Source organism: Sphingomonas sp. AC411, assembly GCF_979253035.1.
Genome location: NZ_CEEDAQ010000001.1, coordinates 1,941,757 through 1,994,712 on the forward strand (window position 1 = coordinate 1,941,757; position 52,956 = coordinate 1,994,712).

The following is a 52,956-nucleotide window of genomic DNA, read 5'->3' on the forward strand; positions in this document are numbered from 1 at the left end:
AGACGTCGGTTGGCCCAAAAGCACGAGGCGCAAATGCGTCGTCAGCCTGCGCAATTGCGCACCCTCATGGCGCAATTGCTCACCTGCATTCACCCATGCGATACTGCCGCCAATAGCGGTCCCAACGAACCGCGGCGCCGGAAGCGATCGCTGCGCAAGATAGCGATCGACCGTCGGGCAGCGTGCACCGAGCGACAACGCGACTATAGCTCTTGCCCGTCGCCTCGCATCGCAGGGTCGCCCGCAGAACCAAGCGCTCGACGATCTGCTGGCTGCGCTTGGCAGCGGCGTTGTCGCAGCGATAGTTCACCCGCCGCGGGTCTCTAGCGCGACACGGTGACGCGCCTTCAAAGTCCGGCGCTTGAACGCCGGCGATGCGGACCTTGATGCCGTTCGAACACCATAAAGGTCCGTCGCCGTCATGAACGCGGGTCACGGTGCAGGAGAATGGCGCCGTTGGTGTTACTGCCGCCACGGCCAGGATCAGGAACAGCACCGGCTACACCGTCATCCAGTCGCTCTCGGCATCGTCGATCGCTGCGAACGCATCGCCATCGGCCTGTTGCTTGCGCAGATGCGCGCCCACTGCTTCGGGATCGCCGTTCTTCGGAAATGTCCGATCGGCACGCGCCGCGTCGGCAATGCCATCAACCCAATCGCCTCGGTCCCGCTGCGACAGTAGCCACTTCCCGAACGCGGGCTTCGGCTCCTGCTGGTCGTCGTGATCGGTCATGCTAGCGGTCCTCGAATCGTCGGCCCACCAATCGCATTAAGTCGATGTTCTTGCAATGTTCTTGCGAATCAATCTGGATCGCGCCTAGCAATGGGCATGCCGCTCGCGGCGACTCGACATTGATGGAGCAACGAAATGCAGCACGATCTGCGGCTGAGAGCGGCTGCCCGCGCGATATACGACAACGTCTCTCCGCCTACGAATCCTGCCCCGTTTAGCTTCGACGAGGCCGAACGGTTCGGGACCGTCGAGTATCGGCAAGCGGTCGGCGCCGCTCAGGATGCACGGTCTGTGCTGACCGCTCGGCATGAGCAGCTCCTATTCGCCGCGATCCTCTAGGTCATGCCCTCAACCCACCCAGGCCGCCCGGTCGCCGTCCCGCTGAACCGTCGGGACGATACGCTGCGGCTTCACGACGTCCCGTTCGAACTGGTGCCGTGCGAAGTGCCTTTCTTCCTCGTCCACACTCAGGCTGGGTTTCCGTCGCCTGCCCAGGACGACATGCAGGAACCGATCGACCTTGGGGCGTGGCTCGTCGAGCATCCAGCTGCGAGCTACATCATGCGCGTGGATGGCCGGTCCATGTCCGGCGCCGGGATCAACGACGGTGATTTGATCGTCGTGAACCGCGCGAAGAAGCCGAAGGCCGGCGCGATCGTTGTGGCGCTGGTACATGGCGACCGGACCCTGAAGCGTCTGCGCTACGTCGACGGCCGCCACTGGCTTGTCCCCGAGGCCGAAGGGTTCGCCGACATTCTGGTCGACGAGCATGTCGAGATTTGGGGCACGGTCGTCGGCGTGGCGCGCAAGATGACATGAGCACGCCGATCGCCCTGATCGACTGCAACAACTACTACGTCTCCTGTGAGCGCGCCTTCGACGCCAGCCTGGTCGGGGTCCCGGTCATCGTCTTGTCGAACAACGACGGGTGCGCAATCGCCCGATCGGCGGAAGCCAAGGCGCTGGGGATCAAGATGGGTGATCCGATCCATCACCTACGCGACAAGGTGAAGCAGCATGGCATCCAGGTGCGGTCGTCGAACTATGCGCTTTATGGAGATATGCAGCGCCGCGTGATCGCCGCCTGCGAGTCCTTCGCCCGCGACTTTGAGATCTACTCGATCGACGAGACGTTCCTGGATCTCGCCGGCTTCGAAGGGCGCGATCTTGTGGCCCACGCGAACGCGATGCGTGCCCAGGTCCAGCTATGGACGACGATACCCACGTGCGTCGGCATCGCGGAGACCAAGACGCTGGCGAAGTTGGCGAACGCGGCAGCCAAGAAAAACCCGCAGTTCGGCGGTGTGGCCGATCTTCGTGACGACAACGTGCGGCGCGATGTGATGCATGCCTTCGCGGTTGGTGACGTGTGGGGCGTTGGCGGCGCGACGGCTCGCAAGTTGACCGACCTGGGGATCCACACCGCCGGGGCGTTGCGCGACATGCCTATGAAGCAGGCACGTGCCGTCGGGACCGTCGTGCTAGAGCGGCTTGTCGCCGAGCTGCGCGGTGTACCGTCAAACGCGGTCGAAGCAGTCGAGCCCCGCCGGAAGGGCATGGCCGTCACCCGGTCGTTCGGAACGCCGATCTGCGACTTCGAACGGATGATGGGAGCGCTGTCGCAATACGCGCTGCGGGCTGGCGAGAAGTTGCGATCGCACGGGTTGGTCGCGGCCCGGCTAACCGCGTTCTTCCACACGAACAAGCACAAGCCCGACCGGCCCCAGTACGGTGCATCGCGCATGGTGACCCTGCATCCGATGACGAACGACAGCGTCGAGTTGATCGCGGCGGCCAGGCGCGGCGCTGAAGGCGTGGCGCGACGGCTACGCCTACACGAAGGCGGGTATCATGCTCGACGATCTGCTTCCCGAGGACGAGCGGCCCCGCACCCTGTTCGAGGAGGATACAGCTAAGCGCGACCGGCTGATGGGGGCACTCGACGCGATCAATGGCAAGTTCGGCACATGGACCGCAGTGACAGCCTCGCAGGGGTTCAAGCGCGAGTGGAAGATGCGATCGGAGATGCGGTCGCCGGCGTGGACGACCAACATTGCCGAGGTGCCGACAGTCCGCGCAAGATAGTGCCGGCGGTCCGAGGTCTTGCGTTCGCAGGCGTTCAGAACGAGGGAGCGGTCATGAGCCATGCCAGCAACATCGTTCTCTGCGATGGACCCGACAGCCCCCACGCGTTCGACGTCGTGCCCCTTCAACCGCGTAATGGCAGTTTGGATGCCATGTGCCCGGTATGCAAGGGCCGCGGGCAGTGGAATACCGAGATCGATTTGGTCAGTTTCCGGTGCAAGCGAATGGCATGCGACCGGTGCCACGGTGCTGGCTGGGTCGAAACAGGTACCGATCCGATCGGCCTACCTGACATCGAAGTTTCGCCGGAGGGGTATCCCCGTTGGACGATCCGCTTCGAACCCAGCGACACGGAGGTGGAGGTCGATCCGGCTCAACCTGGTCTGGCCACAACCTAGGCCGGACCAAGCTGGCCTTGCTCAGATCAACCGAGGCGTCGGCGTACGTGTCGGAAAAACTGGTCCGCGTACCGTCATAAGGTCGGCCGGATATGGCCGCTGCAAGGACAGGACGTCTTCATAGCTACCGATCAGCCACCGCTCGTGATCGTCCGGCCGCAGGATCGTGATCATCGCCTTGGGGTGGATCGGCGCCACCAGTTCGTTCGCGTCGCAAGTGACCATCGCGAAGTAGCGCTGATCGCCGACCTGTCGCCAGAAGCCGGCGATCGCGAATACCGGTTGGTCCTTCACCCCGAACCACATCTCCCCCTTTATCGGCTTCTTGCCGTCGCCGAGATCGGTTGGCTCGCGCGCCCATTCACAGAACTCCGTCAGCGGGATCAGGCACCGGTTGGACGGGTCGCTGACAAGCGACCGCCATTGCGGTAGATGCAGGGTGCGAACGTTGGTCTGTGCGACCTTCCGGCCGGCCTGTTTCGCCTGCCCCGCCAGGACGTCCCATTCCATCACGTCCAGCCCGCGGCGCTCGCCTTCGTTCCGCACGACGTACGCCCGACCGAACGGGCGTAGCTCGCTTGGGTCGAACCGGTTGTCCATCGGCTTGTCGGCGAGCCATTCTGCACCGAACCGTTCGGTGATGGTCTCGGGCTCACCGTCGAACCGGGCGCGATTACACATCGATCAGTTTCCGAAATTGCGACGCTTGAGTTCGCCGAGCAGCGCTTCGGCTACCGGGTGGCCCACTGCCCCGCCCGACTGCTCGTAGGCTGTGGTCAGATCCGCGTCGGATGCATCGTTCAGCAGGCCCCTGATTTCGGCGCTGAACTCATCGACTTCCCCGGCCGCTGCATCCGCAGCGTCGTCGCTAGTTACGGCGGGCCCGTCGCCAGGTGCTGGCGCATGGGCCATCACCGCATCCTGCTTGAACATGTCGAAGGCGTCCGCGGCTTCGTTGCGTTCCTCCAGGGCGATCTCAAGGCGGGTGAACAGGTCGAGCGACGGTGCGGTGTTTTCCATCACGGAAGCGTAAGCCCGGTTCGTCATTCCGCGCAATATGCTGCCGCTGCACGTCGATGGTTCAGGTGTTGAACCGCCCGACTGCGGCGCCGATCGCGATCACGGCAAGGATGATCGTCCAGCCCTCCCAGGTTCGCGGTGTCCAGCCGATGCCAACGACTTTGGGCTGAAACCATTCTCGAGGGTGGTTCATCGTGGCTCCGTTACTGGCGAGACCAATCGGCCGCGCCTTTCGCTCCCCGGCTTCGAGCAATACATGTCGCTAACGGAGGAAGCCAGCATGCCCGCGGACATCATGAAGGTAGACGATCAAGCCAAGATCGACCTGTTTCAGGAGATCATGCCGATCGTGATGCAGTACTTGGCCGCAAACTCGGCCGGCCACGAGCTGATCGCCGACGACATCATCGACTTCTTCGCGCTGTCGATCGCGTCGGTGATCCAGAACGACACCAACCTGACGACCCCACAGCTGCAGCGCAAAGGCGTGGAGTCCGCCAAGAAACACATCTCGCACTGGGTCCGCCTGTTGAAGCTCGATCACGAACAGCGCGGCGCGTCGCTGCTCGCGATGACGATGGGAGCGGTCGCGTCGGATGAGACGCAGCAATAGCCGAGCGCGCACCGCGGGATGGCAGTTACTGGGACCTGCTACAGATCAGCATGAATTAAAACCATTCCGGCCCCGTTTCGATTACTCTTCATTCAAATTAGAGAATCGGTGGGGGATCGATATGCCGCTATGGAACGAGAACGCGGTCGCTGTCGAACGTCGGCAGGGCGAGACCGTCATCATCGGCGAAGGCACTTTAGCAGCTCTAGTTGCCGGGCTCCGAACCCTCCGGACTGGCGCTCTGAATGGGGTGAGGGTTTCGATGCCGGACCGAAGGGTTCCCCCGTTCATCTTCGAAGGCCAAGGTCTCGTCGAGCTGTTGAGAGACCCGCGGCGACCGGAGGCGCAACCGACGAAGCTCCTCGCGCCGTCGGTCGAGTAGCCTATCGGTTGCCTGGTAAATGCGTCTTGATCTCGTCGGGCGCCTCGCGATCGAGCGTTATCGCATCGATCTTGTCGAGTTGCGCTAGCAGGTCAGCAAATCCGTCGTCTTCGTCGTCATCATCGGCGACTGAAAACAGCCGGTGAAACCCAGCGCCGAGAACGTCCAGATCCCGCTGGGTCAGCAGGCCTACGGCTACAATCCGATCTTTCGTCAACGTCGCTCTCCCGGCGTGCATGGGGGCAACGACCGATCGAATGATAAGTGTCCCAAGTGTTTGGGTCTTGCCGGATTGACGGGCGCCATCGATCAACGCAGTTTCTCGCCGCCCGGTCTTCGGGCAGGAGAATGCCAGATGCGTAAACTGCTGTTCGCTGCCGCTTCGCTATCCCTGCTCGTCGGGGCGCCCTCGATGGCTGCGCCGTGCAAGGACGCCAAGGGGCGCTTCACCAAGTGTCCGAAGGCACCGGTCAAAACGGTCCGATGCAAGAGCGCGAATGGCAAGTTCGCGAAGTGTGGCACGGCTGGCGCCAAGCCAGTCTGAAACTAGACGAGCGCGGGCGATCACACCCGCGCTCGCTACGTTAGATTTTTCGCCGGAGCGGTTACGACCATCGGCGCACTTGCCGGTACGACAGCAACCGAGACGTCTTCATCGATAAAGGCAGTCACAGGCGAGCCGAGAGGAATGTCAGCGCTCGTCCCGGTCATGAAGAAGCCGGCAACCGGGATCAGCACTGCGGCACCGACAACGCCGGCAGTCCCGGTTTTCCCTTGTCATCGATCGAGCCGCTCATGCGTATCTGTCGGCCATTCGCACGCACGTACAGGACGCGCCCGTTGATGCGGCCGGACTTGCCCACATGCCCTTGTTACGCACCTCTGTGATCTCACCGGTGGCAGGACTGCCGGCCGGAATCACGACGTTGCCGTCGATCGTGACAGCCTCCGCCGTCTCCATCTGGAAGCGTTGTCCGACCTTGAGCTTCTTACCCTTCGTGGTCAGCCCTTCGGCCATCTTTAGCGGAACCGAGGTTCCAGCACGCAGCGTTCCCGACGTGGTAGCCGCGGTCGCGATTGGACCGGTCTGCGCCTGGACCGCAGGCACTGCTATAGTAAGCGCGCACGCGAGCGCGCCAATTGTAAATTTCATAAGATAACCCCTCCTGATTCGGCCTCCCCAGGCCGATGTTCAAGCGTGTCGTGCAAGTCATTCGTGGTCAACGACAAATACATATCCAAAATGGATGCAACAGGCATCACCGATTGACATCGGACGCGCGCGCCCCGCTTACGCAATCCAAGCGGATGCTTGATAAACACAGGGGTGGTAGATGCGCGGCATTATGAGAAGCCTGGTAATCATCGCCGGCCTAATTTCTGGAACAGCGAGCGCCACGACGGTGACGAGCAACGTCAACTGCCGGAACGAGCCCAAGGCCACTGCACATATCGTCACCCGAATTTCTGCCGGTACTGACGTGTCCGTGGAACGGCGCCGGGATGATTGGTCGTTGATCCGCCATACGCCGCGAAGCTGCTGGGTAGCATCGCGTTATCTCGGTGAACAAAGCACCGCGGACGCCAACCGCGCAAGCCTGCGTCAGACACGTGCCGTAAGCCGTAGCTCCTATACAAACAGGGAGCGCATCAGCCGGCCTAGCCGCCGCTCCTCGTTCTGGTCCAGCACGCCGCATCGTTCGAGCCGGCGACAGAGCCGAGCTCGAAGCGCACCCAGCTACGACTATGGCGGCGGGTCTTGCCCTTGCTCCGGCCGCAACATCTGCGTCGGGCCGCGTGGCGGACGGTATTGCATTACTAGCGGCGGGAACAAGCGGTACGGGGTTTGATCCTGTGGTGGCGATCAGCTGGGAGAACGCGTATCACGCTTGAGATGCATCTAAGGCGACATCTCACCACCGCACTTGGCATGGTACTCGGGGCAGCGCTGGCTGGCGGTGCCGCCGCTGCTGAAACGTCGCCTTACTTTCTGATCATCACGTATACACCCGGCGGCGTCGCGTCGCTCCCATATCCGACAGCCGATCGATGTGAACGGGCTCGACGTGCGCTCGAAACAGATCTTCAGCGACGGGTCGCAAAACGAGACGCAAGCACTCCGCAAGGTGCGGTCGTAGTTGGGACGCCATATCATCTGCAGGGCGTCTGCGTACCGGGATAACCGGTCAGCCGTATGCCAATCTGGACACTGGTTGCCTATGTTGGGGCACTCTACCGCTGGGCCCCAACACGCGCCTATCGCATAGCCGGATTAGCGCTGCTGGCGACGACGATCTCCTTCATCGGCGGCTAGCGCAGGGCGCGCTCCCTCAATGCTCGACGACAGCAAGCGCTGGATTGGCAGGAGTTCAGTCCGCAGGGCGGGTTCCCGAGCTGCCAACGCGCCGATGCGGCTAACAACGGCGGAGCGAGCGGTAGGGGTCGTAGCATTGGCGGCCGCGAGCAAGGTCGTGATCACGCGGCGATTTCCAAGCGAGCGTGCCGTTAGATAAGCGCCGCCGAGCATAACCGGCATTGTGGCGATCCCTGCGGTGGCACCAGTTCCAGCTCCCGCAACACCACCCATGGCAGCGCCAACGCCGGCTCCCGCGCCACCGCCACTAAGGACGCTCTGTATAGCCTTGAACCAGTTCCCGACTTGTCCGGACCGGGAATTGTTGAGGCGACCGAGTGTCCCCACCCGACCCTCAGCGATCCGGGCAAGGTCGGCAAGGTCACGCCCACCCTGCTGTCCGAAGATCGCGGCGCGCGCTTCAGGCGAGTATTTCGCGACCTGGGAGAAGAAGAGATTTGGCGAGAAGGCATTGTCGCCGTCCTGCCCTCGCCGCCCAAGCTGCGCCGCGATTGTGGACGCAACCTGCTGACGCTCCTGCGGTTCGAGCCGATCCATCATCTGCCCGAGTGCAGCGGCATTTCCAGATTTCGGCAAAGACGCGCTTTCGACCTGCGCCATGATGCCCTCTCCCGAACGGCGCGCGTTGCGGTCCGCGCCGATAAAACGCTCTATGACGTTGTCGACGAGGTCCACGCGTCGCCGATAGGCCTGGTCCGCACGCTGGTATGCGCGAAGAGCTGGCCCCTGAAGCTGGCTGGCGATGTCGGTACTGGCGCTATCGATTGCCTGCGCCATACGCCGCTCAGTATCAGTGAAGCGGAGCCCTCGGGTGCCAAGCTCATCACGCATCGCGGTTCGAAGGTCGCGGATCGCCTGGATCGTCAGCGGCCGCACATTGCCGTCCTGGCCGACCAAATCGGCACGAAACTGGTTGAGCAGATCGAGCTTCGTACGGTTGGCGTTGGGGTCTGCGACAGCTCCGCGATATGGCTGTCGATCACCCCTAGCGCTTGGCGCGGCGCGACCCGCGCGTTGCCCGCCAAAGTGGCGGCGCGATCGTACAGCTGGTTCGTAACGCGACGGCTGCGATCGATATAGCGCTCGCCCGCAGCACGTACCGTGTCGCCAGCAGTCGGACGTGGCACAGCCGTACCACCACCGATGTTTTCCACACGGCGCTCGATCTGGTCGACGCCGCGCTGAAGGTCGGCCCGGACACGTCCGCCGGAGAAGGGCAGCGATTCAAGGAAGCCATAAGCATTGCGCCGGGTGGCATCGACATCAGGCCGGACCAGTTCCACGCCTTGGCGCTCTGCTGCCTGAACGGTATCCATGTTCACGCCGCGCCCCACACCCGGGCCGCGCGACCGGTTCATCAATGCCTGCCCAGCACGCCCCAGACCATACCCCATGACGCCGCCCGCAATCGCGTTCGTGCCGGCGGCCTGCAACCGGTCGAGAGCAGAACCCTCCGCGCTGCCGAAGCCGTAAGCCCCCGAGTACCCGGCGCCCATCGTTGCCAGCTGCATTACGCTCGGTGGCATATTCGTGCCGGCCCGGCCCATAGGCAGCGCGAAGCCGCCGGCGAACTGACCGGCGAACCTGGATACCGGGCTATGCTCGGCGTCGTAGGCGTCGATCGAGCGCTCGCTCCGGAGATTGTCGCGCATGGTGCCGCCGCCGAAGATAGTCCGGCCCGCTGCCGCGAGTTCATCGGCCGTTCCGAGCGAGACGGTATCCGCAGCCCCGCGAACGAAGGCGTCCGCCGTCTCGGTCCAACCGCCGTCCCCTCGGTTCGGGGGCGCGGAACTGGAACCAGGGCTCGTCGTGCCGCCGACAACCGACACCTGCAGCAACGGCTCAGTCCCGAACTTTGCTTTATATGCGGCGTGGTATTCGTCGCTGTTTGCAATCTCGTCCGGTAGGTCGACTGCTTCCGGCTGGCCACCCGGGGCCGTGTAGAAAAGGCCGTTTCGCTGGATCGTGTACTTTCCGCCAGAAAGGCCGGTCGCGAGATCTGCCAGACTATCGACCGTAAGGTTCCGAAATTGGGGACGCAGATCGGACCCACCGTCGCCGCCTTGTTTGCCGGCGGGACGCGCACCGACCGATCCGTCAAAATTACTGATAGGATGCCCAGTGAAGTCCGCTTCGGACTGCTGAAACGGAGTGGCGGGATGCTCGCCGACAACGTCCTCGGGCTTGAACCCAAACCGTTGCGCACGCCCCTGGTAGTCGCGACGCTGCAGATTGTACGATCGGGCCAGTTCGACGCCTCGGCGACGCATCGATTCAACGAGGTTGCGGCGCACCTCGGTTGGCAGGCGTTCGCCGCTCTGGAGCTTCGAGATCGCACCTTCGAGGTTCTGCGCCCAGCTACCGGTCGCCGATGCCAGCGCAAGCTCGCCTTCACGTACGACCGACCCGGGATCCATCACCTTGCCGAACGCATAGATCAGATTGAGATCGTCGGCGCCGGTAGCTTTCGGATTACGAGCGATCTGCATCGCCGACGCGACCTGCGGCAGAACGGTCGTGAAATCCTGCACTTCCTTGCGTCCGGTGAACTCCTTCCGCAACGTCGTGATGTTGTCGAAGGTCGTGTTGCCCATCTGCTGCTGGTTCGTCTCGGCCGTGCGCCGATCACGCACATCCTCGCGCTGTTGCTGGCTCTGAAACCGTTGCTCAGCCCGAGCCGATTCCTGCTCGGCACGGGCGTCGGACCGTTCGGCGCGGTACTCCTGCGCTACAAGACGCGGGCTGGGGGTACCGACCGTGTACGCACCGGCCGGCGATTGCGCTGGTTGGGCTGCCGCGTACCGCTCCCAAGGCTTGGCCTGGTCCATCATCATCGTGCTCCCGTAGTGCCGCGTTGGCCGAAATAGGGGACGCGCCCATAACCGGGCAGCGTCACGTGGACGTGGTCTCCTCATCAAGGTATCGGGCTTTCGACCCGAAGTAAGACCGTAGGGCGGGGACCGACGTATCGGCATAATCAACGCCGTCACCGGTAAGGTGATGGGACCGTGCCACGCCCCTACCGCACGATTGCCTTCCACCGTTCGCCTGCCGCTCGTCATCCGGCCTGGCGCTCGCCTCGGATCAGCGAAAGGTACCGCCCCCTGCGAGGGCGCACCTCCCATCGGTTCCCAGGCGTTGGGATCAGCAGGATTGCCACCCTTGAAGCGGTAGCCGCCTTCGACGGCGCCCGGTGCGGGGCCTGCTTGCGGTGCGGGGGCCGGCGTGGACGGTGACATACCGCCCGGTGCAGCACCTGATGCGCCGCCTGGACCGCCACCGCCCACTACCGTGAATGTCCCGTCGCCATTCGGAAGATACCGCGGGGCAGCCAGGCTACGAGTGACGATGTCCTGCCCGTGCGCCGATTGCGGATCGATCCCGATCGCGCGGAGGGTACGGATCACGCTCGGCTCGTCCTGCGGGTCTGTACCTTCTAGGACGCTATGGCCGTACCGAATATAGCCGTCCAAGCCTTGGTCGGTCAGGTCCGGCGACGCGAGCTCTTCGTGCCCGAGATCCAAACCGCTGTAGCATGGGGGATAGCTGCGAAAACGCCGCGGGCCGCAAGTTCTCCGGAAGCCCCCGCAGCCGAGCTGCCGCTGCGGCCATGACGCCGGCTTCCTGCCCCATCCGCTTCCGCTCGCTGTCGCCATAGCCAGCGATGGTCTTCGCGAGGTCGATGTCGCCGCCTTGCAGTGCAGCCTGCGCGCCGCCGCGGAAATCACCAGCTTGCACCTGTCCGGCCACTTGCCGACGGAGGGTCTGCTGCTGCCCCGCTTCCATCAGCTTTTGCGTTGCCGACTGATTCTGGATGTCTTGCGAGCGTGCATTGCCGATAGCCTGCAGAGACTCGAGGTAATTGAAGCCAGCACGATTGGGCGCGAGATAGTCGACGTCCATCAGTAAATCCCCCGAGGTTGCCGCCGTAAATGGGCGGTGTACCGACCTGATAGCCGCCGACGTTGCCAGCGTTCCCGTAGCTCGACGCATAACTGGCGCCGATGTTGGTGAGGTTGGTCAACGCCTGCTGCTGGGCAGTCGCGCCGGAGATGATCGCGCCTTGAGCAGCGCTCGACCCAGACTGAAGGGCCGCATTGTTGGCGTTCGTCGTGTCTGTGTTCACGCCAGCGATCGTCCCGATCGCGCTGTTACCGGTCTGAATGAGGCCGTACAGGTTGTTCAGATACTGCTGCTGGGACTGGTCGCCGATCGCTGCGCCGCGGGTCTGAAGCGCCTTCATTGTCGCACCGCTGTCGCCCATGCCACGCGCGTAGGCGTTGGAATTCACAGCTCCGAGGCCGGTGTTGAGCAAGTCCTGGTAGCCGGTGGAGCCGCGGAAGGTTTGGAGCGCCGCAGCACTTGCGGCAGGATCGCCGCCAATCCCGAGCAGGCCCGCGTAAGTTGACCCCGCCGCATTGCCGCGGTCGATGTTCGGTTGCTGCAGGCCCTGAATTTGGGCGCGGTTGGCGTTGTTCGCAGCGATCTGCATTTGCGCGGTCTGCTGCTGAGTCTTCGCCGCTTTCGAGGCTCCCTTTCCGCCAGTGATGCCGCTGATCAACGAACCGGCGGCGGATATGCCTGCCGCAGCAATGAGTGGTGCAACCATCAGTGCGTACTCCCGAAAGTGAAGAGCTCGACTGCGCCCTCGGTGTCGTACTGGTCGAAGCCAGCGGACCGACCGCCGATTTGTCGGTTGAACCAGCGGGCGGCCGTATTGTGGATCGGCGTTGCGCCCCAGATCAGGTCCGCGTGCGGGCGCATCCAGGCAATGATCGCCTTACCCGTCTCGATTGCCCGACGGCCGCGACATGTTGGTGCGAAGATCGTGTGCCCCTGCCAGACGCGATCGGCGGCGGAGGCGAATACAGCGCACGCGTCATCCCCATTGGACAGCACCACAACGCCGGTATGTTCTGCGGGGAATGCTGCCGACCAGTCGAGCGGCTGTCCGTGGTACGCGATCGCCGGGTGAACGGTGGCGATGTTCGCCACCCGGTTGATCAAGGCTGCCTCGCGTTCGCGGCGGATCTGCGGACCGTCAGCGCAGTGTTGACGCTGCGTGTCCTTGATCGTGACGGCCGTGGCGAGGAACATTACCGCGCCTCCACTTCATGCTGAAGTGCCGACCGCACGACCATTGAGAGCGGCAGGCCCTGCTCGCGTGCACGACGTTCCATCGCCGCGTAGAGCATCGCCGGCATGCGAAGGCCGATGCGGCGATCATAGTGCTGCTCGGCTGCGCGTTCGGGAATAGGCATATCCATGCCATATTTTCGGCCACGCAAGCATGTTGAACAAGCGCAGCTGAATTCGAGAAAGTTAGGCGTTCCTATGCGGTCAACCGGCGCGCCGTAGGCCGGCGTCCCGGCGAGGTCTCTGCCGCCCGTAATGCCACTAGCCAGACCCCGCTCCGACCCGTTACGCCCGCTAAATGGAATCGGAAGCTGAACACACCCTATCACTCAGTCGGGAACTGATGGATGACATCGAACTCCAGCGGCTGGACGCAGACAAACTGTTGCTAAAGTGTACTCGTTTGGCTCGTTTGGCTGGTACTGATGAAGTCCGAACGTGGCTTAAGCACGAGATGGAGGGCTACAATGGTACAGGTGGCGTCTCGTTAAAGTACATGGCAGCCACCGGCAGGTGGACGAATTTCAAGGAAAAGTTAGGCTATTACGGGCCATTGGCCGAGATCGACGGAAACCTTCAAACCTACAAGCAACGTATTGAGGCTAGTAGAGTCGACAGCCTTTCCGGTGATGCGTTGATCGGTGCCATTCGAACCCAGCAAACTGCGCAGCAGGCTTTCGCAACGGCCATTGCCCGCATGACGCGTATCCGATCTACGGTATTAAGTCTGCTACATACGTTTGTTACCAATGTGTATTATGAGCGCCAGTTTGCAAATGTTGCGGAGACAACTTTCGAGCAATATAAAAAGGAAGTCGATTCTCTTATTGCGACGCTTGCAGGAAGCGTGCTGACGAAGTTACCATCCGTTGTTGCCCGACTTCGAGAGGGCGATGATGAGGCGATTAGCCAAGCTCTTACTACGTGCAGACGGATCATCGAATCGTTCGCGGACGCGATTTATCCGCCGACGACGGGTACGTACGAGCTTGGCGGGAACCAGCTTACGCTGGACGCCAGCAAACACTTAAATCGGATTAACGTATATATTGCAGAGCGAACGGAGAGCAAATCAAGGCGGGATCGGCTAAGGCAGAATATCAGTAACTTATATGGCCGTGTCTCAGCCGGAGTACACGCCGACGTGACTGCCGAAGAAGCCTTCTCCTTGTTTTTGAACGTGTATATGTTCTTGGGTGAGGTTCTTCACCTTGGAGACGTGGTTAAACCTGAGACTGTAGTTGAGTAAACCTTCGTTGCAGCAGGGTATCGAGATCAGTCGCGCGTAAGCTCTCGGCGCTTGCTCCCAAAATAGCGCGCGATAGATAGTACACGCGGACTGACATCGGCAACGGATGCGTTTACCCCGATCGCCATATCCTCGTCGCCATCGTCAGCGATGTCGGACAGCACTGCTAGAAGCTCGCCGGCAAGCAGTGCAGTAGCTGCGAGGTCACCCCGATCTTGCTCCGCAATCACCGCACGCGTCAGGACGCTGGCAAGCTGCCGGGTGTCATCAATATCGCCTATCCGGTCGAGGTGACGGGCTTGCGCCAGTGCGGCGGTCATCCCGAGGCGGCGAGAAAGGAGTCATGATCCGCAGCGGTGAGAAGGCGGTGCAGCCTTGCCCGTTCTCCGTCGAGATGATGATTCATGCTCCGTCTCCACTATCTGCGCACGTCATTGCGAGGGCTGGGGTTTGGTCTGCGCGGTAGCCCGCGCGCGTCCTGCACCACCGAAGCAAGTCACGGTTCACGCGGAGCTGACGGTTGATCTCGGTGCGATCCTCTTGGGATCCAACACTGGCTCGCCGCATCGTGAGTTCGCCGATCTTCGCCTCGATCAGGGCTGCCAGCTGGTTCGGCCCGCTCGTCTCGTTCATGGCGCCAGCTCCGCGACGGCGTCCAGCAACCGCATCGCATCGGCCCGCAACTTGCGCGCCTCCAACGTCCATGCGCCCGTACGCCACCGCCCGTTCGCCTCACCCTTAGGGGCGCCAGGAGACATACCACCGTGCATTCTACACACCCGCTTTCCGTTCACGGCGGCCGATCGGCACGACTTCCCCGATCTGGCCTTTGCTTGGCACCGCGGCGCTGCTGCGAATGACGCCGGTTCGTTGTTCGATTGCGGGGGCATGATGCTCTCCAGGAATTGCAGAGGGGCCGGATCAGGGGTCGCACAACCCCAAGCGGCGATGTGCTGGTGCTGGTGGCTGTGGATGTGCTTCTCGTGCTTCACGGTGATGTGCTGACGGGTCGACCGGCGCTTGCCTCGCACCTGCTGCAGCGTGTCCATCTGCGCGGCGTAGGTTCGGGCGAGCTTGGCCGCGACTGATGCCGTGCGAGCGTCGCCGGTGTTAAGCGCACTGGCCGACACCCGCATCGTCATGAAGTGCACCGCGAGCATCTGGGCGGCCAGCGCTGCCTCTGCCTCGTTGCGCGGCTGAATGCTGTTGATGAAGTTGAGGGCCGCGTTCAGTTCGACTTCGCTCGGGTGCCAGGCCTTGGTCTGGTCGTTCCAGTTCTGACCGCACAGGGCGCGCAACTGCTCCATGAACACGGCGACCGTTGATGGCGACCGAGTCCCGAATGCGTCGTGGATCTGGAGCGACCACACCTCGTGATTGTCGTGCGGCGCGACGGCCCGGAAGTCACCGAGATCACCACGCGGCTCCATCATCACGCCGGGTGACGCCGGGCGCTTCTCCATGCGCGCCTTCGCCTTCTCCGCCCACGGCTCGAGCAGGGCCGGCATGGGTTGCACCTTCCTACGGCGAGCGCGCTTCGGCTTCGGGTCCGTCGCGACGTCTACCTGCGCCGGATCGATGTCGCCGAGGTTGGTCGGCCGTTCATCCTGCATCGGAACGCACCTCGATCGAAGTCCAGAATGTCGGCACGAACGGGAGCGGGCGGCCCTTCCCATTCGTCCAGTTGCCATTCTTGTAGAGCGCTCCGACCGGTCGACGGCACCACCCAAGCGCGTGGCCGTCGTCAACCACGCACGCGGTCCCTTCTGCCGGCAGCTGGGTGACGGGCCGGCGGACGAATTGGACGCCGGGTAGACCCGACGAGGTGAAGCGTAGACCGTCGGTCATTCGAAGTCCTCGTATCCTGGGATTGGTTCCTTGCCGGTCTCGCCGGGCGCGAGGATCGGGCGAAGGGCGGGATTGCCTGCGGGGAAGATTACCCGGCTGAGCGGGGACACCGGTGCTTCCCCACCTCCATTTTCCCCACCTGCGTGATTAGCCTTCGAGCCACCCTTCCCCACCCCTTCCCCTATAGGGGGAAGGTGGGGTGGGGACGCGCAGGCTCCCTACCTTCCCCACCTGTCCCCACCCCACCTGCGGAGGTGGGGGCGACGCCTTGGAGAGCCCATTCACCCACCTCGACGAAGGTCCGTGCGTTGCTCTTCTTGTCCTTGCCTTCGACCTTGATCAGAGCGCCGTTGACAAACCACGTGCGCAGCAGCGTGTTGATCTTGGCGCGATCGGTCTTGGCGTCGCTCTCCGCGCTGAGGTTCAGGACATTGGCGACGATCTTCCCCACCCAGTCGCGAGCCTGGGCATCGAACCGAACATCGGTCGCGGCGTCGACCATGCACTGGATCCGGTACAAGTGATCTGCGGTGACGTTCTCGAAGGCGTCGGGTGCGGTCCATGGGATGACGACGCCCATGTTGTCGCCATCGTCGCTCACGCCGTTGCCGAGCGAGACGCTGACCATCTGGAACCAGTCCGACGCATCCGATGGAGGCGCGCGGTTGTTTTTGTCGTCGTAGGTCCGGAAGTATCGGCGCCGACGCTCTTCCTCGATCCCGTACCGCTTCGCCTCGTCCTCACCCATGCGGTTGAGGACCAGCACCGATCGGCAAGCGTTGATCAGCGCGACCGCTCCTCGAGCCGACAGTGCTGTAGCTTCCGCTGCACCGGCCTTGCTGACGTGGTGCGCCAGGCCGATCCCTGCGTTCGCATTCTTGCCGACCATCGCCCATTCCTTGGCGATCGCGTCGATCTCCATGTTGTCGCTCTCGTTCGCCGCGTGGGACGAGACGAACGGGTCGACGTGCAGATAGTCGATGCCGCGACCGAGCATTTCGTCGGTCAGTGCGGCGACGAGCGGCCGGTTGATCACGAGGCCCTCCGACGACGTGGACGTCGCGAGTTTAAGGATTGCACCGTCGAGCGCGCTATCGACGAATAGACGCCCGCCGATGTCCGCAGCGGTGATCCCCCAGTGCTTGCATGCAGCCTGGATGATGCGCGCCAGCTCCTCGCCATCGTCCTCAAGGTTCCACAGCCATACCCGCTTGGGGCCGCCCGGGACTTCTTGCCCGAGCAGATTGCGCCCCGTCACCATCGCGAGGGCATCTCCGACGCTCAGGATCGTCTTACCGGCCGCGCCCTGGGCGACAACGGCGCGAAGGTGGCCGCGCTGGATCGAACGGCCGTAGACCCACTCTCGTGGCTTAAGCGTGGTGGGATCGCGCCAGACATATGGCGTGGCGACAACCTGGACGGGCGCTTGCACGGGACCCTGAGCAAGCGGTGTCGGAGCGAAGGGCCGCGCGTCGTCGTAGCGGGCCTGCCAAGCCGCGGCGTTCATGACCGGATCCCCAACAGCTCGGCGTTGAAGTCCTTGAACGGCGGCGTAGGACGCATAATCCGGGTCGCTGGCCCCGACTCGGCGAACGCTTCCGCCGCCTTCATCGCGGCTACGTTGCCGGCCGCATCACCATCCGCGCCGATCACTACGGCGCGCGTGACGGAAGCGAACGTCATCTGCGGCATCATGGACGTACCAGCCGCGACCCACACGGACCGGCCTAGCGCCTGAGCGAGCGTCAACCCATCCTCGAGACCCTCCGTGACGAGCATGCTGGCGGCTGGTGGCCCGATCTGAATTGAACCGCCCACCACGTTGCCGAGACTGTATTTCACCTTCGGCTTCCGATCGGTGGCGGTAGCCTTCGTCGCTGCCTTGCGGCCGTCCTCGGTCAGATAGGTGCGCTGAAGCCCAACCAGTTCGCCGGCTGCATCCGTGACAATCGCAACGAGCGTCGGCAGCAGCCCCGGTCCGTTGGCAGCGAGCAGCCCATTCCCTCGATCTTCGGCGGTGCACCGTGGCCACGATCGCCAAGGCCGCCGGGCGTGACAATCCCACGCGGGGGCTGGTGGTCTTCCCCTCGCTCATGATGCGAAATACCGTTCGAGATCGTCGCTGCCGCCGATCCGTTCGTCGTCGATGAAAATCTGGGGCGTGGTCGCGACGCCGTGCTCCGCCTTGAAGGCGTCTACCTCTTCGCGCGAGCGCAGGATCCGGTCCTGGATCTCGAAGCCTCGATCTTCCAGCATCGCCTTCGCACGAACGCCGAACGGGCAGGCATGATCGGGGAGGATCATCCGGTAGAGTATCGCAGTCCTCGTGTCGGCCATATCGATCGTCCTCGCGGCGGGACGCTACCCGCGTTAAGCACAGCGCAGCAACGCCCTCGACGTTCCACCCGAGGATCGCAATCGTTGTGCCGAGATCGATCCCGCCCCTGCCCGCGTTACCGACTCGCGATCGTGGTGATCGATGCGGCGGGTGCGGCGAGCGTGTCGATCCGATAGCGGACCGACACGCCGACATGATCCGACAGCGTCGTTCCGTTTGCCGCCTGCCCGAACGGCGCCGCGAGCGCGACCGGACGGATCCGTACCGTCGGCGACGGGCGGTACATCATCCAGTCCTTGCCGCGACCGATCGACAGCGCCATCCCCGACGGCTCCGCCACCGGACAGCGCGGGGCGATGCGGCAGGACGCCACGGCGGTCTGTAGCGACGCCTCGCCGCCCAGCATGCGCAGGTCGAAATGCGTCCGCCGCGCGAGATCGCGACCGACGTTGAAATCGCCTGCCACGAGGATCGGGCGATCGCCCGCACCGAGCGAACCGATGAAGTCCGCGAGCAGATCGAGCTGCCGCCTATACGCATAGATCGCGCGCGTCGAAGGCGCGCCCGACGCGGTGTTGGAATTGAGGTGCGTGTCGACCACGACGATCGGCGTCGCGATGCCCGGCACCGCGATCAACGCCGCCACCGCGCCCTTGTTGGCAAGGCAGTCATAGCCCGCGCAGACCGGGTAGGCCATGCGCCGGACGGCCAGGATCGGGTAATCGGAAAAGATCGCCAGACCGCTGTCGACATGCTTGCCGAGCCGTTCGCCGACCAGCCGGCTGCCCTCGAAACGAAGCCGTCGTCGTTGCGGGGGATGGTCGCCGTCGCAGTCTCGGCCGGGCCGAATGCGGCGTAACGATAGCCCGCGGTCCGGCCGATCGCCTTGGCGTTATTCACGAAGGCCTCCTGCAGGACGACGATGCCGGGCTGATCGCCAGCATCGCGCATCGCCCGCAACCGCGTGCCGATCGCGCGGAGATCGACCGAGCGATCGTCGGTGATCGGCCATGGCAGGCCGTGCACGTTGTAGGTCATGAGCGTGACTTCGCGCGCCTGCACGGGCGTCGCCGCAGCCGTAGCCGTAGTGCCCGCCAGCATCGCAGTCGCTGCGGCCAGCACTCCATATCGTACCATCGCCATGTCTTCATCCCGTCGTCGTTCGGTGCGGTGACGCCGCGGCCGATCATCGTTCTCAATGCGAATGTGTCGTGCCCAGCGTCAGCGTTTGAGCGGCGCGAACGAAAACAGCCCGCTGCGGTAGTTCATCACGACATGCGTGGTGGTGAGTCCCGCATGCACCGCGACGCTCGCCTGATCCGCATGCGGCTTGGCATGGCCGAGCTTCGGATTGCTCGCAAAGCCGATGCCGTCGTGGAGCAGGCTGAAACCATGGCCGCCGTCGCGCGCATGGACCACGCTCAGCGCATAGATCCCGGGTCCAGGCACGCGCAAGCACAGCGACACCGGCCCCGTGGCGGGGACGGCAAGGACGGCACGACGGAAGGTCTTGCCCTGCCCGACCAGGACATTGTCGTCGGCCAGAAAATCGCCGTCGCGCGCGGGGTAGAGTTCCGCGCGTACAACGCCGACGCGGTCCTTCAGGCCGTCGACGTCGACGATCAGCGCCGGGCCTGGCTCGTGCGGGCGGCAACGTGCCTCCGCCGTGCCGAGCGCCGGGGTCGAAGGCGGCATGACCGTGGGCGATGCGGCGGGAGGCGCGGCAGGAGATGCGGCGGCAAGTGCCAGGACGACAGGCAGGATCACTTCGGACGCTCCATGGTGGCGAGTTCGACGGCCGTCAGCGCAGCGCCGAGCAGCAGGTGGGTGACGAGCCAGAGGCCCGCGATCATGGTCAGCACCGCGGTCACCTCGGACGTCCGCCCGACGGTGAACGCGACCAGTCCGGCGAACACGATGTCCTTGTTCGGCAGCAGCGGCAGGCGCGACACGAGCAGGCGCAAAGTGGCCAGCGCCAGCCACCAGGCGATCGGCGCGGCGGGCATCACCGCAGCCCACAGCAACGCGGCGAACAGGGTGGTCGCGACGATCCGGAGAAGATGGATGACCGCGATCCGGTTCAGTTCGGGACGCGGCAGCGTCAGCAGTTTCTTGCGCAGGACGAGCGTGACGAGCGAGGGGATCGCCATGCTCGCCGCGGACACCGTCATCACCTTCGCATCGGTACCGAGATGCAGCGCGCCGAGCGCCTGCCAGCTGACCACCGCCAGCACCAGCGTGCAGACGTTGGCGACGACCGCGGACAGAATCGACACGTCCTTGATCGCACCGAACGGCGTGCCGACCATGCTCGCATGCTTGCGCGCCCAGCCGTAGAAATACAGCTCCCCCGAATAACCGAGCACGATCTCGTTGCTGATCCGCTTGCGCAACAGCGCGAAGATACCGCTCGGCGGCAATTGCCACAGCCGCCGATAGATCACCCATTCGCTGAACGGCGTGACCAGATAGCCGAGCGCGAAGATCGTCCAGAACAGCGGCGAGCGCGGTACCAGGCGGAGCATACCGGCAACGTCGAGCCCCGAAGCTGCCAGAGCGCGGCGATCAGGATCGCCGCCGACAGCAGCGGTGCCAGCCAGCGACCGAGGAAGTTCTTGCGGACGATCGTCGGCGTCAGTGGCGGGAATTGCACGCGGGTCAGCGTCAGCGGCAGCTCGCTCATGCGGCTCTCCTGTGATGATTGCGCGGTTGCCCGCGTCGCGACCGCAGGGCGGTTGCCCGAGGCGTTCCGACAGGGTCGGATAGGGCGCGCTGGGTACGATCATGGCCGAACGACGCCGCCGCCGAATGCGAGCCGCAGCTTGGGATGACGCCGCCCTGAAATAATTTTCGGGCACGATCCGGACAGGACTGCGGGGGCAGGCTGGCGGTGCCGTCCCGTCAACAGCGATCCGATGACCAACGAGAGCGAGACGATGGCGCAAACCGACTTTGCCGATCCTGCCCGGCCACCAGAGCGCGGGTTCGAGCCTACCCCGGCCGACAAACGGTCGACGGACAAGAGGTTGTTGGTATCGGTCCACGACGTGTCGCCGACCTTCGCGAAGCCGATCGCGATGCTTGCCGAGCGCGTCGAGGCTATCCTGGGCGGTCCGCGGTTCGCGATGCTGGTGGTACCGGATCACTGGGGTGCCGCACGGCTCGACCGGTCGCCGGCGTTTGCGCGGCAGTTGCGCGCGTGGGCGGACGCCGGCATCGAGATGTTTCTCCACGGCTGGTTCCACCGCGATGCCAGCGACCATCGGAATGCCGCCAGCGTGCTGAAAGCCCGTTACATGACCGCGGGCGAAGGCGAGTTTCTAGGGCTCGATGCGGTCGAGGCAGAACACCGGATGCGTGCCGGTCGCGACCTGGTCGAACAGGCCATCGGCCGGTCGGTCGCCGGGTTCATCGCACCCGCGTGGCTCTATGGTCCGGGGGCGCATGCGGCGCTGAAAGCCTGCGACTTCGCGCTGGCCGAGGATCATTTTCGCGTCTGGCAGCCCGCTACCGGCGCGATCGTCGCGCGCGGTCCGGTGGTGACCTGGGCCAGCCGGTCGCCTGCGCGTACCGCCAGTTCGCTCGCGGTCGCCGCCGCGGCGCGCGTGCTGCCCGACTGGATGCCGACGATGCGCGTCGCGGTGCATCCCGGCGACGTCACCAAGGACTCGCTGTTGACCAGCATCGATCGGACCCTCCGCACGCTCGCCGAGCGGCGCACCGTGTCGCGCTATGCCGATCTGGTCACCGAACAGGTGGCATCATGAAGATCGTCGACGTCTGCGCGTTCTACACCCCGACCGGCGGCGGCGTCCGGACCTATATCGACCGGAAACTGGTCGCGCTGGCCGCGCGCGGACACGAGGTCGTCGTCATCGCGCCCGGCGAAGAGGATCGCGAGGAGCAACGCGGACCGAATGCGCGTGTCCGCTGGCTGCGCTCGCCGCGCTTCCCACTCGACCGATCCTATCGTTATTTTGCCGACCGCGCGGCGCTGCACGCGATACTCGACGAAGAGGATGCCGATATCGTCGAAGTCTCGTCGCCGTGGCGCAGCGCGTCGATGGTCGCGGACTGGCGCACGCGCTCGGGGTCGCGCGCGCGGCTGTCGCTGATCGCGCATGCGGATCCGCTGTCCGCCTATGCCTATCGCTGGTTCGGCAATGTCGCATCGACGCAGGCGATCGACCGCGCGTTCGACTGGTATTGGCGCCATCTGCGCCGGCTGGATGCGCAGTTCGACCATGTCGTCAGCGCAAGCGACAGCCTGTCGCAGCGGCTGCGCGAGGGCGGTCTGCGCAAGGTGATGACCGATCCGATGGGTGTCGAACCGGGCCAGTTCTCGCCACGGCTGCGCGATCTAGATCTGCGCCGCGAGATGCTGGCGCTATGCGGGCTGGGCGAGGATGCGCTGCTGCTCATCGGGGTCGGCCGGCACGCGCCCGAGAAACGCTGGGACATGGTCGCGCAGGCCGCCGCGATCGCGGGCACGCACGCGCCGGTCGGCCTGCTGATCATCGGTGGCGGCGCGCGACAACGCCGGGTGATCGACGCGATCGGCGATAACCCGCACGTCCGTCTGCTCGAACCGGTTCGCGACCGCAGTGCGCTGGCGCGGCTGATGGCGAGTGCCGACGCGCTGATCCATGGCTGCGAGGCGGAGACGTTCTGCTTCGTCGCGGCGGAGGCGATCGCATCGGGATTGACGTTGATCGTGCCCGATCGCGGCGGCGCGGCGGATCTCGCCTGCGCGAACGACGGCGCATTATATCGCTCGGGCGATGCACAGGACGCCGCCGAAGCGATCCTCGCGGTCGCCGGCACGATAGAGGCCGGTGCGGCGGCGCGCCGCGAGCGCCCGGTCCGGACGATGGACGATCATTTCGACGCGCTGCTCGCGCTCTACGGGGCGAACGGGGCGCCTCTGCACCACCATGCGCTCCACCATGGACGAGGAACGGGACGATGACCGCGATCGCACCACATCCCTTCGGCATTACCGAGGATGAACGTCGTTTCGGCACACCCCAAGCTCGGGGGGCGAGCGGTGACCTTGATCCGCCAACCGGCCTGACACCCGATACGATGGCATCGCCGTGGCGTGCGCCGCTCTTCTATCTGTCGTTCGTGGCAGGGGCGCTGTTGCTCATCGCGGTCGGGGTCATCCTGATGTGGCGCATCATGCTGCGGTCGCGCCGAGACTGATCGCCGCTAGCCTGCACTCCGGGACCGGCGCGACGGATCCCTGCCGCTCCCATAACCTCCGTCTCGCGCCTGTCTGCGCGGGCTATTCCCCCAAGCCTCGCGACATTTCGGACGCGACATCCCAGCGGGCAGAGGGCAATACGCGGCGCATGACTTTCGGAGCCACGCCGTAGCCGACGCCGATGCCCCTCAGCCTGCCGGCCTGTCGGCGGTGCTCGCGGCACATCGCCCGCAACTCGTCCGGTTCTTCTCCGGGCGGACGGGCAGCGTCGCGGAGGCCGAGGACGTCGTCCAGGAAATCTGGCTGCATATCGCCGAGCCCGTGGCCGGCCCGATCGCCAATCCGGTCGCCTATCTGCACCGCATCGGCATGAACATCGTGCTCGACCGGGTCCGTGCTAACGGGCGCCGTGCCCGTCGCGACAGCGGCTATGTCGAGGCGACGACGACGGTAACGGCGACGGCGACGGCCGGGATGGCCGCGGGGGCGAGGCGATCGACGATGCGCCGTCGGCCTTCGATGCGGTCGCCGGGCGACAGCGGATCGCGCAACTCGCCGCCGCACTCGCCGGTCCGCCCGAAGGCGCGATGCGCGTGTTTCGCCGCCACAAGATCGACGGCCTGTCGCACGCCGATATCGCCGCCGAGTTCGGGATCAGCCGCAGCGCGGTCGAAAAGCATATCGCCGTCGCGCTTCGTCATCTCAGAAAGGCGCTAAATGATTGATTTTCGCGCCGGACTGCGGTGGCGGGCGCGGGGTGGCGTCTATGACACGAGCGGGGGCATCCGCTCGGAACGAGGGTGCCGTGATGGATGCAACGACCCAGGATCCGATCAACGTCGCCGCCGCCTGGCACGCGCGGATCGACGCGCCCGACATGGATTGGGCTGGCTTCGGCGACTGGCTCGCGGCCGATCCGTCGCACCCCGCCGCCTATGATTCGATCGCGCTGCTCGATGCCGAGATCGGCGCCGCCGCCCCGCGATCGCCGCATTGCTACCGGCGAACGACGACAGCGCGGCCGATGTCGCGCCGATCGCGCGCCCAACCCGCTGGCGCTGGCTGGCCGCAGGCACCGGCGGCGCGCTCGCCGCAGGCCTCGCATTGTTGCTCGTTGTGCCGACGCTCACCGGGCCGGACGACAGCGTGCAGACCTATGCGACCGGCGTCGGCGAGACCCGCGCGGTCACGCTCGCCGATGGCAGCGCGATGCGGCTTGATCGCGGATCGCGGGTCTCGGTGTCGGGTGGCACGACTCCGCTGATTGAAGTCGCGGACGGTGCGGCGAGCTTCTCGGTGCGCCACGATCCGTCGCGAACGCTGATCGTACGGGCGGGCGGCTATGACGTCCGCGATATCGGCACGCGCTTTGCCGTGGTCAGCGCACAGGGCCGGATTTCGGTCGCGGTGGCACAGGGCAGCGTCAGCGTCGCGCCGCATACCGCGGACGGCAGCGCGCCGACGACGCTCGTTTCCGGTCAACGGCTCGACATCGACCCCGCGACCGGGATCGCCGAACGCCGCGCCGTCGCCCCGACGTCGGTGGCGGACTGGACCGACGGCCGCCTCGACTATGACGGTGCGCCGTTGACGCTGGTTGTCGCGGACATATCGCGGTATGCACGCACCCCGCTGGTGGTCGATCCGTCCGCCGCCGGACTGAGTTTCTCCGGGGTTTTGACGATTGGCGACGGATCGCGGCTTCTCGATCAGCTTCGCGCGGTGTTGCCGCTACGCCTGCGCCGCGCTGATGGCGTCGTCCATATCGAGCGTAGCGGCCCACGGTGAGGCGGCGCGCGCCGGCCCGCTACGGGCGATCGTCATCCCCGCCGGATCGCTGCGTACCGCGCTCGATTCGCTGGCCCGCCAGACCGGCATCTCGATCGGCATGGCTGGCGTCCTGCCCGATACGCCGACGCCGAGGATCGCCCGCGCGCGCGACGTCGCGGACGCGCTGAAACGGCTGCTGGCGGGGACGCGACTGCACGCGGTCCGCATCGATGCGACGACCTGGCGGATCGAGCCCCTGCTTCCTCATACGGGCCGTGCCCGGCCGGCTGCACCGCCGATCGTCGACGGCGGCGATATCATCGTCACCGCCAGCAAGCGCGACGAACGCCTCTCCGATCTACCCGCATCGATCAGCATCCTCGGCGGCCGCGCGCTCGACCGCCTTGCCGGTAAGCGCGGCCTGGTCGATCTGCTCGCGACCACCGATGGCGCGTTCTCGACCAATCTCGGCCCCGGCCGCGACCGCATCTTCCTGCGCGGCGTCGCCGACAGCGCGTTCAACGGCACCAGCCAATCGCTCGTCAGCCTGTATCTGGACGACGCCCGCATCGGTTACTCCTCGCCCGATCCCGATCTCCGGATGGTCGACATCGACCGCGTCGAGATCCTCCGAGGGCCCCAGGGCACGCTATACGGCACCGGCGCGCTGGGCGGCGTCATCCGGATCGTCACCACCGCACCCGAGCTCGACCAGGCCTCCGGCAGCGTTGCAGGCGAGGTGACCGGCATCAACAACGGCGCGTTCGGCGGCGCGCTCGAGGGCATTCTGAACCTGCCGATCGTGACCGGCGCACTAGCGTTACGCGCGTCGGGCTGGACCGAGACGATGCCCGGCTGGATCAACGATACCGGCCGGGGCAAGCGCGACGTCAACCGCACCGGGCGCAGCGGCGGGCGCATCGCGCTACGCTGGGCGATCGGCGATGGCTGGACCGCGACCGCGAGCGGCATCGCGCAGTCGATCGAAGCCCGCGACAGCCAATATGCGACCGGAGGGCTCTCACGCAGCACCGCGATCGCCGAACCGCAGGACAACGATTTCCTCTCGGCGTCGCTCGACGTGCACGGACCGATCGGCAGCCTCGACGCGCAGTCCACCACCTCGATCGTATCGCATGAATTCGGCAGCACCTACGACGCGAGCATCATGGCCGGCGCGCTCGGGACGATCGCGCCGGTCGCCTATGTCGAGGATCGCGCGATCCGCCTGCTGACACAGGAAGTGCGGCTGAGCGATCCGACCGCGCGCCATCCGTGGATCGTCGGCGCGTCGATCCTGCATGCGACCACCCGCCTCAAGGGGCGCTTCGAGTCGGACGCCGGCAACGTGCTCGGGCGCGACGACATGGAGGCGGTGTTCGAGGCAGCGATGTTCGCGGAGGGCACGCAGCGTCTGTCGTCCGCGCTCGATCTGAAGATCGGCCTGCGCGGCTTCGTGACCGTGAACGACATCGAGCAGCAGGGCCCCGACGAGCAGAGCACCACCAAGCTGGGCGTTACCCCCAGCGGCACGCTCAGCTGGCATCGGGACGATGTCGGGATGATCTGGCTGCGCTACGCCAGCGCGATTCGGCCGGCAGGCGTAACCCGGGCGTCGATCAGCAACCAACAGCGCATCCCCGGCGACGAGTTGCAAAGCCTCGAACTGGGCTGGCGCATCCGCGGGCTGAACGATCGGCTGAGCTTGAGCGGTGCGATCTTCGGATCGATCTGGGAACATCTCCGCAGCGACGTGGTCGGATCGGACGGATTGTTCGGGACGGTCGATGCGGGGAACGCCACCAATTACGGTGTGGAGTTCGGCGGGCGGTTCGACGCACGGCCCTACACGATCGACTTCGGCACCACGATCCAGCGCGCGCGGCTGACATCGCCGGCAAGCGACCGCGCGGCGCAGGACGATCGCCGCTTGCCGGTCGTTCCCGATTACTCGGCGCGGTTGGGTGTCACGCGACGGTTCTCGCTGATCGGGATGCCGGCGAGCGGCTATCTCACGGCCCGCTATATCGGCCAGACCCGGCTGAGCTTCGACCCCCTGCTCGATCGGCCCGCGGGAGACTATGCGACGTTCGGCGCCGGCGCGACGCTGGACGACGGTCCGCGGCATTGGTCGATCGATGTCGACAATCTGCTCGATGGTCGCGGCAACAGCTTCGGGTTCGGCAATCCGTTCACGCTGGCGACCACCACGCAGACCGTGCCGATCCGCCCGCGCGCGATCACGCTGAGGCTGGCGATCGGACTATGAAAGATGCGCCGGGACGGGACGGGAAACGGTTGGATCGTCACCGTAACCTGCAACCGCGGTCGCGCGGACGGCGTTATAGGGTCCACGCATGATCAAGGTCGCCAGCTACAATATCCACAAGGGCATCGGGCTCGACCGTCGGCGCAACCCCGAGCGCGTGGTCGAGGTTCTGCGCGAGATCGACGCCGACGTGATCGCGCTGCAGGAGGCGGATCGCCGCTTCGGCGCGAAGGCATGCGTCTTGCCGCACCATCTGCTGGAAGAACACAGCGACTGGAAGCCGGTCGATTTTGGCCTGCGCGCGCTCAGCATGGGGTGGCACGGCAACGTCATCCTGGTCCGCAAATCGGCGCGCGTGATCGCGAGCGAACCTTTGCACCTGCCGGCGCTGGAACCGCGCGGGGCGGTGATGGCGGACGTGCAACTCACCGGCGGTACGATCCGCGTTCTCGGCATGCATCTCGATCTGTCGGGTCTATGGCGGCGCAAGCAGGCGGCGGCGATCATGAACCATGTCGATACCTGCGCTCACCGGCATCCGACGGTGATGATGGGCGATCTCAACGAATGGAGCGCGGGCGCCGGATGCCTGCGCGATTTCGGACGCGACTATGCGTTTGCGGAGACGGGCGCGAGTTTCCACTCGCGGCGGGCGGTCGCGCGGCTCGACCGGATCATGGTCTCGCGCGAACTCGACGTCGTCGAATGCGGCGTGCATGCGAGCCCCGCCGCGCGGAAGGCATCGGATCACCTGCCGATATGGGCTATACTGGAACCCAAGGCCCTGGCTCTATAATCGATACCCGGACGAGGATGTGGAATGCGCGAGAAGGAACTGCGGCTGGCGCTCGTCTGCTATGGCGGGATCAGCCTGGCGGTCTACATGCACGGGATCACCAAGGAGATCTGGCGCCTCGTCTGCGCTAGCCGCGCGTTCCACGACGGCGAGGCGCCGAAGGGCGGCAGCCAGGGCGTGTATCACGCCCTGCTCCAGGAGATCGAGGACCACGCCGCGATCCGGGTGCGGGTGCTCGCCGACATCATCGCCGGCGCGAGTGCGGGCGGGATCAACGGCATCTTCCTGGCGCAGGCGATCGCGACAGGCCAAAGCCTCGATCCGCTGACCGACCTGTGGATGACGTCGGCCGATGTCGAGGCGCTGATCGATACCGAGGCGGCACCGAAATCGCGCTTTTCGAAGGCATGGGCGATGCCGCTCGCGTGGATGGCGGCGGGGCGGAGCACGGACAAGGTCGATGCGCTCGACGAGCCGACGCGCGAGGAGGTGCGGACCAAGCTGTCGCATTTCATCCGGTCGCGCTGGTTCGAGCCGCCGTTCGGGGGAAGACCTTCACCAACCTGCTGCTCGATGCGTTCGACGCTATGGGCGCAAGCGAGCGCGGGCCGCGGCTGTTGCCGCCCGGCCAGCCACTCGACCTGTTCGTGACGGTGACCGATTTTTCGGGGCATCCCGAGCGGTTGCAGCTCAATTCGCCCGCCGAAGTGGTCGAGACCGAGCACCGGCTGGTGGTCGACTTCACCGATCATGGCGGCGCGACCGAGACACTCGCGCCGCGCGCGGAACTGGCGTTCGCAGCCCGCGCGACATCGAGCTTTCCGGGCGCGTTTCCGCCGTTCACGGTCGCCGAACTGGACGGTGTGCTGGAGCAGCGAAAGATCGCGTGGCCGGGCCGCAGCGGCTTCCTCGCGCGCGTGCTGCCCCGTCATACTGCGGCCAACGCGGCGGAAAGCGCGGTGCTGATCGACGGCTCGGTGCTTGCCAATGCACCGTTCCGACCGGCGCTCGACGCGCTGAAGGAACGCCCGGCACGCCGTCAGATCGACCGGCGGTTCATCTACATCGACCCCTCGCCCGGCATCAAGCTGCGGCTCAATCGCGGCGAAGGCACGCCCGGGTTCTTCCAGACGATCATCGGCGCGATCAGCGACATTCCGCGCCAGCAGCCGATCCGCGACAATCTGGAGGCGATCGCCGCGCGCTCGGCGCGGATCGACCGGATGCGCGGGATCGTCACCGCGATCCGGCCGGAGGTGGAGGCCGACGTCGAATCGCTGTTCGGCCACACGCTGTTCCTCGATCGCCCGACCGCGCCGCGGCTGATCGCATGGCGGCGGCGGGCGCAGAAGGCCGCGGCTGCGAGTTCGGGCTATGGGTTCGTCGCGTACGGACATCTGAAGCGGAGCGCGGTGATCGAGACGATCGCGAGCCTGTTGTACGATGCGGGGCGGCATCACAGCCCGCGGCGGCTGGTGCAGATCCGCGCCGCGATCGTCGCGCGGGTGGCGGCGATGGGCGCGGACCAACTCGGGGCGGGCTTCGCCAACGGTGCCAGCCCGGCGTCGATCGCGTTCCTGCGGACCTTCGACATCGGCTTTCGTATTCGCCGGCTGCGGCTGATGGCGCGGCGGCTGTCGGAGGTGGAAACCGCCGCCGACGAGCCCGAGCTCGCGCCGATGCGCGACGCGATCTATGAATCGCTGTCGCCGTATCTGGATCGGTTGCGCGGCGAGATGCATGCCGGGATGCACGATGCGGTGCGCGCCATGAAGGGCGATGCGACCGCGGTGCTCGAGACGCTGGGGCGGACGTTCGATCTGGAGCGGCTCGATGCGGAAACCGACCAGCGGCTGGCGGAGGCGTTCGCCGCCCTTGCCAAGCCAGCACGGCGGACGTTGTTGCTAGCCTATCTGGGCTTTCCGTATTTCGACACCGCGACGCTGCCGCTGTTGCAGGGCGAGGGGCTCGACGAGTTCGACCCGATCAAGGTCGACCGGATCGCACCCGACGATGCGACCGCGATCCGCTCCGGCGGCGCGGAGGCGACGTTGAAGGGAATCCAGTTCGGCACGTTCGGCGCGTTCTTCAGCCGCGCCTACCGCGAGAACGACTATCTTTGGGGCCGGCTGCACGGGTCGGAGCGGATGATCGACATCACCGTCTCGACGTTGCCGCAGACCGTGCGGATGAAGCCGGGCCGGGTCGCGGCGATCAAGCGGGCGGCGTTCCTCGCGATCCTCGACGAGGAGGAACCGCGGCTGACCGCGATCCTGCCGCTGATCGCGCAGTTGCGGACCGAGATCGGCTAAAGCCCCTCTTGCTCGGCAGAAGACTGGCCAAAACGCCGATGTGGCGGTAGCTCTGCGTTTCCAACCGCGTTTCGGCGCGATTGGGGCACAATAGAGGGTCGCCGCATGCAGTTCCTGAAAATCCTGTTCTGGTGCCTGCTGGCGTTCGTCGCCGCAGTGTTCACCATAAGCAACTGGAACGCCGTCCAGATCCAGCTGTGGGGTGGGCTGATTGCCGACGTGAACCTGCCGCTGTTGCTGTTCGTGACGTTCTTGATCGGGTTCGTGCCGACGATGCTGTATAATCACGCGATCCGGTGGCGGCTGCGGCAACGGCTGTCGACGTGCGAGCGCGAATTGCTGGAACTGCGGACGCCAAGGCCAGAGCCGGTGGCGTTCGTGCCGGTCGAAACGCCGGTTGCGACACCGATGACGACGGTGACGGCACCGGTGACCGCGCCCGTTACGCCCGCCGCCGTGCCGCCGGGTGACGTGCGATGAGCAACCGGATCTACGTCGCGCTCGACACGCCCGATCTGGCGCGCGCGAAGGCGATCGCCGCGCGCGTCCGCCATCATGTCGGCGGGATCAAGCTGGGGCTCGAATTCTTCTCGGCACACGGCCAGCCCGGCGTGCATGCGATGGCGGAATTCGGCCTGCCGATCTTTCTCGACCTGAAGCTGCACGACATTCCGAACACGGTGGCGAAGGCGGTGCAGGCGCTCGGCGCGCTCGAACCGGCGATCCTCACGGTGCATGCCAGCGGCGGACGGGCGATGCTCGAGGATGCGAAGGCCGCGGCGCCGATCGGCACCAAGGTGATCGCGGTGACGATGCTCACCAGCCTCGATGCGGCCGATCTCACGGCCACCGGCGTTACCGGGAACGCGCACGACCAGGTTATGCGGCTGACCGAACTGGCGCGCGAAGCGGGGTCGACGGCATCGTCTGCTCGGGCGCCGAGGTCGCGGCGGCGAAGGCGATCTGGCCGAAGGGGTTCTTCGTGGTCCCGGGCGTGCGCCTGCCCGACGGTGCGATCGGCGACCAGAAGCGCGTGGTGACACCGCGCCAGGCGGTCGACGCGGGTGCCTCGATCCTGGTAGTCGGCCGCCCGATCACGCAGGCCGAAGACCCCGACACCGCCGCCCGCGCGATCGGCGCGACGCTTTAATTGTAGGCAATCTAGTAATCCTCCCCCGCCAGGGGAGGTGGCAGGCATAGCCTGACGGAGGGGAGGTAAGGGAAAACCTCTGTTCCGGGTCCTCCCCTCCGTCACCTTCGGCGACACCTCCCCTGGCGGGGAGGATCGCTGGACTTCCGTGATCCGTTTTAGGAACGATGATGACCACCGCCAAGATCTGCGGCATGTCCACTCCCGCGACGCTCGACGCGGCGATCCGGCACGGCGCGAGCCATGTCGGGTTCGTGTTCTTCCCCGCGTCGCCGCGGCACGTGACGTTCGCGAAAGCAGCCGAACTCGCCGCACGCGTGCCGGGCCATGTCGCGAAGGTCGGCGTGTTCGTCGATCCGGAGGACGAGATGCTCGAACAGGCGGTCGCCTCGGCCGCGCTCGACGTGCTGCAACTCCACAAGGTGACGCCCGCGCGGACCGCCGCGATCCGGGCGAAGTTCGGCATCGAGACCTGGGTCGCGGTCGCGGTGCGCACACGCGGCGATCTGGAAGCTGCGCACGGCTTTACCGGAGTCGCCGACCGGATCTTGTACGACGCAAAAACTCCGGACTCGGCGGCGCTGCCGGGCGGGATGGGCTTGCGGTTCGACTGGGACCTGCTCGACGGGTTCAAGCATCCCCTGCCCTGGGCGCTATCAGGAGGGCTCGATCCGGCCAACGTGGCCGAGTCAATACGCCGCACCGGGGCCGAACTGGTCGACGTGTCTTCGGGGTAGAAAGCGAGCCCGGTATCAAGGACGAAACGAAGATCGCGTCGTTCCTCGCGGCTGCCCGCACCTGAATTGTTCACCCGCGAAGGCGGGTGCCCAGACTGGATCCCGCATTCGCGGGGATACAAGGGCTTGGCGCGACATTTCGAAGTGCTAAAGCGCTCCACATGAACGCTCCAACTCTCGCCCCCAACTCCTACCGCGCCCAGCCCGACGAGCGCGGCCATTTCGGCGACTTCGGCGGACGCTATGTCGCTGAGACGCTGATGCCGCTCGTCCTCGAACTCGACGAGGCGTATCGTGCCGCCAAGGCCGACCCCGCGTTCAAGGCGCAGTTCGACGACCTGCTCGAACATTATGTCGGTCGCCCGAGCCCGCTTTACTACGCCGAACGGCTGACCGAGGCTTTGCGCGAATCCGCCCTCGAGGGCATGGGTGCGCAGGTCTGGTTCAAGCGCGACGAGCTGAATCACACCGGCGCGCACAAGATCAACAACTGCATCGGCCAGATCCTGCTCGCCATGCGGATGGGCAAGACCCGGATCATCGCCGAGACCGGCGCTGGCCAGCACGGCGTCGCTACCGCCACGGTCTGCGCGCGCTTCGGTCTGCCCTGCGTCATCTACATGGGCGCCAAGGACGTCGAGCGGCAGGCGCCCAACGTGTTCCGCATGAAGCTGCTCGGCGCCGAAGTCCGCCCCGTGACCAGCGGCGCGCATACGCTCAAGGACGCGATGAACGAGGGGATGCGCGACTGGGTCGCGAACGTCCACGACACCTTCTACATCATCGGCACCGCCGCCGGCCCGCATCCGTATCCGGAAATGGTCCGCGATTTCCAGAGCGTGATCGGCACCGAAGCGCGCGCGCAGATGCTGGACCGCGTCGGTCGCCTGCCCGACATGCTGGTCGCGGCGATCGGTGGCGGATCGAACGCGATCGGGCTGTTCCATCCGTTCCTCGACGATGCTGAGGTGCAGATGCTCGGCGTCGAGGCAGCAGGCCACGGGTTGGACAAGGAACATGCGGCCAGCCTCGCCGGCGGCTTCCCCGGCGTGCTCCATGGCAACAAGACGTATCTGTTGCAGGACGAGGACGGCCAGATCACCGAGGCGCATTCGATCTCGGCCGGGCTCGACTATCCGGGTATTGGCCCCGAGCATGCGTGGCTGCGCGATATCGGCCGCGTCCAGTATGACAGTGCGACCGACCAGGAGGCGCTCGATGCGTTCCAACTGCTGTGCCGCACCGAAGGCATCATCCCCGCGCTGGAACCAAGCCACGCGATCGCGACGGTGACGAAGAAGGCACGCGAGATGCGGCAGGACCAGATCATCCTGGCGAACCTGTGCGGGCGCGGCGACAAGGATATCTTCACCGTGGCCGAAGCGCTCGGGGTGGCGATATGATCGCACTTCTACTCCCTCCCGCTTGCGGGAGGGGTCGAGGGAGGGCCTGTTCGCTCCTCGGACCTCGAATTTGCGGCTATGTCAGCCCCTCCCCAACCCCTCCCGCAAGCGGGAGGGAGCTTTGAGCCGCCTCGCCGCCACCTTCGCACGCACCGCCGCCGCCAGCCGCGCCGCGCTCGTCGCGTTCGTCACCGCGGGTGATCCGACCACCGAGGCCACCGGCCCGATCCTCGACGCACTCGTCGCCGGCGGCGCGGATGCGATCGAGCTTGGCATGCCGTTCACCGACCCGATGGCCGACGGCCCCGCGATCCAGGCCGCCAACATCCGCAGCCTCGCGCAGGGGACCCGCACCGCCGACATCCTCGCCACCGCCACCGCGTTCCGCGCGCGTTATCCGGACGTGCCGCTGGTGCTGATGGGCTACGGCAACCCGATGCTCCGGCGCGGCGCGGACTGGTTCGCCGACGCCGCCGCCAAGGCCGGGGTCGACGGCGTGATCTGCGTCGACGTGCCGCCCGAGGAAGACGATGCGCTCGGGCCGCAGTTGCGCGCCGCGGGGATCGACCTGATCCGCCTCGCCACCCCAACCACCGACGCCGCGCGGTTGCCGACCGTGCTCGATGGCGCGAGCGGGTTCCTGTATTATGTCTCAGTCGCCGGCATCACCGGGCTTCAGCAGGCGCAGCAATCCTCGATCGAGGATGCCGTCGCGCGCCTAAAATCCCAGACCGATATCCCGATCGCGGTCGGCTTCGGCATCCGCACCCCCGAGCAGGCGGCCAACGTCGCGCGCGTCGCCGATGGCGTCGTCGTCGGCTCGGCGATCGTCGAACTGGTCGCGCAGCACGGCGCCGCTGCGGCCGAGCCGGTCCGCGCCTATATCAAGTCCCTCGCCGACGCCGTCGCTTCGGCTCGAAAGGTTCCCGCATGAGCTGGCTCAACAGCGTCCGCAACGTCCTGCCCTTCGTCGCGAAGCGCGAGACGCCCGAAAATCTCTGGCACAAGTGCAAGGGCTGCGGGCAGATGGTCTTCACCAAGGAGCTCGAGGACAATCTGTACGTCTGCCCGAAATGCGATCATCACGACCGCATCGGGCCGAAGATCCGCTTCGCGCAGCTGTTCGACGAGGGCAGCTGCAGCGAACTCCCGGCCCCGAAAGTCCCCGAGGATCCGCTCAAGTTCCGCGACCAGAAACGATACACCGATCGCCTCAAGGCGGCACGGACCGACAATAGCGAGCAGGATGCGCTGATCAACGCACGCGGGGCGATCGACGGCCACCGGGTAGTCGTCGGCGTGCAGGACTTCGGCTTCATGGGCGGCTCGATGGGCCTGGCCGTCGGCGAGGCGTTCGTGCGCGGCGTCGAGGCGGCGATCGAGGACCGCGTGCCCTACGTGATCTTCACCGCGAGCGGCGGCGCGCGCATGCAGGAAGGCATCCTCAGCCTGATGCAGATGCCGCGCAGCACCGTCGCGATCCAGATGCTGCATGATGCCGGCCTGCCGTACATCGTCGTGCTGACGGACCCGACCTCGGGCGGCGTGATGGCGGCCTACGCGATGCTCGGCGACGTCCAGATCGCCGAGCCGAAGGCGACGTTGGCGTTCACCGGCCGCCGCGTGATCGAGAGCACCATTCGCGAGAAGCTGCCCGAGGATTTCCAGACGTCGGAATATTATCTCGAACACGGGATGATCGACATGGTCGTCCACCGGAAGGACCTGCGCGAGCAGCTCGGCACGGTCATCGGGTATCTCAGCGCGCGCGAAGCAGCGTAACATACCCGCTCTCCCTCCGGGGAGAGGGTCGGGGTGAGGGGCAGCCCAGCAGTGCAGCGCCCGCAACAGCCCCTCACCCCAGCCCTCTCCCCTGAGGGAGAGGGAGTTAGAAGAATGCCCGACCACGCCGTTTCCTCCTCCCCCGCCGTGCAGGCCCAGCTCGACCGGCTGACCGCGCTGTCCCCCGGCGCCGACACCCTCGGCCTCGAGCGCATCACCGCGCTCCTGTCCCGCCTCGGCGACCCGCACCTGAACCTCCCCCAGTGTTCCACGTCGCCGGCACCAACGGCAAAGGCTCGACCTGCGCGTTCCTCCGCGCCGCGATCGAAGCCGCCGGGCACAGCGTCCACGTCTATTCCTCCCCGCACCTCGTCCGCTTCAACGAACGCATCCGCCTCGCCGGATCGTTGATCGAGGACGATCTTCTCGCCGCCTTGCTCGAAGAGGTGCTCGACCACGCCGCCGACCTGCAAGCCAGCTTCTTCGAAGTCACCACCGCCGCCGCCTTCCTCGCCTTCGCCCGCACGCCAGCGGCAGCGACGATCGTCGAGGTCGGTCTCGGCGGGCGGCTTGACGCGACCAACGTCATCCCGAACCCCGTTGTCACCGGCATCGCCGCGCTGGGCATCGACCACCAGTCGTTCCTCGGCGACACCCTGCTCGAGATCGCAGGCGAGAAGGCGGGGATCGCCAAGCCCGGCGTACCCCTCGTCACGATGGACTACCCCAAGGCCTTGCGCACGAAGATCGCCGCGGTCGCCGATGCGGCCGGGGCGTCGGTCGCCGCGCGCGGCACGGCGTGGACCAGCGGGACCGCGCGGACGACGATGCGGTACGAGGATGCGGGCTTTTCGGTCGTCACCAACCGCCCTCGACTCGTCGGCGCGCATCAGTCGCGCAATCTCGCGCTGGCGATCGCGATGCTGCGTCACCAGGGCACGCTGCACATCCCCGAAGCCGCGATGCGCGCCGCCGCCGACTGGGCGCATTGGCCGGCGCGCATGCAGCGTTTGTCCGACGGTCCCCTGCTCGCACGCCTGCTGCACGGCGGCGAACTATGGCTCGACGGGGCGCATAATCCCAATGCCGCGCAACCGGTCGCGCGGGCGCTGCGGACGTTGGCGAAGGGTCGTCCGGTCACGCTGATTCTCGGGATGCTCGCGAACAAGGACGCCGAGGCGGTGATCCGCATCCTGTCGCCGTCGGTCGGGCACGTCGTCGCGATCCCGGTGCCGGGGCACGCGCATCACGCGCCGGAGGCACTCACGGCGCTCGCGCAAAGCTTCGGGAAGACGGCCGAAACGTCGCCGACCCCCGCCGATGCGCTCGACCTGATCGGTATGCGGAGCGCCCAGCCCAACCTCGTCCTGATTGCCGGTTCGCTCTACCTCGCCGGTGAAGTGCTCGCGGCGAACGACCAGCCGCCGGACTGAATTCTTATTGCTATTGACTATCAATAACGGACGCGCGACGTTGTGGGGACCACTACGGAGTCGCGTGAATGACCGATACCCGCCCCAGTTCGACGCCCAGTTCGACGCCCGCCTCAGCCAACCTGCTCGCCAGCGCGACGACGTTGCTGCCGCATCCGCTACCGCCTTGTGAAAACGCACGAATCGCCTTGTTCGCGATGCGGCGGATGGGAGCCCACGGGCTTGCCGACGCGCGTGCGGCGCACACGATGTTCACCGCATTCGGGCAGAGTTTCCGTCGCCCGCTGGTGCTGCTGCGCGCGCTGATGGCCGACCTTGCGGGCACATCGGCGGGGACGATCGCGATCGCGCCATGCTGCTGCGCGCGGATGACGCCGGCGGAGTCGGCAATGCTGTCGATCCTGGCGCGCGTCGAGATTGCACCGGAGAGCGCGCGCTACCTGATGGCCGATCTGCTCGGCGTCCGCCGCGTCGACGGCGTCCTCGCCAGCGCCGCGGCGGTGGCCGCTGCGTTTGCCGACGAGGGAAGACCCGTCGTCATGTAGCTACGTGGTTTCCTCGGCCCGTGCGCTGCGGACACTTTCGACGACGAAGCCCTGCCGCCAGAGGATCCACAGCAGGACCAAGCCCGGCACCGCGACAATCATCGTCAGCATCCAGAACCCCGGCCAGCCGAGCGCAGTCGCGGCATAGCCGGCTGGTGCTGCCAACCACGTTCGCCCAACTGCCGCGAACGACGACAGCAACGCGAACTGGGTCGCAGTATAAGCAAGGTTCGACAGGCCCGAGAGATACGTCACGAACACCGTCAGGCCGATCCCGCTGGTGACCTGCTCGGTCGCCACCGCGATCGTCAGCCAAGTATTCGAATGGCCGTGCCAGGCGAGGATCACGAACATGAAGTTGCTCAGCATCATCAGCATGCCCGATACGAACAGCGCGCGGCCGAGACCAAGCCACGCCATGAACGGTGCGCCGAGGGCGGTACCGACGATCAGCCCCCAGAAACCGACGAGCTTGTTGATCGCGATGAATTCGGTGTCGCTGAACCCCAGTTCGACGATCATCGGGTTGAGCATCCCCTGCCCCATCGCGTCGCCGAGCTTGTAGATCAGCACGAACAAAAGGATCAGCACCGCGCCGCGCCGTTGGAAGAACTCGCGGAACGGGCCGATGATCGTGTCCTCGAGCCAGCGTCCGCCGGTCTCCTGCGGCTGCTTGGCCAGTACGCGATCGTGCAGGCCCCGCCCGGCCCAAAGTGCGGCGAGTGCTCCGGGGATAACGCAGAACGCGGTCAGCCCATAGCCCAGTGCCCAGCCGAGACCGAGGCCTTCGGACGATGCAATCGCGATGGTCCCGACGCCTGCTGCAAGGTTACCGAGGCGATAGCCAAACTGATTATTTGCCGTGCCATGCGGCAGTTCGTCTTCGGGCAGAATCTCGATTCGATAGGCGTCGATGACGATATCTTGCGTCGCGCCGAGGAACGCGGTGACGATTGCCCAAAAGGCGAAGACGCCGAGATGCTCCTGCGGTGCACTGAACCCGAGCATCCACACAGAACCGAACAACAATGCTTGTACGAAGAACAGCCATGCGCGGCGCTGTCCGACCAAGCGCGTCAGGATCGGGATCTCGATCCGGTCGATGAACGGTGCCCACAGGAACTTCAGTGTGTACGGCGTCGTCAGACCGATCGCGAACCCGATCGTCTTCTTGTCTATGCCGACCTTGGATAGCCAATACCCCATCGTGCCGAGCAGCAGGGCGAGCGGAAAGCCGCTCGATATGCCGAGTAGCAAAGCGGCAATCGGTCTCGGCCGGAGATATGGCGCAAGGGTGGCAAGAACGGAACGACGCTCGACGGTATCGGTGGACATGCCCCGACAATAGCGCCCTGCCCGGACTAGGGAAGCGGTAAGCCGAAGTGCGTTACGCTGGCTGAGAAAACAGCGTGAACCCCGAGGGCACGCGCTTCGGCTTTGCCGCCGATCATCGCCTCGATCGCCTCGATCGCGGCAATCAGATCGCGCGGTGCGTAGGGCTTGGCCATGCAACCGGCGGCGAGCGTGGTCGCCTCGACCGGGCAACTTCCGGTCACGAACATCACCGGCACGCCGCCAGCTTGTGCCGCACGGGCGACGTCGATGCCCGATCCGTCGGCGAGGTTCACGTCGACCAAGACCAGATCGACCACGGTGTCGCTTTCCAGGATCAGCAGCGCCTCGGCGACCCGATCGATCGTCGCGACGATCGTGAAATCCGCCTCGGCCAGGAAATATTCGGTATCGAACGCCACCAGCGGCTCGTCCTCGACCACGAGGAGCCGGACAATCTGCCGCTTCTTCTTCCCGAACAACATTGCCGAAAGGCCCCGGTCGCATGCGAAATGGTCGTTACGCTTGCGTGTCCTAACGCGTCGCCGCACGAACGGTCGCAAATATTTTCGCGCTGGCGGCCGATCCATAGTATCAGCCGCGCCATGACGACTTCAAAAGACGATAACCCGACTGCCAGCCCGTCGCCCGACGCGCCTGCAACCCCCGCCACCCCGGTTAAAGGCGACCGTATCGCCAAGCTGCTCGCCCGCGCGGGAATTGCCTCGCGCCGCGATATCGAGCGGATGATCGCCGAGGGGCGCGTCGCGCTCAACGGCTCGACACTCGACACGCCCGCGACAATTCTGCGCAATCTGAACGGCGTGACGGTCGATGGTGACCCCGTCGAGGCGCCCAGCGCCGCGCGGCTGTTCCTGTATCACAAGCCGACCGGGCTGCTCGTCACCGAGCGCGATCCTGCCGGGCGCACGACGATCTACGATCGCCTGCCGCAGGACCTGCCACGACTGGTGCCGGTCGGCCGCCTCGATCTCAACACCGAGGGGCTGTTGCTGATGACCACCGATGGTGGCCTCAAGCGTCAGCTCGAACTGCCCGCGACCGGCGTCGAGCGTGCCTATCGCGCGCGCGCTTACGGCAACATCACGCAGCCGCAGCTCGAGGAACTGATCGAGGGCATCGAGATCGAGGGCGTGCGTTACGGCTCGATCAACGCGAATATCGAGCGTCGGACGGGTGCGAACGTGTGGATCGAGATGATCCTGACCGAAGGCAAGAACCGCGAAGTCCGCCGCGTGCTGGAGCATCTGGGGCTGCAAGTCTCGCGGCTGATCCGGACGCGGTACGGGCCGTTCGTACTCGGCGACCTGCCGCCGGGGCAGATCGGCGAGGTCCTCCAGCACGACGTCGTCGCGTTCCAGAAGGAGCTGGCGAAGGGACGGCCCGAGGGTCCGGCGCGCGCGCGAATATCGGGATCAGCGCGAGTGCCGGTGCGGGTGCCGGGACTGGCGCGCGGTCGAGCCAGCGGGGCAGCAATGCGCCGCGGCCCGTCACCACGACGCGCCCGGCGCCAGGTGCGCGACCTGCCGCTGGCGGTGCACGGACGCCCGTCCGGAGCCCGTACACGGCTCCCGCAAGCTCTGGTTTCTCGAGCGGTACCGTACCGACCGATCGTCCGTCGCGACCTGCGCGTCCCGAGCGGATCCGTCCGACTGCGGCGATGCAGCGCGGCGACGTCAACGATCCCTGGGCGCGGCCGGATGCGCGCAATGCCGCTCGGCCGACGGGGACGCATCACGCCCGGCCGACGAGTGGCGAAACGTCCAAGCCCTATGTGCGGCAGGAGCGGGCGGATCGCGGCGAGGAGCTGAGCACCACCCCGAAGATCAAGCATTTCCGCGCTGCCAAGCCGCCGCGCGATCGTGCCGCCCCGTCGCGTGTCGGTGCCGGGGTACGGTGACCCCACGCCGCGCCGATACGCCGCAGCGTCAGGAGCCGCAGCGTGGCTTCCGTCCGCAGGCGGATGATTCGCGCAGCCGCGGTTCGCTCGACAAGCGTGCCGCGCGCAGTGCCTCGGGACGTCCGGGTGCCGAACCGCGGCCGATGCGCGATGCGCCGGCACGGCCGGAACGGGGCAGTCGTCCTACCGCACCCGGCAAGGGTCCTTCAGGCGGGCGCGGTCACCCGCCCCGTGCACCACGTGGAGGGAAGCGCTGATGCGGATCATCGCAGGGCAGTATCGCGGCCGCCAGATTGCCGCACCCAAGGGTGACACCACCCGTCCGACCGCCGACCGGATGCGCGAGACGTTGTTCTCGATGCTGACGAGCCGCGTCGGCAGTTTCGAGGGCCTCGCAGTCGCCGATCTGTTCGCAGGCTCGGGCGCACTCGGGATCGAGGCGCTGTCGCGTGGGGCGGCGACGTGCATGTTCGTCGAATCGGACAAGCTGGCGGTCGACGCGCTGAAGGCCAACCTCGCCAAGCTGGAGATCCGCGGCGATGTCCGCGCCACCTCGGTGATGGCGCTCGGGCCGGCGCCCGCGCCGCTCGACGTGATCCTGATGGACCCGCCCTACGCCACCGGTGCCGGACTGGTCGCGCTCGACAAGCTGTCGCGGCTGGGTTGGGTCGGGCCGGCGACGTGGATCAGCCTGGAGACGGCGAAGGCGGAGGTCGTCGAACTGGCGGGCTTCGAGGTCGATGCCACGCGCGTGCACGGCAAGGCGCGGCTGACATTGTTGCGACCAGCGTCAGCGTAGAGCATGTTCTCCCGCGAAAGCGGGAGAACATATTAGTTCCGCGGGGCGCGGCCGAGGATCAGCAGCCCGCCAAGGCTCAGCACGCCCGCGGCCATCAGATACGCGCCGACCAGCCACAACCCGCGCGGCGCGAGCGCCTCCGCCACGATCGGCGCGAGCGCCCCGCCGAGCACGCCGCCAAGATTGAACGTCATCGACACGCCGGTGTAGCGCACTCCGGCGGGGAACAGGCTCGGCAGCCATCCGCCGAGCGGTCCGTAGGCGAACCCCATCACGAACAGCGCGCCAGACAGCCACAGCCACACCGTGAACAGCGATCCGGAGCCCAGCATCGGCCCCATCAGCGCGCCGACGCCGATGCAACCAGCAAACCCGATCGCGAGCATCCGTGCCGCGGAATGCCGGTCCGCCAGCACGCTCGCGACGATCACGCCCCCTGCGAGAAACCAGATCGCGACCAGTTCGACACCGAGGAACGCCTCGCGCGAATAGCCGAGTGTCTTAGTGCCGTAGCCGAGCGCGAAAGCGGTCGCGAGGTAGAACAAAGCGAAGCACGCGATGACACCGAACGTGCCCGCAAGCGTCGCGCGGAGGTGCTGGGTCAACAGCGTTGCGATCGGCACCTTGGGAAGCGCCTCGGTCGCCTCGGCTTCTAGGAAAGCGGGCGTCTCGGTCAGCTTCAGGCGCACCCAAAGGCCGAGCCCGACGAGGATCGCGCTCAGCAGGAACGGAATCCGCCAGCCCCAGGCCAGGAACTGCGCATCGTCCAGCACCAGGCCGATCAGCAGGAACAGCCCGTTGGCCGCGAGGAACCCGACCGGCGCCCCCAGCGGCGGGAACATGCCCCAGGTGTTCTTGCGGTGCGGCGGCGCGTTCTCGACCGCGAGCAACGCAGCGCCACCCCATTCACCGCCAAGGCCTAGCCCCTGCCCCAGCCGCATCAGGCAGAGCAGCGCGGGTGCGACCCAGCCGACCTGCGCATAAGTGGGCAGGAAGGCGATGCCGACGGTCGATCCGCCCATCAGCAGCAGCGAGGCGACAAGCGTGGACTTGCGCCCGGCACGGTCGCCGAAATGCCCGAACACGATCGCACCGACCGGCCGGGCGACGAAGGCGAGCCCGAACGTCGCATAGCTGAGCAGCAACTGCGCCGAATCGGATTGCCCCGAAAAGAACAGTGGGCCGAACACGAGCGCGGCGGCGGTCGCGTAGATGTAGAAATCGTAGAACTCGACCGCGGTGCCGACCAGGCTGGCGGCGAGGATGCGGCGGTTTGAGGCAAGCGTCGTCATGCGCACGGCATCGCCGCAGGGGCCGTTCCGGTCAACCGATTGCCGCACAAGATCCTCCCCCGCCAGGGGAGGTGGCTAGCGCTTGCCAGACGGAGGGAGAGGAAAGAGGTAACGCTCGTTCCGTGTCCTCCCCTCCGTCGCTTCGCGCCACCTCCCCTGGCGGAGGAGGATCAGAGGGGAGAACGATCCGCGCGATCAGGCCCGGCGCATTGTCGGCGAGTTCGAAATGACCGTCGTGCAGGCGCGCTACCGCTTCGATCAGCGCCATGCCGAGCCCCGCACCGGGCGTGGATCGCGCGCTATCGAGGCGGCCGAAGCGTTTCAAGGCCTGCGCGCGGTCGGCCGCCGCGATGCCCGGGCCGCGGTCCTCGACCTGGATCGCCACGCCGTCGGTACGGTGGACGATACGCAGCGTGACTTCGCCGCCCCCGCGCCGTGGCGAAGCGCGTTGTCGATCAGGTTGGTGATCGCCTGGCTGATCAGTTCGCGGTGGAGTTTCATCGGCGGCGGACGGTCGTCGATCGCGATCGTGAAGACGAGGCCGGCATCCTCCGCGACCGGCGCGTAGAGTTCGCCGATCTCTTCGAGCAGGTTCGCGGGCGATACCTCGATGAAACGATCGCGCGAGACCGAACCCGAGCGGCTGATCTCGATCACCATCGTCAGCATCCGCATGACGAGATCGGTCTCGACCAGCAGCCCGCCCAAGGCAGCCTCGCGCGCATCGGGATCGGCGATCAGCACCGCCTGCTCGGTCTTGGTGCGCAGGCGGGCTAGCGGCGAGCGCAGGTCGTGTGCGAGGCTGTCGGTGACGATCCGCAGCTCGGCCATCACGCCTTCCAGTTTCCCGAGCATGACGTTGAGCCGTGCGGCAAGGCGATCGAACGCGTCTCCACCGCCAGCGATCATATCCACGCGCCGCGAGATCGCCCTCGCCTGCCGCCTCGATCGCCTTGGCGATGCCGTCGAGCCGACGACTGACGTAGCGCGTCAGGACCAGCCCGCCAATCACGCCGAGCGCCAACGACAGGAAGACGGCCACCGCCAGTGCCCGCTCGATCGCGCGTTCCTCGGCCGCGATCAGGTCGAGGTTGCGGCCGGTTAGCAGCCAGTAGTCGCCGAGCGGATGGAGCGCATAGCCGGTCTCCCGCGCGGACCAGAGTTCGTCGGAGCCGAGCCGCGCGATCCGGAACTGCGTCACGCGGAGGGGACGGCGAGACGCGCGGGCGAGATGCCGACGACCGCGCGACCCTTTGGGTCGATCACGGCCAGCACCAGCGACACGTCACCCGGAACTACCGCGCTGTCGATCGCCTGCCGAACCGCGATCAGTCCGCCACTGCGCCACACCGCGCGCAGGGCCTCGGATTGTTCAGTCGTTTCGCGCCGGATCGCGTCGATCGCATCGGCGCTGGTGGTCTTCCAGACGAAGCCGACCAGCGCGAGGTTGGACACGAGCGCCAGAGCGATCGACAGCAAGGCGATCCGCGCCGTAACCGAAAGGCGGATCACCACCCCGGATCAGCCTTCGACGGCGAGCCGGTATCCTGCCCCGCGCACCGTATGCAGGATCGGCGTGGGAAGCCGTCCTCGAGCTTGCGGCGGAGGCGACCGATATGGACGTCGACCACGTTCGAGCCCGGATCGAAATGATAGTTCCAGATCTTCTCGAGCATCATCGTGCGGGTGACGACCTGCCCAGCGTGGCGGGCAAGGAATTCGAGCAGGTTGAATTCGCGTGCGCCGAGCGGGATCGAGCGGCCGGCACGCGAGACGGCGCGGGCCAGCAGGTCGATTTCGAGATCGCCGACGGAGAGCTTGGTCTTTTGCGGTTCGGTGGCAGCACGGTCGGAGCGACGAAGCATGGCCTCGATCCGAGCGGAGAGCTCAGCGAACGAAAACGGCTTACACAAATAATCGTCGGCGCCGGCCTTCAGGCCATCGACCCTGTCGTCGACGGCGGCGAGCGCGGACAGGATCAGGACGGGCGTCGCGATGCCGGCCGCGCGAATCGCGCTGACCATCGAAAGGCCGTCCAGGCCGGGCAGCATCCGGTCCGCGATGATGAGATCGAAGATGCCTTCGCTGGCGAGAAACAGGCCGTCACGGCCATCGGCGCAGACCTCGATGGCATGGCCGGCCTCGGCCAAGCCCTTGGCAAGATAGGCGGATGTCGAGGCGTCGTCCTCGACGATCAGAATCTTGCGGCTCAACGCGCTATCACCTTCCCTGCCACCGAATTGGGTCACTATCTCCTGCCCTCATAAACGGAAAGGCCGGCGGAAAGAAATCTTCCCGCCGGCCCCCACGGTACCCCGGGAGTGACGGGCACCGATCTCTGGAAACTCATGCAGCCGCCTGCGGACCACGGGTTGCTTCTAGGATCGGGTGGGGGTCAGGGCGATGACCGAGAGGTGACAATTTCGTCATGTTGATCGGTGTTTTTCGGTGCGCGCAATGACGAAAGCGAATGCGCTATTGGCGTGCGCTGATGGATCTCGCCAGCGAGGCCCACCATCAATGCGTCCACCCCCTCCCCGTCATCCCGGCGAACGCCGGGACCCATGGTTGGGAAGTTGGTGGTGGTGGTACGCTATCGCCTGGTCCGCCGTATCCGTGGGTCCCGGCGTTCGCCGGGATGACGGAAAGGGGCGCCACCAGATATCCGAATGCGTGCGCGAGGAGAGAGGCAGAAAACCAGTCGGTAAGTCGCACGCGCAATATTGTTGCCCCGCGAAGGCGGGGCCCAGTCTGTTCCCCGCCTTCGCGGGGGAACACGCTTACTTACCGTCGAGGATCGCGGCGATCGCCGATCCGACATGCGCGATATCCGCCATGCCGTCGACGCGGTGAACCAAGCCCCGAGCGTCGTAGATCGGCAGGATCGGAGCAGTCTTCGCACGGTATTCGGCCATGCGATTATGAACCGTCTCGGCATTATCGTCGGGCCGACGCTTGAACTCGGTCGAACCGCAGACGTCGCAGACGCCCGCCACGACCGGCTTCTTGTAGCGATCATGATAGCCCGTGCCGCACTTGGCGCAGGTATACCGGCCGACGACGCGGTCGATCAGCGCGGCTTCGTCGACGCCCAACTCGATGACGTAGTCAAGCGTCCGGCCGCGATCTGCCAACAGACCGTCGAGCGCCTCCGCCTGCGCCGCAGTACGCGGGTAGCCATCGAAGATGACGCCGTTCGCCGTATCCGGCTGGTCGAGACGCTCGCCGATGATACCCGACACGATCTCGTCGGACACCAGACCGCCCGACGCCATCACGGACTTCGCCTGGAGGCCGACCGGGGTTCCGGCGGCGACCGCTGCGCGCAGCATGTCGCCGGTCGAAAGCTGCACCATGCCGCGCTCGCTGACGAGCGTCGCGGCCTGGGTGCCCTTGCCCGCACCAGGCGGTCCAAGAAGGATGATATTCACGAAACGCACTCCCCTCGTTCGTGCAGGATTTAACTCGGGTTAGCCCCGCAGCTTAACGAAGTCGATTGCCCTTGAGCTTCGCCTTCTTGATCAGGTCGCCATACTGGTGTGCCAGCAAATGCGACTGGATCTGCGTCACCGTGTCCATCGTCACGTTGACGACGATCAGCAGGCTGGTGCCACCGAGATAGAACGGGATCTGCAACGCGGTCACCAGATATTCCGGCAACAGGCAGATGATCGTCAGATACGCCGCACCGATGACGGTGATGCGAGTCAGCACGTAATCGAAGTAATTCTCGGTGTTCTTGCCCGGGCGGATGCCGGGAATGAACCCGCCATTGCGCTTCAGATTGTCGGCCGTTTCCTCGGGGTTGAAGACGACCGCGGTGTAAAAGAACGAGAAGAAGATGATGCCGGCGCCGTACAACAGCATGTACACGGGCGAACCGTGCTGCAGATACTGGTTGAGGGTGATGATGAAATCACCCCACTTCGATCGCCCGCCACGCGCTGTCCGGCGAACTGCGAGATCGTCAGCGGCATCAGCAGCAGCGACGAGGCGAAGATCGGCGGGATCACGCCGGCCGTGTTGATCTTCAGCGGCAGATGGCTGCGGTCGGCCTGCATGCCGCGCTGCGTCTGGCGCTTGGGATACTGGATCAGGATGCGGCGCTGGGCGCGCTCCATGAAACAGATGAAGAGGATCAGCACGACCACCGCGACGACGATGCCGATCAGCTTGATCGGGTCGAGCGAGCCCGAGCGACCGCCTTCGAGCAGGTTGACCAGCGTGACGGGCAGATGCGCGACGATGCCGGCCATGATGATCAGCGACACGCCGTTGCCGATGCCGCGGCTGGTGATCTGCTCGCCGAGCCACATCAGGAACATCGTACCGCCGATCAGCGAGATGACGGCCGCGACGCGGAACATCATGCCGGGCTCGATGACCGCCTGGATGCCCTGTGCGGCGCCGAGCGTCTCAAGGCCGACCGCGATGAAATAGCCCTGCACCGCGGTCAGGCCGACGGTGCCGTAGCGCGTATACTGGTTGAGGCGCTTGCGGCCCGATCTCGCCGTCCTTCTTGATGGCGGCGAGCGTCGGCGACAGCGAGGTCGCGAGCTGCACCACGATCGAGGCGGTGATGTAGGGCATCACGCCGAGCGCGATCAGCGACATGCGGCTGAGCGAGCCACCCGAGAAGGTGTTGAAGAAATCGAGCACGCCGCCCTGCGTCTGCTGCGAGAGCAGGCCGAGCGCGGTCGGGTCGACACCCGGCAGCGGAACATAGCTGAGCAGGCGGAAAATGATCAGCGCACCGATCGTGAACCACAACCGCTTCTTGAGGTCGGTCGCCTTCGCGAATTTCGAAAGGCTGATGCTTTGCGCCATCTGGTCGGCTGCGGATGCCATGCGTGTGATCGTCCTGGAAACAAAGAAGGCGGGATGCGTTGTGACCGCCCCCGCCGCTCATATAGGCGCACGGGCGCGCTTGTCTAATGGCTAAGGCGGATATGGATGGGTGGAGAGTCACCTCGTCCACTCAATTCCGCCCTATGTAGCCATCCCCCATCCCGTTCGTCCCGAGTAGCCGTCGAGCCTGTCGAGACGGCGTATCGAAGGACTGGCCCGCTTGGGTCTTGTACCTCGATACGAGTTCTCGACTGCGCTCGACCTCTACTCGGCACGAACGGAATGGGGGAGGTCGAGCGCGTCGGGGCTGCGAGAACCCTAAGCACCATCAACGAAGAAGGGAGAGGGTGTCCGAGACACCCCTCCCCCATCAAGGTCAGGCCTTGAACGACGCCTTGTGCGCCGCACGCTCCTTGTACTTCACGCCCTTCTTGGCGGCAGCCTTCTCGGCTGCGGGAACGAAGTGGATCACCTCGACCTTGCCGCCGATCTTCTCGACCGCTTCGATCGCGCCCTTCGACGCGCCGTCGACGGTGAACGAGAGGACCGTGGTCAGCTCGCCCTTGGCGAGGAGGCGGACGCCGTCCTTGCCGCCGCGTGCCAGGCCAGCGGCCTTCAGCGCGTCGTGGTCGAGCGTGGCGTTCGCCTCGATCTTGCCGGCGTCGACCGCGAGCTGGATCGCGCCGAGGTTGACCTCTGCGAAGTCCTTGCGGAAGATGTTGTTGAAGCCACGCTTAGGCAGACGCATGTGGAGCGGCATCTGGCCGCCTTCGAAGCCGGCGATGGACACGCCCTCGCGGCTCTTCTGGCCCTTCTGGCCGCGGCCTGCGGTCTTGCCCTTGCCCGAGCCGATGCCGCGTCCGACGCGCATCTTGGACTTACGGGCACCTTCGTTATCGCGGAGTTCGTTGAGCTTCATGGTATGCACTCGCTTTCGCTTGTTACGCGCTGGTTAAAAACCGGGGTTGGAATCTGGAATGAGAAGGGGGCCGTTAGCCCCCTTCCCCGTATTTGTCACTAGGTAGCGGCATCAGGTCCGATCCTCACCCGCTAGGGGAGGTGGCACCGAAGGTGACGAGGGGGAGGATACGCAACGAAGTTGCCCTTCCCGCCCCCTCCGCCAGGCTATGCCTGCCACCTCCCCTGGCGGGGGAGGATAGCAAGTGGCTCAGCCTTCGACCGACACCATGTGCTGCACCTTGCGGATCATGCCGCGGACCTCTGGGCTGTCTTCCAGCTCGCGGGTCTTGTGCATCTTGTTCAGGCCGAGACCGATCAGCGTCGCGCGCTGGTCCTTCTCGCGGCGGATCGGCGAACCGGTCTGCGTGATCTTGATGGTTGCCATGATCGCTTACTCCGTGATCGCAGCTGCATCGGCCTCGGCGGTCTTCGAACCACCATGGCCGAGCAGGTCGGCGATCTTCTTGCCGCGACGCTGTGCGACGGCCTTGGGCGAGGTCTGCTCGCCAAGGGCCTCGAACGTGGCGCGGATCATGTTGTAGGGGTTCGACGTGCCGACCGACTTGGTGACAACGTCCGCAACGCCCAGCGATTCGAAGACGGCGCGCATCAGGCCACCGGCGATGATGCCGGTACCCTGAGGCGCCGACCGCAGCGTGACCTTGCCGGCACCGAAGTGACCGTTGCCGTCATGATGCAGCGTGCGACCGTCCTTCAACGGAACGCGCACCATCTTCTTCTTGGCAGCAGCCGTCGCCTTCGAGATGGCTTCCGGCACTTCGCGTGCCTTGCCATGACCGAAGCCTGCACGACCCTTGCCGTCACCGACGACGACGAGTGCTGCGAAGCCGAAGCGCTTACCGCCCTTGACCGTCTTCGAGACGCGGTTGATGTGCACCAGCTTCTCGATCAGCTCTTCGCCACCATCGTCCGAACCGGGACGACCGCCACGATTGTCGCGACCACCGCGACCGCCGTCACGACCACCGCGGTTGCCACCCGGGCCACCGCTGCGACCGCCACCGGGGCCACCACGACCGCCACCGCCGCCGCCACCGGGACGACCACGGCCACCGCCGGTGTTGCCCTGGTAGCCAGTGCTCTGCGGCACGTTCCCCGTTGCATTCTGGGCCGTGACGTCCTGTGCGGTCGTCTCGGGTGCGATTACCGCTGGCGTGTTGTTTTCGTCAGCCATGTCTTAGAACTCCAATCCGGCTTCGCGCGCGGCGTCGGCAAGAGCCTTCACGCGACCGTGGTAGAGGAAGCCGCCGCGATCGAACACGACCTGGGTAACGCCCGCTGCCTTGGCAGCCTCGGCGACGCGCTTGCCGACCGAAGTCGCCGCGTCGATGTTGGCGCCGGACGTGCCGCGCACGTCCTTCTCCAGCGTCGAGGCCGATGCGACCGTCGTGCCGGCGGCATCGTCGATCACCTGGGCGTAGATGTGCTTGCCCGAGCGATGCACCGACAACCGCGGACGGGTGCCTGCACGTGCGCGGAGCGCGGTACGATTGCGGCGACGCCGCTTGGCGAAAAGAGAAAGTCCCTTGGTCATTACTTCTTCTTCCCTTCCTTGCGGAAGATGAACTCGCCGTCGTACTTGATACCCTTGCCCTTGTAAGGCTCGGGCTTGCGCCACTGACGAATCTCCGCGGCCAGCTGGCCGACCATCTGCTTGTCCGTGCCCGAAATCTCGATCGTCGTGTTGTCAGGGGTCTTGACGTCGATCCCCTCCGGCACGTCGATGTTGACGTCGTGGCTGTAGCCGAGCTGCAGCTTGAGGTTGCGACCCTGGGCTGCGGCACGATAGCCGACGCCGTTGATCAGCAGCTTCTTGGTGAAGCCCTCCGACACGCCGGTGACCAGGTTCTGCACCATGGTCCGCTGCATGCCCCAGAACGCGCGCGCGCGCTTGGTGTCGTTGGCCGGCTGCACCGAGATGCCGCCGTCTTCGATCGTGTAGCTGATCTCGTCGCGAAGCGGCATCTTGAGGGTGCCCTTGGGGCCCTTCATCGTCAGCTGCTTGTTCTCGATGGTCGGCGTGATGCCTGCCGGTACGGTGACCGGCTTCTTACCAATGCGGCTCATCAGAACACCTCCGCGAGGACTTCGCCGCCGACGTTCTGCTCGCGTGCTTCGGAATCCGAAAGCACGCCGCGGGGCGTCGAGACGATGGTGATGCCGAGGCCGTTACGGACGCGCGGGAGTTCCTGCGAGCCGGAATAGACGCGACGGCCGGGCTTCGAGACGCGTGCGACATGCTTGATCGCAGGCTGGCCCTCGAAATACTTCAGCTCGATGCGAAGGCCGGCCGCGGGGCCCATCTGCTCTTCGCTATAGCCACGGATATAGCCTTCGCGCTGCAGAACGTCGAGCACGCGGACGCGCAGCTTCGACGCCGGCGTGAGGACGGAGTCCTTCTTCGCGCGCTGGCCATTACGGATACGGGTGAGCAAATCACCCAGGGGATCGGTCACTGCCATGATTTAGTCCTTACCAGCTCGACTTCGTGACGCCGGGGATGAGGCCCTTGTTGGCCAGATCGCGCAGCTGAATACGGCAGAGCCGGAACTTGCGGTAATAGGCGCGCGGACGACCGGTCAGCTCGCACCGGTTACGGATGCGGGTCGGGTTCGCGTTGCGCGGCAGTGCCGCCATCTTGAGGCGAGCGATCAGACGCTCACCATCGTCGAGCGTCTTGTCCGCTGCGATCGCCTTCAGTGCCGCGTACTTCGGGGCATACTGCTTGACCATGCGCTTGCGGCGCTCGTTCTTGTTGACTGAACTCAGTTTCGCCATCGACTTAAGTTCTTTCTTTGCTAGCTCCCTTCCCGCTTGCGGGAGGGGTTGGGGAGGGAAGGACCAACGCCTGTTAGGCGCGAGGCCCCTCCGACCCCTCCCGCAAGCGGGAGGGGACTTAGATTGCTGCCTTCTTCTCGTCGGCAGCGTCGTCTTCGATCGGGAACGGGAAACCGAACAGACGAAGAAGCTCGCGAGCCTCGTCGTCGGTCTTTGCGGTCGTCGTCACGATCACATCCATGCCGCGGACCTTGTCGACCCGGTCATAGCTGATTTCTGGGAACACGATCTGCTCCTTGATACCGCAGGCATAGTTGCCGCGGCCATCGAAGCTCTTCGGGTTGAGGCCACGAAAATCGCGGACGCGGGGAAGAGCGATCGTGATGAAACGGTCGAGAAACTCGTACATGCGCTCGCGGCGAAGGGTGACCTTCACGCCGATCGGCATGCCCTCACGCAGCTTGAACTGCGCGATCGACTTCTTGGCCTTCGTCACGACAGGCTTCTGGCCGGCGATCAGCTCCATTTCGGAAGCAGCCTGGTCGACCTTCTTCTTGTCCTGCGTGGCCTCGCCGACGCCCATGTTCAGCACGATCTTGTCGATCCGGGGATCTCCATGACGTTCTTGTAACCGAACTTCTCGGTCATCGCCTTGATGATCGTCTCGTCGTACATCTTCCGCATGCGCGGCGTGTAGGCGACCTCGGTGCCGGCCTTGTCGCCCTGAGTCTCTGGGCCAGTGTTCTGATCAACCATTGATCTTCTCCCCGGTCTTGACGGCGACACGGACCTTCTTGCCGTCCTGCTCCTCGAAGCGGACGCGGGTCGGCTTGCCGTCGGCGGTCACGTGCGCGACCTTCGAAACGTGCATCGGTGCTTCCTTGCGGATCAGGCCACCCTGCGGGTCACCCTGAGTCGGCTTGGTGTGGCGCACGGCGATGTTGACGCCCGATACGACGACCTTGTCGGTCTTCGGCATGGAGACGGTGACTTCACCGGTCTTGCCCTTGTCCTTGCCGGACAGGACGATGACCTTGTCACCCTTCTTGATACGCTGCGACGCCATTACAGCACCTCCGGCGCGAGGCTGATGATCTTCATGTGCTTCTTGCCGCGCAGCTCGCGAACGACTGGGCCGAAGATACGGGTGCCGATCGGCTCCTCGTTCTTGTTGACCAGCACCGCGGCATTGCCGTCGAAGCGGATGACCGTACCGTCTGCACGGCGGATATCCTTGGCGGTACGCACGATCACCGCGCGGTGAACGTCGCCCTTCTTCACACGGCCACGTGGCTGCGCTTCCTTGATGCTGACGACGATGATGTCGCCAACGCCTGCAACACGACGCTTGGAACCCCCAAGCACCTTGATGCACTGCACCCGCTTCGCGCCGCTGTTGTCAGCGACGTCGAGATTGGACTGCATC

The 52,956-nt window shown here is 65.6% G+C and carries 61 protein-coding genes and 10 pseudogenes (1 of these 71 only partly in view); 29 read left to right on the plus strand and 42 right to left on the minus strand.

Annotated features, from left to right (window positions below; all coding sequences use genetic code 11):
• Nucleotides 1-79: 79 nt before the first annotated feature.
• Both AC0IX7_RS09880 and AC0IX7_RS09885 read right to left on the minus strand, forming a co-directional pair.
• Nucleotides 80-496 carry a thermonuclease family protein gene (locus AC0IX7_RS09880; RefSeq protein ID WP_471811644.1) on the minus strand — a complete coding sequence of 139 codons (417 nt, stop codon included), beginning with the start codon at nucleotides 494-496 and terminating at the stop codon, nucleotides 80-82.
• A 3-nt stretch (nucleotides 497-499) separates the two neighbouring features.
• Nucleotides 500-733, minus strand: coding sequence for a hypothetical protein (locus AC0IX7_RS09885; RefSeq protein WP_471811645.1), 234 nt, complete (start codon nucleotides 731-733; stop codon nucleotides 500-502).
• A gap of 342 nt (nucleotides 734-1,075) precedes the next feature.
• Here AC0IX7_RS09885 and AC0IX7_RS09890 point away from each other — a divergent pair, with 342 nt between their 5' ends.
• From AC0IX7_RS09890 to AC0IX7_RS09905, 4 genes are read left to right on the plus strand one after another with little or no spacing between them, the layout of a single operon-like run.
• Nucleotides 1,076-1,552 (plus strand): LexA family protein, encoded by a 477-nt coding sequence (locus tag AC0IX7_RS09890; protein WP_471811647.1) that lies wholly within the window; start codon nucleotides 1,076-1,078, stop codon nucleotides 1,550-1,552.
• Nucleotides 1,549-2,649 (plus strand): Y-family DNA polymerase, encoded by a 1,101-nt coding sequence (locus AC0IX7_RS09895; protein WP_471811649.1) that lies wholly within the window; start codon nucleotides 1,549-1,551, stop codon nucleotides 2,647-2,649. The genes AC0IX7_RS09890 and AC0IX7_RS09895 overlap by 4 nt, the downstream gene beginning before the upstream one ends.
• Nucleotides 2,585-2,818 carry a DUF4113 domain-containing protein gene (locus AC0IX7_RS09900; protein ID WP_471811650.1) on the plus strand — a complete coding sequence of 78 codons (234 nt, stop codon included), beginning with the start codon at nucleotides 2,585-2,587 and terminating at the stop codon, nucleotides 2,816-2,818. The genes AC0IX7_RS09895 and AC0IX7_RS09900 overlap by 65 nt, the downstream gene beginning before the upstream one ends.
• Before the next feature lie 53 nt (nucleotides 2,819-2,871).
• Complete coding sequence (locus AC0IX7_RS09905; protein ID WP_471811652.1) at nucleotides 2,872-3,216, plus strand: hypothetical protein; 345 nt, start codon at nucleotides 2,872-2,874, stop codon at nucleotides 3,214-3,216.
• A gap of 21 nt (nucleotides 3,217-3,237) precedes the next feature.
• On the opposite strand, the gene AC0IX7_RS09910 is transcribed toward AC0IX7_RS09905, so the two are convergent.
• Complete coding sequence (locus AC0IX7_RS09910; RefSeq protein WP_471811653.1) at nucleotides 3,238-3,897, minus strand: SOS response-associated peptidase; 660 nt, start codon at nucleotides 3,895-3,897, stop codon at nucleotides 3,238-3,240.
• A 3-nt stretch (nucleotides 3,898-3,900) separates the two neighbouring features.
• On the minus strand, nucleotides 3,901-4,236 hold the full coding sequence (locus tag AC0IX7_RS09915; RefSeq protein ID WP_471811654.1) for a hypothetical protein: 336 nt from the start codon (nucleotides 4,234-4,236) through the stop codon (nucleotides 3,901-3,903).
• Between the two features lie 37 nt (nucleotides 4,237-4,273).
• On the opposite strand from AC0IX7_RS09915, the gene AC0IX7_RS09920 reads away from it, so the two are divergent.
• Nucleotides 4,274-4,849 carry a hypothetical protein gene (locus AC0IX7_RS09920; RefSeq protein ID WP_471811655.1) on the plus strand — a complete coding sequence of 192 codons (576 nt, stop codon included), beginning with the start codon at nucleotides 4,274-4,276 and terminating at the stop codon, nucleotides 4,847-4,849.
• A 383-nt stretch (nucleotides 4,850-5,232) separates the two neighbouring features.
• Here AC0IX7_RS09920 and AC0IX7_RS09925 read toward each other — a convergent pair whose 3' ends face one another.
• Nucleotides 5,233-5,544, minus strand: coding sequence for a hypothetical protein (locus AC0IX7_RS09925; RefSeq protein WP_471811657.1), 312 nt, complete (start codon nucleotides 5,542-5,544; stop codon nucleotides 5,233-5,235).
• Nucleotides 5,545-5,586: 42 nt separating this feature from the next.
• Between AC0IX7_RS09925 and AC0IX7_RS09930 the strand changes: the two genes are divergently transcribed.
• Nucleotides 5,587-5,775, plus strand: coding sequence for a hypothetical protein (locus AC0IX7_RS09930; RefSeq protein ID WP_333928948.1), 189 nt, complete (start codon nucleotides 5,587-5,589; stop codon nucleotides 5,773-5,775).
• A gap of 249 nt (nucleotides 5,776-6,024) precedes the next feature.
• Here the strand turns inward: AC0IX7_RS09930 and AC0IX7_RS09935 are convergent, their stop codons facing one another.
• Nucleotides 6,025-6,384, minus strand: coding sequence for a hypothetical protein (locus AC0IX7_RS09935; protein WP_471811658.1), 360 nt, complete (start codon nucleotides 6,382-6,384; stop codon nucleotides 6,025-6,027).
• 193 nt (nucleotides 6,385-6,577) lie between these two features.
• On the opposite strand from AC0IX7_RS09935, the gene AC0IX7_RS09940 reads away from it, so the two are divergent.
• Nucleotides 6,578-7,081, plus strand: a complete 504-nt coding sequence (locus AC0IX7_RS09940; protein ID WP_471813827.1) for an SH3 domain-containing protein — start codon at nucleotides 6,578-6,580, stop codon at nucleotides 7,079-7,081.
• 422 nt (nucleotides 7,082-7,503) lie between these two features.
• On the opposite strand, the gene AC0IX7_RS09945 is transcribed toward AC0IX7_RS09940, so the two are convergent.
• The 5 genes from AC0IX7_RS09945 to AC0IX7_RS09965 all read right to left on the minus strand — a co-directional run bounded on the left by AC0IX7_RS09945 (nucleotide 7,504) and on the right by AC0IX7_RS09965 (nucleotide 12,866).
• Nucleotides 7,504-8,481 carry a hypothetical protein gene (locus AC0IX7_RS09945; protein WP_471811660.1) on the minus strand — a complete coding sequence of 326 codons (978 nt, stop codon included), beginning with the start codon at nucleotides 8,479-8,481 and terminating at the stop codon, nucleotides 7,504-7,506.
• Nucleotides 8,469-10,436 carry a hypothetical protein gene (locus AC0IX7_RS09950; RefSeq protein ID WP_471811662.1) on the minus strand — a complete coding sequence of 656 codons (1,968 nt, stop codon included), beginning with the start codon at nucleotides 10,434-10,436 and terminating at the stop codon, nucleotides 8,469-8,471. The genes AC0IX7_RS09945 and AC0IX7_RS09950 overlap by 13 nt, the downstream gene beginning before the upstream one ends.
• An 893-nt stretch (nucleotides 10,437-11,329) precedes the next feature.
• Nucleotides 11,330-12,214 (minus strand): hypothetical protein, encoded by an 885-nt coding sequence (locus AC0IX7_RS09955; protein WP_471811664.1) that lies wholly within the window; start codon nucleotides 12,212-12,214, stop codon nucleotides 11,330-11,332.
• Entirely contained in the window at nucleotides 12,214-12,702 is a 489-nt protein-coding gene (locus AC0IX7_RS09960) for a hypothetical protein (RefSeq protein ID WP_471811666.1), read from the minus strand. Before AC0IX7_RS09960 ends, AC0IX7_RS09955 begins: the two co-directional genes overlap by 1 nt.
• Complete coding sequence (locus AC0IX7_RS09965) at nucleotides 12,702-12,866, minus strand: hypothetical protein (protein ID WP_471811667.1); 165 nt, start codon at nucleotides 12,864-12,866, stop codon at nucleotides 12,702-12,704. Before AC0IX7_RS09965 ends, AC0IX7_RS09960 begins: the two co-directional genes overlap by 1 nt.
• Before the next feature lie 173 nt (nucleotides 12,867-13,039).
• Here AC0IX7_RS09965 and AC0IX7_RS09970 point away from each other — a divergent pair, with 173 nt between their 5' ends.
• Nucleotides 13,040-13,990, plus strand: coding sequence for an AbiTii domain-containing protein (locus AC0IX7_RS09970; RefSeq protein ID WP_471811669.1), 951 nt, complete (start codon nucleotides 13,040-13,042; stop codon nucleotides 13,988-13,990).
• Between the two features lie 26 nt (nucleotides 13,991-14,016).
• Here AC0IX7_RS09970 and AC0IX7_RS09975 read toward each other — a convergent pair whose 3' ends face one another.
• From AC0IX7_RS09975 to AC0IX7_RS10030, 12 genes and pseudogenes are all read right to left on the minus strand, one after another.
• A complete protein-coding gene (locus AC0IX7_RS09975; protein ID WP_471811670.1) occupies nucleotides 14,017-14,310 on the minus strand; it encodes a hypothetical protein in 294 nt (97 codons plus the stop codon).
• Between the two features lie 309 nt (nucleotides 14,311-14,619).
• Nucleotides 14,620-15,603 (minus strand): HGGxSTG domain-containing protein, encoded by a 984-nt coding sequence (locus tag AC0IX7_RS09980; RefSeq protein ID WP_471811671.1) that lies wholly within the window; start codon nucleotides 15,601-15,603, stop codon nucleotides 14,620-14,622.
• Nucleotides 15,593-15,838, minus strand: a complete 246-nt coding sequence (locus AC0IX7_RS09985; RefSeq protein ID WP_471811673.1) for a hypothetical protein — start codon at nucleotides 15,836-15,838, stop codon at nucleotides 15,593-15,595. Before AC0IX7_RS09985 ends, AC0IX7_RS09980 begins: the two co-directional genes overlap by 11 nt.
• A gap of 181 nt (nucleotides 15,839-16,019) precedes the next feature.
• Nucleotides 16,020-17,345, minus strand: coding sequence for an AAA family ATPase (locus AC0IX7_RS09990; protein WP_471811675.1), 1,326 nt, complete (start codon nucleotides 17,343-17,345; stop codon nucleotides 16,020-16,022).
• A complete protein-coding gene (locus tag AC0IX7_RS09995; RefSeq protein WP_471813829.1) occupies nucleotides 17,342-17,617 on the minus strand; it encodes a toprim domain-containing protein in 276 nt (91 codons plus the stop codon). The genes AC0IX7_RS09990 and AC0IX7_RS09995 overlap by 4 nt, the downstream gene beginning before the upstream one ends.
• A 36-nt stretch (nucleotides 17,618-17,653) precedes the next feature.
• Nucleotides 17,654-17,869, minus strand: a pseudogene (locus AC0IX7_RS10000) (DUF7146 domain-containing protein); the annotation flags it as partial.
• 60 nt (nucleotides 17,870-17,929) lie between these two features.
• Nucleotides 17,930-18,175 (minus strand): glutaredoxin domain-containing protein, encoded by a 246-nt coding sequence (locus tag AC0IX7_RS10005; RefSeq protein WP_471811677.1) that lies wholly within the window; start codon nucleotides 18,173-18,175, stop codon nucleotides 17,930-17,932.
• 116 nt (nucleotides 18,176-18,291) lie between these two features.
• The gene (locus AC0IX7_RS10010; protein ID WP_471813831.1) at nucleotides 18,292-18,915 is read right to left on the minus strand and encodes an exonuclease/endonuclease/phosphatase family protein; all 624 of its coding nucleotides are present in this window, start codon (nucleotides 18,913-18,915) and stop codon (nucleotides 18,292-18,294) included.
• A complete protein-coding gene (locus AC0IX7_RS10015; protein WP_471811679.1) occupies nucleotides 18,810-19,313 on the minus strand; it encodes a hypothetical protein in 504 nt (167 codons plus the stop codon). The genes AC0IX7_RS10010 and AC0IX7_RS10015 overlap by 106 nt, the downstream gene beginning before the upstream one ends.
• 84 nt (nucleotides 19,314-19,397) lie before the next feature.
• Nucleotides 19,398-19,943, minus strand: coding sequence for a DUF2141 domain-containing protein (locus tag AC0IX7_RS10020; protein ID WP_471811681.1), 546 nt, complete (start codon nucleotides 19,941-19,943; stop codon nucleotides 19,398-19,400).
• Nucleotides 19,940-20,701 carry a hypothetical protein gene (locus tag AC0IX7_RS10025; RefSeq protein ID WP_471811683.1) on the minus strand — a complete coding sequence of 254 codons (762 nt, stop codon included), beginning with the start codon at nucleotides 20,699-20,701 and terminating at the stop codon, nucleotides 19,940-19,942. Before AC0IX7_RS10025 ends, AC0IX7_RS10020 begins: the two co-directional genes overlap by 4 nt.
• Nucleotides 20,617-20,859, minus strand: coding sequence for a hypothetical protein (locus tag AC0IX7_RS10030; protein WP_471811684.1), 243 nt, complete (start codon nucleotides 20,857-20,859; stop codon nucleotides 20,617-20,619). Before AC0IX7_RS10030 ends, AC0IX7_RS10025 begins: the two co-directional genes overlap by 85 nt.
• A gap of 232 nt (nucleotides 20,860-21,091) precedes the next feature.
• On the opposite strand from AC0IX7_RS10030, the gene AC0IX7_RS10035 reads away from it, so the two are divergent.
• The 18 genes and pseudogenes from AC0IX7_RS10035 (at nucleotide 21,092) to AC0IX7_RS10120 (ending at nucleotide 37,579) form a co-directional block, all read left to right on the plus strand.
• Nucleotides 21,092-21,943 carry a DUF2334 domain-containing protein gene (locus AC0IX7_RS10035; RefSeq protein ID WP_471811685.1) on the plus strand — a complete coding sequence of 284 codons (852 nt, stop codon included), beginning with the start codon at nucleotides 21,092-21,094 and terminating at the stop codon, nucleotides 21,941-21,943.
• Nucleotides 21,940-23,145: a glycosyltransferase gene (locus tag AC0IX7_RS10040; RefSeq protein WP_471811687.1), complete on the plus strand. Its 1,206-nt coding sequence runs from the start codon at nucleotides 21,940-21,942 to the stop codon at nucleotides 23,143-23,145. Before AC0IX7_RS10035 ends, AC0IX7_RS10040 begins: the two co-directional genes overlap by 4 nt.
• On the plus strand, nucleotides 23,142-23,381 hold the full coding sequence (locus AC0IX7_RS10045; protein WP_471811688.1) for a hypothetical protein: 240 nt from the start codon (nucleotides 23,142-23,144) through the stop codon (nucleotides 23,379-23,381). The genes AC0IX7_RS10040 and AC0IX7_RS10045 overlap by 4 nt, the downstream gene beginning before the upstream one ends.
• Nucleotides 23,382-23,592: 211 nt before the next feature.
• Nucleotides 23,593-23,733, plus strand: a pseudogene (locus AC0IX7_RS10050) (sigma factor); the annotation flags it as partial.
• Between the two features lie 236 nt (nucleotides 23,734-23,969).
• Nucleotides 23,970-24,107 carry a sigma factor-like helix-turn-helix DNA-binding protein gene (locus AC0IX7_RS10055; RefSeq protein ID WP_471811689.1) on the plus strand — a complete coding sequence of 46 codons (138 nt, stop codon included), beginning with the start codon at nucleotides 23,970-23,972 and terminating at the stop codon, nucleotides 24,105-24,107.
• A gap of 83 nt (nucleotides 24,108-24,190) precedes the next feature.
• A pseudogene (locus AC0IX7_RS10060) lies at nucleotides 24,191-24,319 on the plus strand (DUF4880 domain-containing protein); the annotation flags it as partial.
• Nucleotides 24,320-24,375: 56 nt separating this feature from the next.
• Nucleotides 24,376-25,170, plus strand: coding sequence for a FecR family protein (locus AC0IX7_RS10065; protein WP_471811690.1), 795 nt, complete (start codon nucleotides 24,376-24,378; stop codon nucleotides 25,168-25,170).
• Nucleotides 25,067-27,421 (plus strand): TonB-dependent receptor, encoded by a 2,355-nt coding sequence (locus tag AC0IX7_RS10070; RefSeq protein WP_471811692.1) that lies wholly within the window; start codon nucleotides 25,067-25,069, stop codon nucleotides 27,419-27,421. Before AC0IX7_RS10065 ends, AC0IX7_RS10070 begins: the two co-directional genes overlap by 104 nt.
• Before the next feature lie 88 nt (nucleotides 27,422-27,509).
• Nucleotides 27,510-28,217, plus strand: coding sequence for an endonuclease/exonuclease/phosphatase family protein (locus tag AC0IX7_RS10075; RefSeq protein ID WP_471811694.1), 708 nt, complete (start codon nucleotides 27,510-27,512; stop codon nucleotides 28,215-28,217).
• A gap of 24 nt (nucleotides 28,218-28,241) precedes the next feature.
• Nucleotides 28,242-30,529, plus strand: a pseudogene (locus tag AC0IX7_RS10080) (patatin-like protein).
• A 105-nt stretch (nucleotides 30,530-30,634) separates the two neighbouring features.
• Nucleotides 30,635-31,009 carry a LapA family protein gene (locus AC0IX7_RS10085; RefSeq protein ID WP_471811695.1) on the plus strand — a complete coding sequence of 125 codons (375 nt, stop codon included), beginning with the start codon at nucleotides 30,635-30,637 and terminating at the stop codon, nucleotides 31,007-31,009.
• Nucleotides 31,006-31,679, plus strand: a pseudogene (gene pyrF, locus AC0IX7_RS10090) (orotidine-5'-phosphate decarboxylase). The gene AC0IX7_RS10085 and the pseudogene pyrF overlap by 4 nt, the downstream one beginning before the upstream one ends.
• A gap of 167 nt (nucleotides 31,680-31,846) precedes the next feature.
• Nucleotides 31,847-32,481, plus strand: a pseudogene (locus AC0IX7_RS10095) (phosphoribosylanthranilate isomerase).
• Between the two features lie 96 nt (nucleotides 32,482-32,577).
• Complete coding sequence (gene trpB / locus AC0IX7_RS10100; RefSeq protein WP_471811696.1) at nucleotides 32,578-33,819, plus strand: tryptophan synthase subunit beta; 1,242 nt, start codon at nucleotides 32,578-32,580, stop codon at nucleotides 33,817-33,819.
• 121 nt (nucleotides 33,820-33,940) lie between these two features.
• Complete coding sequence (trpA, locus tag AC0IX7_RS10105) at nucleotides 33,941-34,753, plus strand: tryptophan synthase subunit alpha (protein WP_471811698.1); 813 nt, start codon at nucleotides 33,941-33,943, stop codon at nucleotides 34,751-34,753.
• On the plus strand, nucleotides 34,750-35,601 hold the full coding sequence (accD, locus tag AC0IX7_RS10110; RefSeq protein WP_056486848.1) for an acetyl-CoA carboxylase, carboxyltransferase subunit beta: 852 nt from the start codon (nucleotides 34,750-34,752) through the stop codon (nucleotides 35,599-35,601). Before trpA ends, accD begins: the two co-directional genes overlap by 4 nt.
• Nucleotides 35,602-35,715: 114 nt before the next feature.
• A pseudogene (locus AC0IX7_RS10115) lies at nucleotides 35,716-37,034 on the plus strand (bifunctional folylpolyglutamate synthase/dihydrofolate synthase).
• Between the two features lie 68 nt (nucleotides 37,035-37,102).
• Nucleotides 37,103-37,579 carry a DUF6628 family protein gene (locus tag AC0IX7_RS10120; protein ID WP_471811700.1) on the plus strand — a complete coding sequence of 159 codons (477 nt, stop codon included), beginning with the start codon at nucleotides 37,103-37,105 and terminating at the stop codon, nucleotides 37,577-37,579.
• On the opposite strand, the gene AC0IX7_RS10125 is transcribed toward AC0IX7_RS10120, so the two are convergent.
• Both AC0IX7_RS10125 and AC0IX7_RS10130 read right to left on the minus strand, forming a co-directional pair.
• Complete coding sequence (locus AC0IX7_RS10125; RefSeq protein ID WP_471811702.1) at nucleotides 37,580-38,914, minus strand: AmpG family muropeptide MFS transporter; 1,335 nt, start codon at nucleotides 38,912-38,914, stop codon at nucleotides 37,580-37,582.
• Between the two features lie 26 nt (nucleotides 38,915-38,940).
• Entirely contained in the window at nucleotides 38,941-39,396 is a 456-nt protein-coding gene (locus AC0IX7_RS10130; RefSeq protein ID WP_471811704.1) for a response regulator, read from the minus strand.
• Between the two features lie 120 nt (nucleotides 39,397-39,516).
• On the opposite strand from AC0IX7_RS10130, the gene AC0IX7_RS10135 reads away from it, so the two are divergent.
• Together AC0IX7_RS10135 and rsmD are read left to right on the plus strand one after the other, a co-directional pair.
• Nucleotides 39,517-40,743 (plus strand): pseudouridine synthase, encoded by a 1,227-nt coding sequence (locus AC0IX7_RS10135; protein WP_471811706.1) that lies wholly within the window; start codon nucleotides 39,517-39,519, stop codon nucleotides 40,741-40,743.
• Nucleotides 40,744-41,088: 345 nt separating this feature from the next.
• Nucleotides 41,089-41,631: a 16S rRNA (guanine(966)-N(2))-methyltransferase RsmD gene (rsmD, locus tag AC0IX7_RS10140; RefSeq protein ID WP_471811707.1), complete on the plus strand. Its 543-nt coding sequence runs from the start codon at nucleotides 41,089-41,091 to the stop codon at nucleotides 41,629-41,631.
• 32 nt (nucleotides 41,632-41,663) lie between these two features.
• Here the strand turns inward: rsmD and AC0IX7_RS10145 are convergent, their stop codons facing one another.
• Genes AC0IX7_RS10145 through AC0IX7_RS10155 form a run of 3 tightly spaced genes read right to left on the minus strand, consistent with a single transcriptional unit; the run spans nucleotide 41,664 to nucleotide 43,778 of the window.
• Complete coding sequence (locus AC0IX7_RS10145; protein WP_471811709.1) at nucleotides 41,664-42,923, minus strand: MFS transporter; 1,260 nt, start codon at nucleotides 42,921-42,923, stop codon at nucleotides 41,664-41,666.
• Nucleotides 42,924-42,954: 31 nt separating this feature from the next.
• Nucleotides 42,955-43,308, minus strand: a complete 354-nt coding sequence (locus AC0IX7_RS10150) for a sensor histidine kinase (RefSeq protein WP_471811711.1) — start codon at nucleotides 43,306-43,308, stop codon at nucleotides 42,955-42,957.
• The gene (locus AC0IX7_RS10155) at nucleotides 43,245-43,778 is read right to left on the minus strand and encodes a sensor histidine kinase (protein WP_471811713.1); all 534 of its coding nucleotides are present in this window, start codon (nucleotides 43,776-43,778) and stop codon (nucleotides 43,245-43,247) included. The genes AC0IX7_RS10150 and AC0IX7_RS10155 overlap by 64 nt, the downstream gene beginning before the upstream one ends.
• On the opposite strand from AC0IX7_RS10155, the gene AC0IX7_RS10160 reads away from it, so the two are divergent.
• Nucleotides 43,777-44,028 (plus strand): hypothetical protein, encoded by a 252-nt coding sequence (locus AC0IX7_RS10160; RefSeq protein WP_471811715.1) that lies wholly within the window; start codon nucleotides 43,777-43,779, stop codon nucleotides 44,026-44,028. The two genes, AC0IX7_RS10155 and AC0IX7_RS10160, sit on opposite strands and share 2 nt — an antisense overlap.
• 92 nt (nucleotides 44,029-44,120) lie before the next feature.
• On the opposite strand, the gene AC0IX7_RS10165 is transcribed toward AC0IX7_RS10160, so the two are convergent.
• The 14 genes and pseudogenes from AC0IX7_RS10165 to rplN all read right to left on the minus strand — a co-directional run.
• Nucleotides 44,121-44,438, minus strand: coding sequence for a hypothetical protein (locus AC0IX7_RS10165; RefSeq protein ID WP_471811717.1), 318 nt, complete (start codon nucleotides 44,436-44,438; stop codon nucleotides 44,121-44,123).
• 6 nt (nucleotides 44,439-44,444) lie between these two features.
• Nucleotides 44,445-45,136, minus strand: a pseudogene (locus tag AC0IX7_RS10170) (winged helix-turn-helix domain-containing protein).
• Nucleotides 45,137-45,703: 567 nt separating this feature from the next.
• On the minus strand, nucleotides 45,704-46,354 hold the full coding sequence (locus tag AC0IX7_RS10175; protein WP_471811719.1) for an adenylate kinase: 651 nt from the start codon (nucleotides 46,352-46,354) through the stop codon (nucleotides 45,704-45,706).
• 52 nt (nucleotides 46,355-46,406) lie between these two features.
• Nucleotides 46,407-47,771, minus strand: a pseudogene (gene secY, locus AC0IX7_RS10180) (preprotein translocase subunit SecY).
• Between the two features lie 376 nt (nucleotides 47,772-48,147).
• Nucleotides 48,148-48,690, minus strand: a complete 543-nt coding sequence (gene rplO / locus AC0IX7_RS10185; protein WP_056047631.1) for a 50S ribosomal protein L15 — start codon at nucleotides 48,688-48,690, stop codon at nucleotides 48,148-48,150.
• A 249-nt stretch (nucleotides 48,691-48,939) separates the two neighbouring features.
• On the minus strand, nucleotides 48,940-49,116 hold the full coding sequence (rpmD, locus tag AC0IX7_RS10190; protein WP_055872633.1) for a 50S ribosomal protein L30: 177 nt from the start codon (nucleotides 49,114-49,116) through the stop codon (nucleotides 48,940-48,942).
• A gap of 6 nt (nucleotides 49,117-49,122) precedes the next feature.
• Nucleotides 49,123-49,926 (minus strand): 30S ribosomal protein S5, encoded by an 804-nt coding sequence (gene rpsE, locus AC0IX7_RS10195; protein ID WP_471811721.1) that lies wholly within the window; start codon nucleotides 49,924-49,926, stop codon nucleotides 49,123-49,125.
• A gap of 3 nt (nucleotides 49,927-49,929) precedes the next feature.
• Entirely contained in the window at nucleotides 49,930-50,286 is a 357-nt protein-coding gene (rplR, locus tag AC0IX7_RS10200; protein WP_031393749.1) for a 50S ribosomal protein L18, read from the minus strand.
• The gene (gene rplF, locus AC0IX7_RS10205) at nucleotides 50,286-50,819 is read right to left on the minus strand and encodes a 50S ribosomal protein L6 (protein ID WP_254688666.1); all 534 of its coding nucleotides are present in this window, start codon (nucleotides 50,817-50,819) and stop codon (nucleotides 50,286-50,288) included. Before rplF ends, rplR begins: the two co-directional genes overlap by 1 nt.
• The gene (rpsH, locus tag AC0IX7_RS10210; RefSeq protein ID WP_031393751.1) at nucleotides 50,819-51,214 is read right to left on the minus strand and encodes a 30S ribosomal protein S8; all 396 of its coding nucleotides are present in this window, start codon (nucleotides 51,212-51,214) and stop codon (nucleotides 50,819-50,821) included. Before rpsH ends, rplF begins: the two co-directional genes overlap by 1 nt.
• 10 nt (nucleotides 51,215-51,224) lie before the next feature.
• On the minus strand, nucleotides 51,225-51,530 hold the full coding sequence (gene rpsN / locus AC0IX7_RS10215) for a 30S ribosomal protein S14 (protein WP_056015537.1): 306 nt from the start codon (nucleotides 51,528-51,530) through the stop codon (nucleotides 51,225-51,227).
• A gap of 118 nt (nucleotides 51,531-51,648) precedes the next feature.
• Nucleotides 51,649-52,214 (minus strand): annotated as a pseudogene (gene rplE / locus AC0IX7_RS10220) (50S ribosomal protein L5).
• Nucleotides 52,215-52,278: 64 nt separating this feature from the next.
• Nucleotides 52,279-52,596, minus strand: a complete 318-nt coding sequence (rplX, locus tag AC0IX7_RS10225) for a 50S ribosomal protein L24 (protein WP_056047623.1) — start codon at nucleotides 52,594-52,596, stop codon at nucleotides 52,279-52,281.
• Nucleotides 52,596-52,956 carry the 3' portion of a 50S ribosomal protein L14 gene (rplN, locus tag AC0IX7_RS10230; RefSeq protein WP_031393755.1) on the minus strand. 8 nt of this gene lie beyond the right edge of the window, so only the last 361 of its 369 coding nucleotides appear in the window; the start codon falls outside the window, past its right edge; its stop codon occupies nucleotides 52,596-52,598. Before rplN ends, rplX begins: the two co-directional genes overlap by 1 nt.

Bases quoted from the DNA above. Each gene is read 5' to 3' on its own strand.
- AC0IX7_RS10125 (WP_471811702.1), bottom strand. From the start codon at position 38,914: ATGTCCACCGATACCGTCGAGCGTCGTTCCGTTCTTGCCACCCTTGCG.
- AC0IX7_RS09905 (WP_471811652.1), top strand. From the start codon at position 2,872: ATGAGCCATGCCAGCAACATCGTTCTCTGCGATGGACCCGACAGCCCC.
- AC0IX7_RS10015 (WP_471811679.1), bottom strand. From the start codon at position 19,313: ATGGTACGATATGGAGTGCTGGCCGCAGCGACTGCGATGCTGGCGGGC.
- AC0IX7_RS09995 (WP_471813829.1), bottom strand. From the start codon at position 17,617: ATGCTCGTCACGGAGGGTCTCGAGGATGGGTTGACGCTCGCTCAGGCG.
- rplO (WP_056047631.1), bottom strand. From the start codon at position 48,690: ATGAAGCTCAACGAACTCCGCGATAACGAAGGTGCCCGTAAGTCCAAG.
- AC0IX7_RS09990 (WP_471811675.1), bottom strand. From the start codon at position 17,345: ATGAACGCCGCGGCTTGGCAGGCCCGCTACGACGACGCGCGGCCCTTC.
- AC0IX7_RS09985 (WP_471811673.1), bottom strand. From the start codon at position 15,838: ATGACCGACGGTCTACGCTTCACCTCGTCGGGTCTACCCGGCGTCCAA.
- AC0IX7_RS09930 (WP_333928948.1), top strand. From the start codon at position 5,587: ATGCGTAAACTGCTGTTCGCTGCCGCTTCGCTATCCCTGCTCGTCGGG.
- AC0IX7_RS09975 (WP_471811670.1), bottom strand. From the start codon at position 14,310: ATGACCGCCGCACTGGCGCAAGCCCGTCACCTCGACCGGATAGGCGAT.
- AC0IX7_RS10085 (WP_471811695.1), top strand. From the start codon at position 30,635: ATGCAGTTCCTGAAAATCCTGTTCTGGTGCCTGCTGGCGTTCGTCGCC.
- AC0IX7_RS09900 (WP_471811650.1), top strand. From the start codon at position 2,585: ATGCTCGACGATCTGCTTCCCGAGGACGAGCGGCCCCGCACCCTGTTC.
- rpsH (WP_031393751.1), bottom strand. From the start codon at position 51,214: ATGGCAGTGACCGATCCCCTGGGTGATTTGCTCACCCGTATCCGTAAT.
- AC0IX7_RS09910 (WP_471811653.1), bottom strand. From the start codon at position 3,897: ATGTGTAATCGCGCCCGGTTCGACGGTGAGCCCGAGACCATCACCGAA.
- AC0IX7_RS09935 (WP_471811658.1), bottom strand. From the start codon at position 6,384: ATGAAATTTACAATTGGCGCGCTCGCGTGCGCGCTTACTATAGCAGTG.
- AC0IX7_RS10045 (WP_471811688.1), top strand. From the start codon at position 23,142: ATGACCGCGATCGCACCACATCCCTTCGGCATTACCGAGGATGAACGT.
- AC0IX7_RS10130 (WP_471811704.1), bottom strand. From the start codon at position 39,396: ATGTTGTTCGGGAAGAAGAAGCGGCAGATTGTCCGGCTCCTCGTGGTC.
- rpmD (WP_055872633.1), bottom strand. From the start codon at position 49,116: ATGGCAACCATCAAGATCACGCAGACCGGTTCGCCGATCCGCCGCGAG.
- AC0IX7_RS10075 (WP_471811694.1), top strand. From the start codon at position 27,510: ATGATCAAGGTCGCCAGCTACAATATCCACAAGGGCATCGGGCTCGAC.
- AC0IX7_RS09920 (WP_471811655.1), top strand. From the start codon at position 4,274: ATGCTGCCGCTGCACGTCGATGGTTCAGGTGTTGAACCGCCCGACTGC.
- AC0IX7_RS09885 (WP_471811645.1), bottom strand. From the start codon at position 733: ATGACCGATCACGACGACCAGCAGGAGCCGAAGCCCGCGTTCGGGAAG.
- AC0IX7_RS09950 (WP_471811662.1), bottom strand. From the start codon at position 10,436: ATGATGGACCAGGCCAAGCCTTGGGAGCGGTACGCGGCAGCCCAACCA.
- rplR (WP_031393749.1), bottom strand. From the start codon at position 50,286: ATGACCAAGGGACTTTCTCTTTTCGCCAAGCGGCGTCGCCGCAATCGT.
- AC0IX7_RS10135 (WP_471811706.1), top strand. From the start codon at position 39,517: ATGACGACTTCAAAAGACGATAACCCGACTGCCAGCCCGTCGCCCGAC.
- rsmD (WP_471811707.1), top strand. From the start codon at position 41,089: ATGCGGATCATCGCAGGGCAGTATCGCGGCCGCCAGATTGCCGCACCC.
- AC0IX7_RS10120 (WP_471811700.1), top strand. From the start codon at position 37,103: ATGACCGATACCCGCCCCAGTTCGACGCCCAGTTCGACGCCCGCCTCA.
- AC0IX7_RS10055 (WP_471811689.1), top strand. From the start codon at position 23,970: ATGCGCGTGTTTCGCCGCCACAAGATCGACGGCCTGTCGCACGCCGAT.
- rpsN (WP_056015537.1), bottom strand. From the start codon at position 51,530: ATGGCGAAACTGAGTTCAGTCAACAAGAACGAGCGCCGCAAGCGCATG.
- rplF (WP_254688666.1), bottom strand. From the start codon at position 50,819: ATGAGCCGCATTGGTAAGAAGCCGGTCACCGTACCGGCAGGCATCACG.
- AC0IX7_RS10005 (WP_471811677.1), bottom strand. From the start codon at position 18,175: ATGGCCGACACGAGGACTGCGATACTCTACCGGATGATCCTCCCCGAT.
- AC0IX7_RS09980 (WP_471811671.1), bottom strand. From the start codon at position 15,603: ATGCAGGATGAACGGCCGACCAACCTCGGCGACATCGATCCGGCGCAG.
- AC0IX7_RS10145 (WP_471811709.1), bottom strand. From the start codon at position 42,923: ATGACGACGCTTGCCTCAAACCGCCGCATCCTCGCCGCCAGCCTGGTC.
- AC0IX7_RS09970 (WP_471811669.1), top strand. From the start codon at position 13,040: ATGGAATCGGAAGCTGAACACACCCTATCACTCAGTCGGGAACTGATG.
- AC0IX7_RS10160 (WP_471811715.1), top strand. From the start codon at position 43,777: ATGACGTTGAGCCGTGCGGCAAGGCGATCGAACGCGTCTCCACCGCCA.
- AC0IX7_RS10030 (WP_471811684.1), bottom strand. From the start codon at position 20,859: ATGAGCGAGCTGCCGCTGACGCTGACCCGCGTGCAATTCCCGCCACTG.
- AC0IX7_RS10155 (WP_471811713.1), bottom strand. From the start codon at position 43,778: ATGCTCGGGAAACTGGAAGGCGTGATGGCCGAGCTGCGGATCGTCACC.
- AC0IX7_RS09940 (WP_471813827.1), top strand. From the start codon at position 6,578: ATGAGAAGCCTGGTAATCATCGCCGGCCTAATTTCTGGAACAGCGAGC.
- AC0IX7_RS10035 (WP_471811685.1), top strand. From the start codon at position 21,092: ATGACCAACGAGAGCGAGACGATGGCGCAAACCGACTTTGCCGATCCT.
- AC0IX7_RS09955 (WP_471811664.1), bottom strand. From the start codon at position 12,214: ATGGTTGCACCACTCATTGCTGCGGCAGGCATATCCGCCGCCGGTTCG.
- accD (WP_056486848.1), top strand. From the start codon at position 34,750: ATGAGCTGGCTCAACAGCGTCCGCAACGTCCTGCCCTTCGTCGCGAAG.
- AC0IX7_RS09890 (WP_471811647.1), top strand. From the start codon at position 1,076: ATGCCCTCAACCCACCCAGGCCGCCCGGTCGCCGTCCCGCTGAACCGT.
- AC0IX7_RS09915 (WP_471811654.1), bottom strand. From the start codon at position 4,236: ATGGAAAACACCGCACCGTCGCTCGACCTGTTCACCCGCCTTGAGATC.
- AC0IX7_RS09895 (WP_471811649.1), top strand. From the start codon at position 1,549: ATGAGCACGCCGATCGCCCTGATCGACTGCAACAACTACTACGTCTCC.
- AC0IX7_RS10025 (WP_471811683.1), bottom strand. From the start codon at position 20,701: ATGCTCCGCCTGGTACCGCGCTCGCCGCTGTTCTGGACGATCTTCGCG.
- rplX (WP_056047623.1), bottom strand. From the start codon at position 52,596: ATGGCGTCGCAGCGTATCAAGAAGGGTGACAAGGTCATCGTCCTGTCC.
- AC0IX7_RS09960 (WP_471811666.1), bottom strand. From the start codon at position 12,702: ATGTTCCTCGCCACGGCCGTCACGATCAAGGACACGCAGCGTCAACAC.
- AC0IX7_RS09965 (WP_471811667.1), bottom strand. From the start codon at position 12,866: ATGCCTATTCCCGAACGCGCAGCCGAGCAGCACTATGATCGCCGCATC.
- AC0IX7_RS10040 (WP_471811687.1), top strand. From the start codon at position 21,940: ATGAAGATCGTCGACGTCTGCGCGTTCTACACCCCGACCGGCGGCGGC.
- rpsE (WP_471811721.1), bottom strand. From the start codon at position 49,926: ATGGCTGACGAAAACAACACGCCAGCGGTAATCGCACCCGAGACGACC.
- trpB (WP_471811696.1), top strand. From the start codon at position 32,578: ATGAACGCTCCAACTCTCGCCCCCAACTCCTACCGCGCCCAGCCCGAC.